At 73.0% G+C, this 54,262-nt stretch carries 61 protein-coding genes and 1 pseudogene (1 of these 62 cut by a window edge); 34 read left to right on the plus strand and 28 right to left on the minus strand.

Features of this window, described 5'->3' with window-relative positions; translation table 11 throughout:
- Positions 1-195, minus strand: a 195-nt coding sequence (locus ABZ444_RS02615; protein WP_357991635.1) for a DUF4277 domain-containing protein, incomplete at its 3' end; no start/stop codon positions are given.
- A 229-nt stretch (positions 196-424) separates the two neighbouring features.
- Between ABZ444_RS02615 and ABZ444_RS02620 the strand changes: the two genes are divergently transcribed.
- The 3 genes from ABZ444_RS02620 (at position 425) to ABZ444_RS02630 (ending at position 1,664) form a co-directional block, all read left to right on the plus strand.
- A complete protein-coding gene (locus ABZ444_RS02620; RefSeq protein WP_357991638.1) occupies positions 425-1,219 on the plus strand; it encodes a GNAT family N-acetyltransferase in 795 nt (264 codons plus the stop codon).
- Positions 1,220-1,330: 111 nt separating this feature from the next.
- Positions 1,331-1,477 carry a hypothetical protein gene (locus tag ABZ444_RS02625; protein ID WP_357965514.1) on the plus strand — a complete coding sequence of 49 codons (147 nt, stop codon included), beginning with the start codon at positions 1,331-1,333 and terminating at the stop codon, positions 1,475-1,477.
- A gap of 43 nt (positions 1,478-1,520) precedes the next feature.
- On the plus strand, positions 1,521-1,664 hold the full coding sequence (locus ABZ444_RS02630; RefSeq protein ID WP_357991641.1) for a hypothetical protein: 144 nt from the start codon (positions 1,521-1,523) through the stop codon (positions 1,662-1,664).
- 33 nt (positions 1,665-1,697) lie between these two features.
- Here the strand turns inward: ABZ444_RS02630 and ABZ444_RS02635 are convergent, their stop codons facing one another.
- Both ABZ444_RS02635 and ABZ444_RS02640 read right to left on the minus strand, forming a co-directional pair.
- Positions 1,698-2,003, minus strand: coding sequence for a hypothetical protein (locus ABZ444_RS02635; RefSeq protein WP_357991644.1), 306 nt, complete (start codon positions 2,001-2,003; stop codon positions 1,698-1,700).
- Positions 2,004-2,116: 113 nt separating this feature from the next.
- Positions 2,117-2,869: a LysR family substrate-binding domain-containing protein gene (locus tag ABZ444_RS02640; protein ID WP_357991647.1), complete on the minus strand. Its 753-nt coding sequence runs from the start codon at positions 2,867-2,869 to the stop codon at positions 2,117-2,119.
- Between the two features lie 53 nt (positions 2,870-2,922).
- Between ABZ444_RS02640 and ABZ444_RS02645 the strand changes: the two genes are divergently transcribed.
- Entirely contained in the window at positions 2,923-3,294 is a 372-nt protein-coding gene (locus tag ABZ444_RS02645; protein WP_357991650.1) for a DUF5997 family protein, read from the plus strand.
- A gap of 79 nt (positions 3,295-3,373) precedes the next feature.
- On the opposite strand, the gene ABZ444_RS02650 is transcribed toward ABZ444_RS02645, so the two are convergent.
- From ABZ444_RS02650 to ABZ444_RS02680, 7 genes are all read right to left on the minus strand, one after another.
- Positions 3,374-4,738 (minus strand): TrpB-like pyridoxal phosphate-dependent enzyme, encoded by a 1,365-nt coding sequence (locus ABZ444_RS02650; RefSeq protein ID WP_357991653.1) that lies wholly within the window; start codon positions 4,736-4,738, stop codon positions 3,374-3,376.
- 34 nt (positions 4,739-4,772) lie between these two features.
- Complete coding sequence (locus ABZ444_RS02655) at positions 4,773-5,429, minus strand: transglutaminase-like domain-containing protein (protein ID WP_357991656.1); 657 nt, start codon at positions 5,427-5,429, stop codon at positions 4,773-4,775.
- Positions 5,426-6,592, minus strand: a complete 1,167-nt coding sequence (locus ABZ444_RS02660; protein WP_357965499.1) for an acyl-CoA dehydrogenase family protein — start codon at positions 6,590-6,592, stop codon at positions 5,426-5,428. Before ABZ444_RS02660 ends, ABZ444_RS02655 begins: the two co-directional genes overlap by 4 nt.
- Before the next feature lie 15 nt (positions 6,593-6,607).
- The gene (locus ABZ444_RS02665; protein ID WP_352323183.1) at positions 6,608-6,982 is read right to left on the minus strand and encodes an ectoine synthase; all 375 of its coding nucleotides are present in this window, start codon (positions 6,980-6,982) and stop codon (positions 6,608-6,610) included.
- Positions 6,979-7,248 carry an acyl carrier protein gene (locus tag ABZ444_RS02670; RefSeq protein ID WP_357965495.1) on the minus strand — a complete coding sequence of 90 codons (270 nt, stop codon included), beginning with the start codon at positions 7,246-7,248 and terminating at the stop codon, positions 6,979-6,981. The genes ABZ444_RS02665 and ABZ444_RS02670 overlap by 4 nt, the downstream gene beginning before the upstream one ends.
- Before the next feature lie 75 nt (positions 7,249-7,323).
- Positions 7,324-8,805 (minus strand): AMP-binding protein, encoded by a 1,482-nt coding sequence (locus ABZ444_RS02675; protein WP_357991659.1) that lies wholly within the window; start codon positions 8,803-8,805, stop codon positions 7,324-7,326.
- A 139-nt stretch (positions 8,806-8,944) separates the two neighbouring features.
- Positions 8,945-10,027, minus strand: coding sequence for a DMT family transporter (locus ABZ444_RS02680; RefSeq protein ID WP_357991662.1), 1,083 nt, complete (start codon positions 10,025-10,027; stop codon positions 8,945-8,947).
- A gap of 279 nt (positions 10,028-10,306) precedes the next feature.
- Here ABZ444_RS02680 and ABZ444_RS02685 point away from each other — a divergent pair, with 279 nt between their 5' ends.
- The gene (locus ABZ444_RS02685) at positions 10,307-10,717 is read left to right on the plus strand and encodes a hypothetical protein (protein WP_357991665.1); all 411 of its coding nucleotides are present in this window, start codon (positions 10,307-10,309) and stop codon (positions 10,715-10,717) included.
- Positions 10,718-10,954: 237 nt separating this feature from the next.
- Positions 10,955-12,106, plus strand: coding sequence for a serine hydrolase domain-containing protein (locus tag ABZ444_RS02690; RefSeq protein WP_357991668.1), 1,152 nt, complete (start codon positions 10,955-10,957; stop codon positions 12,104-12,106).
- A gap of 57 nt (positions 12,107-12,163) precedes the next feature.
- Here ABZ444_RS02690 and ABZ444_RS02695 read toward each other — a convergent pair whose 3' ends face one another.
- The 3 genes from ABZ444_RS02695 to ABZ444_RS02705 all read right to left on the minus strand — a co-directional run bounded on the left by ABZ444_RS02695 (position 12,164) and on the right by ABZ444_RS02705 (position 14,489).
- A complete protein-coding gene (locus ABZ444_RS02695; RefSeq protein ID WP_357991671.1) occupies positions 12,164-12,718 on the minus strand; it encodes a DUF6624 domain-containing protein in 555 nt (184 codons plus the stop codon).
- Positions 12,719-12,835: 117 nt separating this feature from the next.
- Positions 12,836-13,594 (minus strand): TipAS antibiotic-recognition domain-containing protein, encoded by a 759-nt coding sequence (locus ABZ444_RS02700; protein WP_357991673.1) that lies wholly within the window; start codon positions 13,592-13,594, stop codon positions 12,836-12,838.
- A gap of 10 nt (positions 13,595-13,604) precedes the next feature.
- Complete coding sequence (locus tag ABZ444_RS02705) at positions 13,605-14,489, minus strand: DUF2268 domain-containing putative Zn-dependent protease (protein WP_357991676.1); 885 nt, start codon at positions 14,487-14,489, stop codon at positions 13,605-13,607.
- A 113-nt stretch (positions 14,490-14,602) separates the two neighbouring features.
- On the opposite strand from ABZ444_RS02705, the gene ABZ444_RS02710 reads away from it, so the two are divergent.
- Complete coding sequence (locus tag ABZ444_RS02710) at positions 14,603-15,010, plus strand: YciI family protein (RefSeq protein ID WP_357991679.1); 408 nt, start codon at positions 14,603-14,605, stop codon at positions 15,008-15,010.
- A gap of 38 nt (positions 15,011-15,048) precedes the next feature.
- Positions 15,049-16,185, plus strand: a complete 1,137-nt coding sequence (locus tag ABZ444_RS02715) for a DUF6596 domain-containing protein (RefSeq protein ID WP_357991682.1) — start codon at positions 15,049-15,051, stop codon at positions 16,183-16,185.
- A gap of 94 nt (positions 16,186-16,279) precedes the next feature.
- On the opposite strand, the gene ABZ444_RS02720 is transcribed toward ABZ444_RS02715, so the two are convergent.
- Genes ABZ444_RS02720 through ABZ444_RS02730 form a run of 3 tightly spaced genes read right to left on the minus strand, consistent with a single transcriptional unit; the run spans position 16,280 to position 18,111 of the window.
- Positions 16,280-17,008: a sulfite exporter TauE/SafE family protein gene (locus ABZ444_RS02720; protein ID WP_357991685.1), complete on the minus strand. Its 729-nt coding sequence runs from the start codon at positions 17,006-17,008 to the stop codon at positions 16,280-16,282.
- A gap of 33 nt (positions 17,009-17,041) precedes the next feature.
- A complete protein-coding gene (locus ABZ444_RS02725; protein ID WP_357991688.1) occupies positions 17,042-17,734 on the minus strand; it encodes a cation transporter in 693 nt (230 codons plus the stop codon).
- On the minus strand, positions 17,731-18,111 hold the full coding sequence (locus tag ABZ444_RS02730; RefSeq protein ID WP_357991691.1) for a metalloregulator ArsR/SmtB family transcription factor: 381 nt from the start codon (positions 18,109-18,111) through the stop codon (positions 17,731-17,733). Before ABZ444_RS02730 ends, ABZ444_RS02725 begins: the two co-directional genes overlap by 4 nt.
- Before the next feature lie 420 nt (positions 18,112-18,531).
- On the opposite strand from ABZ444_RS02730, the gene ABZ444_RS02735 reads away from it, so the two are divergent.
- Positions 18,532-19,455, plus strand: coding sequence for an ankyrin repeat domain-containing protein (locus ABZ444_RS02735; protein ID WP_357991693.1), 924 nt, complete (start codon positions 18,532-18,534; stop codon positions 19,453-19,455).
- Positions 19,456-19,486: 31 nt separating this feature from the next.
- Here ABZ444_RS02735 and ABZ444_RS02740 read toward each other — a convergent pair whose 3' ends face one another.
- The gene (locus tag ABZ444_RS02740) at positions 19,487-20,569 is read right to left on the minus strand and encodes an ROK family protein (protein WP_357991696.1); all 1,083 of its coding nucleotides are present in this window, start codon (positions 20,567-20,569) and stop codon (positions 19,487-19,489) included.
- 215 nt (positions 20,570-20,784) lie between these two features.
- Complete coding sequence (locus ABZ444_RS02745) at positions 20,785-21,564, minus strand: N-acetylmannosamine-6-phosphate 2-epimerase (protein WP_357991699.1); 780 nt, start codon at positions 21,562-21,564, stop codon at positions 20,785-20,787.
- 114 nt (positions 21,565-21,678) lie between these two features.
- Between ABZ444_RS02745 and ABZ444_RS02750 the strand changes: the two genes are divergently transcribed.
- Positions 21,679-22,374 carry a GntR family transcriptional regulator gene (locus ABZ444_RS02750; RefSeq protein ID WP_357991701.1) on the plus strand — a complete coding sequence of 232 codons (696 nt, stop codon included), beginning with the start codon at positions 21,679-21,681 and terminating at the stop codon, positions 22,372-22,374.
- Positions 22,375-22,540: 166 nt separating this feature from the next.
- A complete protein-coding gene (locus ABZ444_RS02755; RefSeq protein WP_357991704.1) occupies positions 22,541-22,693 on the plus strand; it encodes a PLDc N-terminal domain-containing protein in 153 nt (50 codons plus the stop codon).
- Positions 22,694-22,857: 164 nt separating this feature from the next.
- Here the strand turns inward: ABZ444_RS02755 and ABZ444_RS02760 are convergent, their stop codons facing one another.
- The 3 genes from ABZ444_RS02760 to ABZ444_RS02770 form a co-directional block, all read right to left on the minus strand.
- Positions 22,858-23,163, minus strand: coding sequence for a hypothetical protein (locus ABZ444_RS02760; RefSeq protein ID WP_357965446.1), 306 nt, complete (start codon positions 23,161-23,163; stop codon positions 22,858-22,860).
- 89 nt (positions 23,164-23,252) lie between these two features.
- Positions 23,253-24,230 carry an aldo/keto reductase gene (locus ABZ444_RS02765; RefSeq protein ID WP_357991707.1) on the minus strand — a complete coding sequence of 326 codons (978 nt, stop codon included), beginning with the start codon at positions 24,228-24,230 and terminating at the stop codon, positions 23,253-23,255.
- Positions 24,231-24,315: 85 nt separating this feature from the next.
- Positions 24,316-26,238: a hypothetical protein gene (locus ABZ444_RS02770; RefSeq protein WP_357991710.1), complete on the minus strand. Its 1,923-nt coding sequence runs from the start codon at positions 26,236-26,238 to the stop codon at positions 24,316-24,318.
- A 123-nt stretch (positions 26,239-26,361) separates the two neighbouring features.
- On the opposite strand from ABZ444_RS02770, the gene ABZ444_RS02775 reads away from it, so the two are divergent.
- Positions 26,362-26,829, plus strand: coding sequence for a GNAT family N-acetyltransferase (locus tag ABZ444_RS02775; protein ID WP_357991713.1), 468 nt, complete (start codon positions 26,362-26,364; stop codon positions 26,827-26,829).
- A gap of 64 nt (positions 26,830-26,893) precedes the next feature.
- Here ABZ444_RS02775 and ABZ444_RS02780 read toward each other — a convergent pair whose 3' ends face one another.
- The gene (locus ABZ444_RS02780; protein WP_357965437.1) at positions 26,894-27,184 is read right to left on the minus strand and encodes a hypothetical protein; all 291 of its coding nucleotides are present in this window, start codon (positions 27,182-27,184) and stop codon (positions 26,894-26,896) included.
- A gap of 213 nt (positions 27,185-27,397) precedes the next feature.
- On the opposite strand from ABZ444_RS02780, the gene ABZ444_RS02785 reads away from it, so the two are divergent.
- The 8 genes from ABZ444_RS02785 to ABZ444_RS02820 are packed head-to-tail and all read left to right on the plus strand — an operon-like array spanning position 27,398 to position 37,710.
- Complete coding sequence (locus tag ABZ444_RS02785; protein ID WP_357991716.1) at positions 27,398-28,708, plus strand: MFS transporter; 1,311 nt, start codon at positions 27,398-27,400, stop codon at positions 28,706-28,708.
- Position 28,709: 1 nt separating this feature from the next.
- On the plus strand, positions 28,710-30,722 hold the full coding sequence (locus ABZ444_RS02790) for a molybdopterin-dependent oxidoreductase (protein WP_357991719.1): 2,013 nt from the start codon (positions 28,710-28,712) through the stop codon (positions 30,720-30,722).
- Positions 30,719-32,113: an FAD-dependent oxidoreductase gene (locus ABZ444_RS02795; protein ID WP_357991722.1), complete on the plus strand. Its 1,395-nt coding sequence runs from the start codon at positions 30,719-30,721 to the stop codon at positions 32,111-32,113. Before ABZ444_RS02790 ends, ABZ444_RS02795 begins: the two co-directional genes overlap by 4 nt.
- Positions 32,110-34,539 carry a nitrite reductase large subunit NirB gene (gene nirB, locus ABZ444_RS02800; protein ID WP_357991725.1) on the plus strand — a complete coding sequence of 810 codons (2,430 nt, stop codon included), beginning with the start codon at positions 32,110-32,112 and terminating at the stop codon, positions 34,537-34,539. The genes ABZ444_RS02795 and nirB overlap by 4 nt, the downstream gene beginning before the upstream one ends.
- Positions 34,536-34,856 carry a nitrite reductase small subunit NirD gene (nirD, locus tag ABZ444_RS02805; RefSeq protein ID WP_357991727.1) on the plus strand — a complete coding sequence of 107 codons (321 nt, stop codon included), beginning with the start codon at positions 34,536-34,538 and terminating at the stop codon, positions 34,854-34,856. The genes nirB and nirD overlap by 4 nt, the downstream gene beginning before the upstream one ends.
- Before the next feature lie 54 nt (positions 34,857-34,910).
- Positions 34,911-35,642: a class I SAM-dependent methyltransferase gene (locus ABZ444_RS02810; RefSeq protein WP_357991730.1), complete on the plus strand. Its 732-nt coding sequence runs from the start codon at positions 34,911-34,913 to the stop codon at positions 35,640-35,642.
- Positions 35,642-36,625 carry an iron-containing redox enzyme family protein gene (locus ABZ444_RS02815; RefSeq protein WP_357991733.1) on the plus strand — a complete coding sequence of 328 codons (984 nt, stop codon included), beginning with the start codon at positions 35,642-35,644 and terminating at the stop codon, positions 36,623-36,625. The genes ABZ444_RS02810 and ABZ444_RS02815 overlap by 1 nt, the downstream gene beginning before the upstream one ends.
- Positions 36,622-37,710, plus strand: coding sequence for a glycosyltransferase family 2 protein (locus ABZ444_RS02820; protein ID WP_357991735.1), 1,089 nt, complete (start codon positions 36,622-36,624; stop codon positions 37,708-37,710). The genes ABZ444_RS02815 and ABZ444_RS02820 overlap by 4 nt, the downstream gene beginning before the upstream one ends.
- Here the strand turns inward: ABZ444_RS02820 and ABZ444_RS02825 are convergent.
- Positions 37,674-37,796: pseudogene (locus tag ABZ444_RS02825) on the minus strand (hypothetical protein); the annotation flags it as partial. The gene ABZ444_RS02820 and the pseudogene ABZ444_RS02825 sit on opposite strands and share 37 nt — an antisense overlap.
- A 366-nt stretch (positions 37,797-38,162) precedes the next feature.
- On the opposite strand from ABZ444_RS02825, the gene ABZ444_RS02830 reads away from it, so the two are divergent.
- The 3 genes from ABZ444_RS02830 to ABZ444_RS02840 all read left to right on the plus strand — a co-directional run bounded on the left by ABZ444_RS02830 (position 38,163) and on the right by ABZ444_RS02840 (position 39,775).
- The gene (locus tag ABZ444_RS02830) at positions 38,163-38,738 is read left to right on the plus strand and encodes a nuclear transport factor 2 family protein (protein ID WP_357991738.1); all 576 of its coding nucleotides are present in this window, start codon (positions 38,163-38,165) and stop codon (positions 38,736-38,738) included.
- A gap of 71 nt (positions 38,739-38,809) precedes the next feature.
- The gene (locus ABZ444_RS02835; RefSeq protein ID WP_352322745.1) at positions 38,810-39,091 is read left to right on the plus strand and encodes a metal-sensitive transcriptional regulator; all 282 of its coding nucleotides are present in this window, start codon (positions 38,810-38,812) and stop codon (positions 39,089-39,091) included.
- A 42-nt stretch (positions 39,092-39,133) separates the two neighbouring features.
- Positions 39,134-39,775: a class I SAM-dependent methyltransferase gene (locus ABZ444_RS02840; protein WP_357991741.1), complete on the plus strand. Its 642-nt coding sequence runs from the start codon at positions 39,134-39,136 to the stop codon at positions 39,773-39,775.
- A 74-nt stretch (positions 39,776-39,849) separates the two neighbouring features.
- On the opposite strand, the gene ABZ444_RS02845 is transcribed toward ABZ444_RS02840, so the two are convergent.
- Positions 39,850-40,092, minus strand: coding sequence for a hypothetical protein (locus ABZ444_RS02845; protein ID WP_357991744.1), 243 nt, complete (start codon positions 40,090-40,092; stop codon positions 39,850-39,852).
- A gap of 167 nt (positions 40,093-40,259) precedes the next feature.
- Between ABZ444_RS02845 and ABZ444_RS02850 the strand changes: the two genes are divergently transcribed.
- Positions 40,260-41,057 (plus strand): hypothetical protein, encoded by a 798-nt coding sequence (locus ABZ444_RS02850; RefSeq protein ID WP_357991747.1) that lies wholly within the window; start codon positions 40,260-40,262, stop codon positions 41,055-41,057.
- An 18-nt stretch (positions 41,058-41,075) separates the two neighbouring features.
- Here the strand turns inward: ABZ444_RS02850 and ABZ444_RS02855 are convergent, their stop codons facing one another.
- Together ABZ444_RS02855 and ABZ444_RS02860 are read right to left on the minus strand one after the other, a co-directional pair.
- The gene (locus ABZ444_RS02855) at positions 41,076-41,969 is read right to left on the minus strand and encodes an NAD(P)-binding domain-containing protein (RefSeq protein ID WP_357991749.1); all 894 of its coding nucleotides are present in this window, start codon (positions 41,967-41,969) and stop codon (positions 41,076-41,078) included.
- 71 nt (positions 41,970-42,040) lie between these two features.
- Entirely contained in the window at positions 42,041-42,373 is a 333-nt protein-coding gene (locus ABZ444_RS02860) for a nuclear transport factor 2 family protein (protein WP_357991752.1), read from the minus strand.
- Positions 42,374-42,454: 81 nt separating this feature from the next.
- Here ABZ444_RS02860 and ABZ444_RS02865 point away from each other — a divergent pair, with 81 nt between their 5' ends.
- The 9 genes from ABZ444_RS02865 (at position 42,455) to ABZ444_RS02905 (ending at position 51,081) form a co-directional block, all read left to right on the plus strand.
- On the plus strand, positions 42,455-43,165 hold the full coding sequence (locus ABZ444_RS02865; protein ID WP_357991755.1) for a TetR/AcrR family transcriptional regulator: 711 nt from the start codon (positions 42,455-42,457) through the stop codon (positions 43,163-43,165).
- A 147-nt stretch (positions 43,166-43,312) separates the two neighbouring features.
- Complete coding sequence (locus tag ABZ444_RS02870) at positions 43,313-43,651, plus strand: NADH-quinone oxidoreductase subunit A (protein WP_352358972.1); 339 nt, start codon at positions 43,313-43,315, stop codon at positions 43,649-43,651.
- The gene (locus tag ABZ444_RS02875) at positions 43,642-44,700 is read left to right on the plus strand and encodes a hypothetical protein (protein ID WP_357991758.1); all 1,059 of its coding nucleotides are present in this window, start codon (positions 43,642-43,644) and stop codon (positions 44,698-44,700) included. The genes ABZ444_RS02870 and ABZ444_RS02875 overlap by 10 nt, the downstream gene beginning before the upstream one ends.
- Before the next feature lie 28 nt (positions 44,701-44,728).
- Positions 44,729-45,610, plus strand: coding sequence for an NADH-quinone oxidoreductase subunit H (locus ABZ444_RS02880; protein ID WP_357991761.1), 882 nt, complete (start codon positions 44,729-44,731; stop codon positions 45,608-45,610).
- Positions 45,607-46,104, plus strand: coding sequence for an NADH-quinone oxidoreductase subunit J (locus ABZ444_RS02885; protein ID WP_357991764.1), 498 nt, complete (start codon positions 45,607-45,609; stop codon positions 46,102-46,104). The genes ABZ444_RS02880 and ABZ444_RS02885 overlap by 4 nt, the downstream gene beginning before the upstream one ends.
- Positions 46,101-46,406, plus strand: coding sequence for an NADH-quinone oxidoreductase subunit NuoK (nuoK, locus tag ABZ444_RS02890; RefSeq protein WP_357991767.1), 306 nt, complete (start codon positions 46,101-46,103; stop codon positions 46,404-46,406). Before ABZ444_RS02885 ends, nuoK begins: the two co-directional genes overlap by 4 nt.
- On the plus strand, positions 46,403-48,268 hold the full coding sequence (locus ABZ444_RS02895; RefSeq protein WP_357991770.1) for a proton-conducting transporter membrane subunit: 1,866 nt from the start codon (positions 46,403-46,405) through the stop codon (positions 48,266-48,268). The genes nuoK and ABZ444_RS02895 overlap by 4 nt, the downstream gene beginning before the upstream one ends.
- A gap of 3 nt (positions 48,269-48,271) precedes the next feature.
- The gene (locus ABZ444_RS02900) at positions 48,272-49,735 is read left to right on the plus strand and encodes an NADH-quinone oxidoreductase subunit M (protein WP_357991773.1); all 1,464 of its coding nucleotides are present in this window, start codon (positions 48,272-48,274) and stop codon (positions 49,733-49,735) included.
- On the plus strand, positions 49,732-51,081 hold the full coding sequence (locus tag ABZ444_RS02905; RefSeq protein ID WP_357991775.1) for an NADH-quinone oxidoreductase subunit N: 1,350 nt from the start codon (positions 49,732-49,734) through the stop codon (positions 51,079-51,081). Before ABZ444_RS02900 ends, ABZ444_RS02905 begins: the two co-directional genes overlap by 4 nt.
- Positions 51,082-51,094: 13 nt before the next feature.
- Here the strand turns inward: ABZ444_RS02905 and ABZ444_RS02910 are convergent, their stop codons facing one another.
- Together ABZ444_RS02910 and ABZ444_RS02915 are read right to left on the minus strand one after the other, a co-directional pair.
- Positions 51,095-51,754: a FadR/GntR family transcriptional regulator gene (locus ABZ444_RS02910; RefSeq protein ID WP_357991779.1), complete on the minus strand. Its 660-nt coding sequence runs from the start codon at positions 51,752-51,754 to the stop codon at positions 51,095-51,097.
- Positions 51,755-51,785: 31 nt separating this feature from the next.
- A complete protein-coding gene (locus tag ABZ444_RS02915) occupies positions 51,786-52,775 on the minus strand; it encodes an ADP-ribosylglycohydrolase family protein (protein WP_357991782.1) in 990 nt (329 codons plus the stop codon).
- 76 nt (positions 52,776-52,851) lie between these two features.
- Here ABZ444_RS02915 and ABZ444_RS02920 point away from each other — a divergent pair, with 76 nt between their 5' ends.
- Positions 52,852-54,262: the 5' portion of a Xaa-Pro dipeptidyl-peptidase gene (locus tag ABZ444_RS02920; protein ID WP_357991784.1), read on the plus strand. Its footprint extends 512 nt past the window's final position; only the first 1,411 of its 1,923 coding nucleotides appear in the window; its start codon is at positions 52,852-52,854; its stop codon lies beyond the right edge, outside the window.

A 54,262-nucleotide genomic window follows, 5' to 3' on the forward strand; every position in this document is an offset into this window, starting at 1 on the left:
CAGCCGGTTGGCCACCAGCACCTCGATCACCTGGCCATGGGTCAACTCCGCGACATCTCGCACCGGGCAGGCCGCATCCACCAACTCCCGGATCCGCAACCGCGAGCAGAACCCGGCGATGACCGGTAATGCTCCGAGCATCTTCTCGACACTGGCTTTGCCCCACTGCGCACGCTGTCTCACCAGCCAGGTCATACCGCGATGACGATCACCCCAGCAACCCAGCGATCTTCAAACCATCCAACGTGCGGAAAACGGGGCTAGCCGCTCTTCGATGGCTTGCCCGCTTCCCGATCGGGGCGCCACCGGTCACCACTACTGAGGGAAGCACAGTCGGGTACCGCAGGGAACGTACGGCCGGGAGGCCCGCGTCGTACCATCCGCTTGAGCCGCTGGTGGCGTCTTCTTGGGAAAGGGGCCGGTCGTGTCATCGCTCGAAGAGGCCGTGGAGTCCAGGGACCATCTCGTCGCCGTCTGGAGCGAGCTGGTACGGGACAGAGGCGGCCGGATCGGTACGGACGACGGCGTCGTGCACATGTGGGCCGACAGCCCCTTCGGCTTCTGGAACACCGTGACCCTGGCCGGTACGGGCATCCCGGCGGACGCGCTCGGCGAGCGGCTGGCACGCGCGGCGTCCTTCATGAGGGGCAGGTCCGAAAGCGGATATCTATGGATCTTCGAGGATCTGTTGAGCCTCCAGGCGCGGGAGAGCCTGTTCCGGCGCGCGGCCGAGGCCGGGCTGGAGCCGGCGTTCTCGGGCCGGGGCATGGCGGGCGATCTGTCCGTGCCCGAGCCGGATCATCCGGACCTGGAGTTCCGGCGGGTGGAGAACGAGGAGCAGCTCGCCGCGTACGGCGACATCAACGCACGCGCCTACGGCATGACGCCCGAGGCGGGCAGGCTCGCCCTGGCCGGCTCCGAACTGTGGCGCGGCGACGTGCACGCCTACCTCGGATACCGCGACGGACGGCCGGTGACCTGCGCCGCCACCGTCGCCGGGCCACGTTCGATCTTCCTGGCGCTGGTCGCCACCCTGCCGGCGGAGATGCGCAAGGGGTACGGCGAGGCCGTCACCCGCAAGGCGATCCACGAGGGCGGCAGGCGGAGCGGGCACCGGCGGCTGGTCCTCCACGCCACGCCGGCCGGGCAGCCTGTCTACGAACGCATCGGCTGCCGAGCCAACACGGCGATCCACTTCCTCCAGCTCGCCCCGGCCTGACAAGCCCCTCGGTCCGGGCCCGGTCAGGCGGACGTACGGGCGGTCATGCCTACATCGGATGATCACGGGTAGCGCTGTGCAACCACCCCAGCTACAGAAGTGGAAGCCGGCATGATCACTCTCATCCTGCTCATCCTCGCCCTGGCCTGCTTCGTCCTGTCCGCCTTCAACATCGGCGGCGCGCGCGTCAACCTGCTCGCACTCGGTCTGGCGCTCTGGGTGCTCAGCGAGCTCATCCCGAAGCTCGGCCAGCTCTGACCCCCAGCGGCTGAGACCACCCCCTACGGGCAGGAACACTCACATGGACGCCCTCACCATCGTCGCTCTGGTGGCACTTCTCGCCGGAATCCTGGTCGCCCTCACCCAGCGGGTGTGGCCCATCGCGTTGTTGTGCGGCGGGTTGTTCATGTCCGTGCTGGCGGACGCCGGTCTCATCGTCACGTAGGCGACGGAGACCGGCTGCCCTGCCTTCCCCGGTTCAGCAGTAGGTGATGCCGGTGACGGTGAACGGGATGTTGTGGTACGGCGTGTACTCCGACCGCTGGCCGGGGGAGACGCAGGGGCCGACCTCCGGCCACGAGCCCACCGTGGGGTCCGGATGGGTGACGCGGATGACCACGGCGTAGTTGCCGGAACCGCCGCTGCAGTACGCCCAGGCGGTCTTGCCGTCCCGGCCGGTGGTGCAGCCGGTCGGGGTGGCGTGGGCAGGGGAGGCGGCGCCGAAGAGGGCGACAGTGGTGAGGACGGTCGCGAGGGGGAGGGCCAAGTGCTTTCTCGCGCGCATGTGCTGACCTCCAGTGGGTCGTCAGGCAGTGCACTGTTAGGAAAGCTTCTTAAGAGAAAGTAGCCGCCCTGTCCCCGCCGTCAAGCCCCCGCCCGGTCGCCGGGACGCCGCCGTCAGCGGGGACGGTGACCCTTCTTCTTGCGGCTCGTCGGCGCGGCGCGGCGACCGGCGCGGTTCTGGGCGGGTTTGGGGGGCTGGCGTCGTGCCTGCTTCTCCTGGGGGGCGGCGGGGGCGGCGGGGGCGGCGGGGGCGGCGGGGGCACGGCCCCGGGAGCTGTTGACCGTGCGGCCGCGCACGATGCCGATGAAGTCCTCCACCAGGTCGGTGGTCGCGTCCGTGGGCCAGGCCAGGGCGACCTGGGACTGGGGCGCGTCCGTCACCGGGCGGTAGGTGAGGTCTTTGCGGTGGTGGAGGCGGGCCAGCGACTGGGGGACCAGGAGCAGGCCGGTGCCGGCGGCCACCATCTCGACCGCCTCGGCCGTGGTGGCGGGACGGGTGAAGGCCGGTTGCCCGGGCCGCGACGCCCACTCGATGGTGTCGTCGAGGGGGTGGAAGATGTCCTCCTCGGCCAGGTCGGCGAGGGTCACCTCGTCGGCGGCGGCCACAGCGTGGTCCTTCGGCACCATGACCACCGTGGTCTCGACGTAGAGGGGGATCGCGCTCAGGCCCTCGCGGTCGATCGGCAGCCTGACGAACGCGGCGTCGGCCCCGCCGCCCCGCAGGAGGGCCAGCGCCTCGGGGGTGGGGGCCGTGACCAGCGTGAGCGGCACGTCGGGCAGCCTCTCGGCCCAGACACCGGCCCACTTGGCGGGGGTCACGCCGGGCGCGTACGCCAGCCGGAAGTCTTCGCCGCTCTCGTCAGTCACGTCCTCAGGGTATCGATGTCGGGGACGCTGTCCCGACTGGCTAGGCTTGGGGCATGACCTCGTCCAAACCGAAGAGCATCCAGACGATGAAGCCCGAGACGGCGGCCAAGAAGCTGGGTGTCCTTCTCTCGGCCACGCCCGCGGAGTTCCAGGCGGGCGTCGTCTCCAGGGACGAGCTGAACGAGCTGCAGGCCAAGCCGCCCGCGTGGCTCGCCGACCTGCGGCGTAACGGGCCGCATCCCAAGCAGGTCGTCGCCGCCAAGCTCGGGGTGTCCATCTCGGGGCTGCTCAGGGCCGGGATCACCGAGCCGCTCACGACCGCCGAGATCGACGCGCTGAAGGCGGAGAACCCCGACTGGCTGGAGCGGGAGCGCACCGTCCAGGCAGACACCCGCAAGGAAGCCCTCCGGCTCAAGCAGCGCTAGCCGGCGCGTCGCCGTCGTCCCGGCGTCCCCGGCATGACGGCGCGGCCCGCCGGTGGGCGGGCCGCGCGTCACCGCCCGGTCAGGCGCGTGCCAGGTCAGGGATGCTGGACAGGCCGTGTTCGAGGTCCTCGTCCGTCGGCTCGTCGTCGGGCAGCAGCCCGGCCTGGAACTTCTCGTACGCGGCCATGTCGAAGTGCCCGTGCCCGGACAGCGCGATGAGGATCGCCTTCGACTGGCCCTGCTCGCGGCAGCGCAGCGCCTCGTCGATGGCGGCCCGCACCGCGTGCGCCGACTCGGGGGCGGGCACGATGCCCTCCTCGCGGGCGAACAGCACGCCTGCCTCGAAGCAGGCGGACTGCCGCACCGCGACCGCCTCCATCAGCCCGTTCTCCACGGCCCGGCTGATCAGCGGCGAGATGTCGTGGGCGCGCAGCCCCCCGGCGTGCACGGGCGGCGGCACGAACTTGTGGCCCAGCGTGTGCATCCGCGACAACGGGGTGAGCCGGGCCGCGTCGGAGTGGTCGTAGGCGATGCGGCCACGGGTCAGGGTGGGACAGGCGACCGGCTCGGCGGCGACGAGCCGGATCTCGCGCCCGCGGCGCAGCTTGTCGCGCAGGAACGGGATGCACATCCCGGCCAGGGTGCTGCCGCCGCCGCAGGGGCCGACCACGATGTCCGGGTAGTCCTCGGCGAGCTCCATCTGGAGCATCGCCTCCTGGCCGATGACGGTCTGGTGGGCGCACACGTGGTTGAGCGAGCTGCCGCGGGTGTAGCCCAGGTCGGGGTTGGCGTAGGCGACCTCCAGGGCCTCGGACTTGGCGATGCCGAGGCTGCCGGGGTGGTCGGGGTCCTCGGCCAGCACGGCCCGTCCGGCCGCGGTCAGCGGGCTGGGGCTGGAGTTGCAGACCGCGCCGTACGCCTCCATGAGGGCCCGGCGGTACGGCTTCTGCCGGTAGCTGACGCCCACCATGAACACCTGCGCGCTCAGCCCGAACATGGCCGCGGCCGAGGCGATCGAGCTGCCCCACTGGCCCGCGCCCGTCTCGGTGACCAGCCCCGTCTTGCCGATCTGCTTGTTGTAGTACGCCTGCGGCACCGCCGAGTTGGGCTTGAGGCTGCCGACCGGCGAGACGCCCTCGTACTTGTAGTAGATGCGGGCGGGGGTGTCGAGGGCGCGTTCGAGGCGGCGCGCCCGGTAGAGCGGGGTGGGCCGCCACTGGCGGTAGATGTCGCGTACCGGGCCGGGGATCTCGAACTCCGGCTCGGTGCTGAGCTCCTGGTCCACCAGGGGCTCGGCGATCGTCCTGCACAGCTCGGCCCGGGTGATCGCCGCGCCGGTGGCCGGGTCGAGGATGGGGGCCGGCTCGCCGAAGTCCGCGGCGATGTTCAGCCACGTGTACGGGATGTCGTCCTCGTTCAGGGTGTACTTGACGCGCTCGTTCAACGGATACCTCTCATAAGGACTTCGTCGATGGATGTCAGACGCCCGCTTCCGCGGTCAGCGAGCCCTTCACGGTCTGGTCCCGGCCGCCCAGCAGCCCGGGGTGGGACGTCCTGAAGCCCTCCAGGACCAGCTCGTAGGGGAAGTCGTCGAACTCGCCGTGCCAGTGCAGGAACTCCATGTGCCGCCGGCCTGACTCGTCGTGCGGGTGGTAGACGCTGTCGGCGGTGCCGTCGAACTCCAGGGGCTTCAGGCGGTACAGCCGGCACAACATCTTGTTGAACACGGGGGTGGCCTTCACCCAGCGGCCTTCGAGCTGGACGGAGACCAGGCCGTGGAAGCGGAACACGTCGCCGCCGACGAGCTCCTTGAGCCGTCCGGACGCCAGGTGGTTGCGCACGTCGGCGAACACCAGCCGGGACGGGATGCCGAGGGCACGGGCGGCGGCGGCGTACACCACCGACTTGTGCAGGCAGAAGCCGCTGCCCCGGGCGATGATCGTGCTGGCCCGCAGGCCGTCGCGGGACATGTCGATGTCGTAGACGTCGTACAGGATGGTGTCCCGCACCTTGTAGTAGAGGCGTACGGCCTGCTCGGTGGGGGTGGTGGCGCCCTCGACGGCCCGTTCGGCGAACTCGCGAACCACGGGGTGGCCGGCGTCCAGGAACTTCGTGGCGGCCAGGTCAGCGGTCATGTGTGTGACTCCTTGAGGCCGAGCATCCGGGCGATGCGGATCCGTTGCATCTCCGAGGTGCCGGAGTAGATGGTGCCGCCGACCGCGTCCCGGAGGTCCTTCTCCAGCCCGGTCCCGGTCAGGTAGCCGCTGCCGCCGAAGATCTGGATCGCGGCCAGCGCCGACCTGACGTTCGCCTCGCTGGTGACCACCTTGGCGATCGCGATGTCGGTGGCGACGTCCCGGCCGGCGGCGAAGCCGCGCGCGGCGTCGTACAACCAGCGCCGGGCGGTCTCCACGCCGATCTTCATGTCCACGATCTGGCCGGCGACCATCTGGAACGAGCCGATCGGCCGGCCGAACTGGCGGCGCCGGGAGGCGTGCTCGACGCAGCGGTCCAGCCGGTGCCGCATCGCGCCGGCCTGGACGATGAAGGAGCACAGGATCTCCCACCGCATCACGTGCTCCAGCACGGTGAAGCCCATGCCGGGCCGGCCCACCACGTTGCCGGCCGGCACCCGGCAGTCGCGCAGGGTCAGCTCGCCGAGCGGGGACGTGCGTAACCCCATCTTGGGCACGTCCGGGCCGGTCAGCAGGCCCGGGGTGTCCCGTTCGACCAGGAAGGCGGTCAGGCCGAACGGGCCCAGGTCGCGGTCGGTCACCGCGTAGACCACGATCAGGTCGGCGACCGGGCCGTTGGTCACGAACACCTTGTCCCCGTCGAGGATCCAGTCGTCGCCGTCCGGTTTGGCGGTCATGCCCATGCCCAGCACGTCGGACCCGCCCCCGGGGTCGGTGATCGCGTGCGCGGTGATCGTCGTGCCGGCGCAGATGCCGGGAAGGTGGCGGGCCTTCAGCTCGGGGCTGCCGAAGCGTTGCAGCGGGATCCCGGCGCTCACGATCTGCGTGCAGAGCGAGAAGCACAGCCCGCCGTCCCGGCAGCCCTCGCCGAGCCCCTCCAGGACGTACATGGTGCTGAGCAGGTCCAGGCCGCGGCCGCCCCATTCGGGGGAGAACGGCAGGCGCAGCAGCCCGGAGGCGCGCACCTGCTCCCACTGGTGCGCCGGCAGGCCGGCGGTCCGGTCGGCGTCCCGGTCGGCGTCCAGGTGGCCTTCGCCCAGCACCTCGTACCAGTCCGCGAACTCGGCCCTGAGCTCGCGGTGTGTGTCGCTCCACTCGTCCATGGGTGACCAGATCCGTCAGTAGTGGGAGAACTCAGCCTCAGCGAGCTGGTGCCGCTCGTCGCCCTGCAGCGCGGGGGAGAAGACGCAGATCAGCCGCAGGTCCTCGCCGGGGTCGGCGATCAGGTGGTGCGGGTCGTTCTGGTCGAGGGCGTACATGGTGCCCGGCTCCAGGACGTGCTGGCGGCCGTCGGCGTCGATCACGGCGCCCCGCCCGCTGATGCAGTAGCACGCCTCCAGGTGCTTGCGGTACTGGAGGGGGGAGCTGGTGCCGGCCCAGACGATCGTGTCGGTGAGCGAGTAGCCCATGCCGTCGCGCTCGACCAGGAAGCGGTGGCTCAGGCCGTTCCCCCACTCGACCGGCGTCACGTCAGAGATCTTGCGGATGATCATTGCAGTGTCCGTTCTGCTGGTGCTGATAATGCTTTTCCGACGAATTCACGAATGGCCGCCACGGTCCGGAAGTTCTCCGGGGCGATGTCGAGCTCGTCGACCGGGACGTCGAACCGGTCCTTGATCCAGCCGATGAGCTTCAACAGGCCCAGACTGCTGATGACCCCGTTACGGAAAAGGTCGTAGTCGGCCTCGAGTTCGTCGGGCGGAGTATCGGGGAGATACTCGGTCACCACGAATTCTTTAATCTGGAGTGTGATGTCCACGAAAGGCAGCATCACACGCGCGCGCACGCGGTCGCATCTCCGAGAATGCGCGTGCCCGCAATTGGCCTTTGCGTGTCAGCCGATGCGCTTTCGGTCCACCTTTCCGGTCGAGGTACGCGGGAACGGCTGCTCGACCAGCCTGATGGCGGACGGGATCGCGGCCCGCGGCAGCCGCATCGCGCAGTGCGTACGCAGGCGCAGCCCCGACAATCGCCCCGGCCCGGTCCCGCGGACGAACGCGGTGAGCCGGGTCTCGGCGCCGTCCACGGCCGGGACGACGGCGGCCTCCAGGACGTCGTCGTGCTCCAGCAGCACCCGCTCGATCTGCTCCAGGTTCACCCGGATGCCGCGCACCTTGAGCTGGAAGTCGTCCCGGCCGACGAGGAACAGCCGGCCGGCGGCGTCCCGGCGGACCAGGTCGCCGGTGCGGAAGAAGCGGCGGCCGTCCGGACCGGTCACGAACCTGCCGGTCGCCGCGGCCGGGTCCGGCGTCACGTACCCCTCGGTCTGGAAGGGCGTCCAGACCAGGAGCTCGGTGCCGCCGTCGTCCGGCGGGACGGGGGCCAGATCAGGGCCGAAGGCCACGACGACGCCGGGCAGCGGGCGGCCGATCGGCAGGGGGGCGGGCCCGGCCGCCTCGGCGGCGTCGAACTCGTGCCAGAAGCTGTCGTTGGTCTCGGTGCAGCCGTAGACGTTGTGCAGCCGGGCGCGCGGGAACCGGCGCGGCAGCCCGGCGCGCAGCGGGACCGGCGCGTGGTCGCCGGTGACGATGACGTGCCGCACGCCGGGGAAGACGCCCTCCTCCAGCAGCTGGTACAGCATGGGCACGCCCTGGACGACGGTGACCCCGCAGGCGGCGAAGAAGTCGCAGACGTAGCGCGGGTTGGCGGCCAGCGCGGGGTCGACCAGGGCGACGCATCCGCCGTGCCGCAGCGTGGCCCACACGTCCAGCAGGCACAGGTCGAAGTTGAGCGGCGCGTAGTTGAACACCACCTCGCCGGGGCCGAGGCCGAACGCGTCGCCGGCCCAGCCGGTGAACCGCGCCACCGCGCCCGCCGACAGCGGGACGATCTTCGGGGTGCCGGTCGAGCCGGACGTGGTCAGCATGAACGCGGTGTCCTGGCCGGCGACCGCCACCGGGTCGGGGAGCGCAGGCCCGCCGCTGTGCCCGCCGCTGTGCCCGCCGCCGTGCCCGCCGATCACGGCGGTGACCACGTCGGGGTGTTCGGCGGCGTCCTCGGGGGTGGCGGCCAGCACCTCGACGCAGCCCGCCCGTGCGCACAGCTCGCCGAGCGCGACCGCGCCGAGGTCGATCGGCGGCAGCAGCAGCGGACGCCCGGCCGCCAGGCAGCCGAGCACGAGCGCGACCGCCTGCGGCGATTTACGGGCGAGCACCGCGACCGGGCCCGGCGGAAAGGCGTCGAGTTCTTTCTGGGCCCGTCCGGCCATGGCGGCCAGTTCGGCGTAGCTGACTTTCTCCGTCCTGGTGCGCAGCGCCGGTGCGGACGGTTCTCTCTCGGCGTGCGCGATGAAATCGCGGAGCAGTTCTGTGGTCATCGGAAGGTCACCCATCGATTTCTTGGTTGCCGGATACCAATGATTTTCTTCGATGTGCGACCGCGGAATCGGGAATGCGGGCTTCAGCTAATTGCCCGCGTCCGGCAGCTTCCTGCAACGCCTCGACCACGAGAACGGGTCAGGACCGTACTTCCAGTTCTTCGGCCCGCTCCGGCGGGCCGGCCGCCGGAGCGTGCGGCTCCCTCTCTGCGCGGGTGGCCAGCACGCAGCCGCCCAGGATCAGCGCGAACGAGACGACGATCAGGGCGGTCAGCGGCTCGTCCAGGATCAGCACCCCGGCGACGATCGCCACCGCCGGGTTCATGTACGTCGACACCAGCGCCCGCGACGGCCCGGCCTCCTTGATGAGCTCCACGAACACCACGAACGCCAGCCCGGTGCAGACCACGCCGAGGCCGCCCAGCGCCGCCAGCACCTGCCAGCTCGGCATGGCGGACGGCCAGGTCCAGATCGCGGCGGGCGTGTAGACCAGCGCGGCCAGCGTCAGGCAGGCGGCGGTCAGCGGGATGGTGGGCAGGTCCCGCAGGTGCCGGTCGGCGACGAGCGGGGCGATCGAGTAGCAGAGCGCGGTCAGCAGCACCTCGCCCATCGCCCAGGCGTCCCCGCCGCCCAGGTGCGGCCCGGCCAGCACGGCGACGCCGGCCAGGCCGATCACCAGCCCGGTCCAGCGAGCCCTGCCGAGCCGTTCGCTGCCGCCGCTCAGGCGGGCCAGCGCCACGCCGAGAATGGGGGCCGCGGCGATCAGCAGGCCGCTGGTCGAGCTGGTCAGCCGCCGTTCGGCGTCCGACAGCAGCCACCAGGGCGCCAGGATCTCCAGGAAGGCGAACGCGATGACCGGCCGCCAGTACCGCCGGACCATCGCCAGCTGCCCGCCGCGGATCGCCAGCGGCAGCAGCAGCGCGGCGCCGATCGCGGTGCGCGCGAAGACCAGCACGGGTACCGGCACGCCGCCGACCGCGACCTTGATGAGGAGGTAGGGGATGCCCCAGATCACGGACATCAGGGCGAACAGCACCCAGCCACGGCGGCTCACATGCGTCTCCTTGGGGTCGAGATGGTCGGCCTGCTCATGAACGGCCTGCTCAGGCGAGGGGCGAGGGGCGGGGGGAGCGGCCGGCGGTGCGGCGGGAGGAGAGGGCGGGGCGGGAGCGGCGCCGGGGATGCGGGCCGGCGGCCTGCGGAAGACCGACGGCGAATCCATGAAAATCCTCCAGCCTATTCGCTGCCGCGCGACAATTCCCGCACGAAAGCATTTCTTCCCGAGAATCGCACGACGCCCGTGTCGCGGCTTCTTTCAACGTGCTCTTTCAGTGGACAATCGGCTCGACACCAAGGGATGCTTGACGAGCGACCGGAGTGCCGCCGATCGGTGTCCTCGCAGGTCAGTCGCGAAATCACCGGCCCTCGCCGGACGGCATCGGGCCGTTGGTCCCGCCGCGCCAAGCCGTGCACTGTCACCCTGAAACGGAGGGAAACCACCATGACCGATAAATCCCCCAATCCCGCGCTCCGGCAGCTCGACGTCCTCATCGGCACCTGGCGGGTCAGCAACGTCGAGGACGGCAAGGCGACCGACGCCGGCACCGTGCGCTTCGAATGGCTGGAGGGCGGCAACTTCCTCGTCCAGCACGTCGACCTGGTCGACACCAAGGCCGTGGAGTACATCGGCTACGACGAGGAGAGCAAGACCCTCAAGTCGCACCTCTTCGGCCAGTCCGCCGAGATCCTCAAGTACACCTGGGAGGTCAGCGGCGACACGCTGACCATCTGGTACGGCGACCAGGGCTCGCCCGCCCGCTTCGTCGGCAAGTTCAGCGAGAACGGCGACACCAACGCCGGTGCCTGGGAGTGGCCCGGCGGCGGCTACCAGTCGACGATGACCCGGGTCTAGCCCCGCTCGGCGCTCCGGCCCGGCGGCGAGGCCGCCGGGCTGCGGCCGGACGCGATCTGGCAGACCCTTGTCAAGGATGACCGAAAAATCCGTAAGATACGGGGCCTAATGGTACGGATGTGACTTGGGGGCCCTGACGTGACGCTGCTGTCCCGGCGAAACCTTCTCAAAACAGGCGCGATCGCTGTTCCGGCCGCGATCCTCGCGCCCGGAACAGCGGCCCGAGCGGCCAGACCCATGCCCGGGGTCGAGATGTCGGGCGTCGCGCCCGCCTCGCTCGCCGGTTTCGACAACCTGTTGAAGAAGTTCGTGCTGGACCGGCGGATCACCGCCGCGCAACTCGCCATCATGAAGAGCGGCAAGATCGTGCTCGCCCGGGGCTACCGCTACAACGACTTCTCCAGGGCGCTGCCCGCGGTCTCGCCGACGTCGTTGTTCCGGATCGCCAGCCTGAGCAAGAACATCACCTCCGCCGCGATCATGCGGCTGGTGCAGGACGGCAAGCTCAGCCTGTCGGCCAAGGTCACCCAGCTCCTCGGGCTCACCCCCCTCGACGAGCGCATGGGCGAGGTCACCGTGCTGCGCCTCATGCAGCACCTCGGCGGCTGGGACCGCGGCGTCTCCAAGGACCAGCTCTGGCTGGACCACACCATCTCCGCCGCGCTCGACGTGCCGCTGCCGATCAGCCACGCCGACATCGTCAAGTACGCCACCGCCCGGCGGCTCGACTTCGACCCCGGCAGCAAGATGGTCTACAGCAACTACGGCTACCTGCTGCTGGGCCGCGTGATCGAGAAGGTCTCCGGCATGTCGTACGAGTCGTACGTCAAGAGCAAGTTGCTCCAGCCGCTCGGCATCACCCGCATGCGGCTCGGCCGCAGCCTGCGCAGCGAGGCCGCGCCCGGCGAGATCGCCTACGAGTCGCAGTACACGAACAAGTCGGTGGTGGACGCCTCCGGCACCGTCGTCCCCTACCAGTACGGCGGCTTCAACATGCCCAACCAGGACGCCAACGGCGGCTGGCTCGCCTCCGCCGTCGACCTGGTCCGCTGGACCCTCGCCTTCGACAGGCCCGGCACGGTGCTGAGCTCGGCCTCGATCGCCAAGCTGGTCGCCAAGCCGGAGATCGGCGTCAACCAGTACGGGTCCTGGTACGGCGGCGGCTGGTGGGTGCGCCAGGTCACCGGCCACCTCAACACCTGGCACGACGGCTCGATGCCCGGCACGTACTCCTACCTGGCCCGGCTGCAGAACGGCTTCAGCTACGCGGTCGTGTTCAACCGCAGGGAGGAGACCGGGTCGCTCGACTTCGACACGCTCGACGACGACATGAACAAGGTCACCGTCTCCTCCTGGCCCACGACGGACCTGACGTCCCGCTACTTCTGAGCACGCCGCGAGGGCCGGGAAATCACCACGGCTGAGCACGTCGCGAGCTTCAGGTGCTCATTTCAGTGACTGGAGCTCCTTCAGGTAGTCCTTCAGCGGCTTGAGACCCACCTCCGCGCGCCGTTCGTCGACCCGCGCCTCGTCCTTCGGGGTGCGGGGTCGCCATTCGCCCTCGGGGGTGGTCTCCCACTGCGTCCCGTACACCTGGGGCTTCTTCTCCGCCACCCGCACCCGGTCCACCAGGTAGGCCAGCTCGGACGGGTCGGCGTCGCCGTCGTCCACCGCCCGCCGCATCATCTCCAAGCCCCGGCGCTGGAACGCCAGATCGCGGTCGGCGTGCTGGACGAGCGTCCACGCCGCCTGCGCGCCGTCCTTGCCGACCAGCGCGAACCCCGGCCAGCCGTACGCGTCGAGGATCTGCCGCATGCGTTCGGTGTTGGCCTTCTCGATCCGGTCCCAGTCCTCCTGACTGGCCTCCGGGGTGCGTAACTCCTGGTCCGCCTTGAGCATCTTCAACAGTTCGGCCCGCAGCGCGGGGTTCCTGGGGGCGTCGTCACCGCACGCCGTGACCATGAGGAACGCCGCGAACAGCCACAGGGACAGGACCCGCATGCCCTCGATCATCCCTCCGCCCGTCCAGGGACGCGAGGGATGACCGCTCACATCCGGGTACGCGGGCACGCGTGCAGCGCGTCCTACATCCGGGTACGCGTACGCCTGCGACGCGTCCTACATCCGGGTACGCGCGTACGCCTGCAACGCGTCGCGGACGAACCTCGCCCCGGCGGCGTCCTCGTACATGGCGGCGAACCTGGGGTCGTCGACGTACATGTCGCCGAGGCAGCTCACCATCTCGATCGAGCGCTCCCGGTCACCCTCGGCCGTGGGCGTGCCCGGGATCTGGCTCAGCCACCGCACGTGCCGGGCGGCCAGCGACTGGGCGCGGTCGGAGGTGGGGGAGACCCCGGCCCGCACCGCGGCGACCCACGCGGCGACCAGGTCCTCGGCGGCCCGCCTCCAGGCCCGCTGCTGGTCGAGCGTCTTGCCGTGCCACCAGTCGTTGCTCACCTGGAACGCGCGCTCGCCCCAGCGTGCGATCACGTCGTCCTTGTAGTGGTCGTTGAACCCGGCCAGCATGACGTCCATCCGCGGTTCCGCCCCCGCCAGCAGGGCGTCCAGCGCGTGACGCACGGACCTGATCTGCCGGTCGATGCGGTCGCGCTCCTCCTCCAGCGCGGCGATGTGGGCGCGCAGCCCGTCGCCCGCGTCCACCTCCTCGGCCAGGACCTCGGCGATGGCCGGCAGGCCCATGCCGAGCCGGCGCAGGAGCAGGATCCGCTGCAACCGGAGGACCGCGGTGGAGTCGTAGTGGCGGTAGCCGTTCGCGCCCACCCGGGACGGGGCCAGGAGCCCGACGCTGTCGTAGTGCCGCAGGGTGCGGCTGCTGACGCCGGCCCTGGCCGCGAGCTCCTGGATCGTCCACTCCATCGTTCCAGTGTCACCCGCGGCGGAGCGTGGTCGCGATGACCTCCGCGCTGTCGGCGTGCAGGGCCTGCGCCGCCGTCCGGCCGGTCGCCGCCAGGTAGGCGTCGACCAGCCGGTTGCCCGCGGCGTACCCGGCGCCCATCGGGAGGCCGACCGGGGTGACGCCGAGGTGCTCGGCGCCGGCGTCGCCGTGCACCCAGGCGGTGAAGTTCTCCATGCCCGTCACGTCGAGACCGGTGAGCACCTTGTCGAAGACCGCGTCGTCGTGCAGGTGCGGCACGCCGATGCGGGTGGGGCCGAGCTCGTCGCCGTAGAGCTGGCGGGCGAAGGCGTCGGCCAGGCCCTCGGAGACGACGTGCTCGCCGACCGTGACGGTCGCCGGGTCCCACACGACCCCGCCGGGACTGAACCTCAGGTTGTGGTGGAGCTCGTGCACGGCGGTGGCCTCCAGCCGCTCCACGTTCTCGGGGAAGGGCCAGAACGTGATGGCGATGTTCCCCGAGATGCCGCCGAACCCGGTCACCCCCTGGCAGGGCCCCATGAAATGCTCGTCAGCCGGATCGCCGAGCACGAACAGCACGGTGATGTCCGGAACCTCCATCCCCGGCGTCGCCTCCAGCAGCACGGCGAGCGCGTCGTCGAGCGCGCGCTGCATCCGCTCCCACGCTCCGGCCGCCTCCAGGGTGTCCAGCGCGTCGAGGCAACGCTCCTCGTCACGGTCGATGGGAAACCCGGACGTCTGGAGATGCACGGACACCAGATCGACCTCGCCGGGGTAGTAGCGGTACATGCCGGCGTTGGGCTCCAGCATCGAACGCAGCAGGCCGGCGCGGTCCGCCAGCGGGGCCGACAGGATCCGCCGCATGGCGGAGCGGGTGTCAAGAACGGTGATCGACATGGCCCCGATGCTAGAAGTTGACGCAACGTCAACGTCAAACCGAATCGGGGCTGGGTTTGGTCCCGGGGGCGGAACCCCGCCAGACTGGGCCGGACAGCTCGAAGGAGAACCTGATGGCCAAATACCTGCTGCTCAAGCACTACCGGGGCGCGCCGGCGGCGGTCAACGACGTGCCGATGGGCCAGTGGACGCCGGAGGAGGTCGCGGCCCACGTCCAGTACATGCGGGACTTCGCCGCCCGGCTCCAGGAGAGCGGCGAGTTCGTCGACAGTCAGGGGCTCTCGCCCGAGGGCACGTTCGTCCGCTACGACGGCGAGGGGCGGCCGCCGGTCACAGACGGCCCGTTCGCCGAGACCAAGGACCTGATCGCCGGCTGGATGGTGATCGACGTCGAGAGCTACGAACGGGCGCTGCACCTGGCCGGCGAGCTGTCCGCGGCGCCGGGCGCGGGCGGCGAGCCGATCCACGAGTGGCTGGAGGTGCGGCCGTTCCTGACCGGGACGCACCTGGTGGCCGAGTGAACGAGTCGTTTCCTGACCAGGCCGCACCTGGTGGCCCGGTGAACGAGTCGTTGCTGCGGGAGCTGGTGCCCGCGGTGATCGGTGTCGTCGTCCGCCGCGGCGCGGACTTCGCGGCGGCCGAGGACGCCGTCCAGGACGCCCTGTCCGAGGCCGTGCGCGTGTGGCCGGACGACCCGCCCCGCGACCCCAAGGGCTGGCTGGTCACCGTGGCCTGGCGCAAGTTCCTCGACGCCGCCCGCGCCGACGCCTCCCGGCGGCACCGCGAGACCCGCGTCGAGAGCGAGCCCCCGCCGGGCCCGGGGGAGGCGGTGGACGACACGCTCCAGCTGTACTTCCTGTGCGCGCACCCGTCCCTGACGCCGGCCTCGGCCGTCGCGCTCACGCTGCGCGCGGTCGGCGGCCTGACCACGCGCCAGATCGCGCAGGCGTACCTGGTGCCGGAGGCGACCATGGCGCAGCGGATCAGCCGGGCCAAGCGCACCGTCTCCGGCGTGCGGTTCAACCAGCCCGGCGACGTCGCCACCGTGCTGCGCGTGCTCTACCTGGTCTTCAACGAGGGCTACTCCGGCGACGTCGACCTCGCCGCCGAGGCGATCCGGCTCACCCGCCTGCTCGCGGCGAGGATCAGGCACGAGGAGGTCGCGGGCCTGCTCGCGCTCATGCTGCTGCACCACGCCCGGCGGCCGGCACGCACCGCTCCCGACGGGAGCCTTGTGCCCCTCGCCGAGCAGGACCGGGGCCTGTGGGACACCCGCCTGATCGCCGAGGGCGTCGACGTGCTCCAGGCGGCCCTCGCCCGCGACCGGCTGGGCGAGTTCCAGGCCCAGGCCGCCATCGCCGCGCTGCACGCCGACGCCCCGACGGCCGGGGAGACCGACTGGCCGCAGATCGTCGAGTGGTACGACGAGCTGGTGCGCCTCACCGGCAACCCGGTGGCCCGCCTCAACCGGGCCGTCGCCGTCGGCGAGGCCGACGGCCCGCACGCCGGTCTGGCCGCCCTGGCCGGGCTCGACCCGGCCCTGCCCCGCCACGCCGCCGTCGCGGCCTACCTGCACGAACGTGCCGGCGACCCGGTCACCGCGGCGCGGCTCTACACCGAGGCCGCCCGGTCGGCGCCCAGCCTCCCCGAACGCGACCACCTCGCGCGCCAGGCCGCCCGGCTCCGCGAGGCGTGACGTTCCGGCGCGGGCGGGCCCCGGCGGTCAGTGTCCGGCCGTCGTGGCCCGGGGCCTGACGTCGTCCGTCGTCCGGCTTCGGACGGCCGGATCCTCAGCCTCCGGTGACGACGAGCACCAGCCCGGACGCGACCAGCCCCACCTCGACCACCACCACGAACGCGCCGGCGGGCAGCCGGTCGACGATCTTCTTGCCCGCCCAGGCCCCGGCCGCGCTCGCCGGCGCCAGGGCCAGCCCGGTGGCGACGCCGGACGTGGTCAGCACGGCGGCCGCGCCGAAGACGACCAGCTTGGTCAGGTGCATCACCACCGCCGCCGCGGCCTCGGTGCCGATGTAGGCGCCGCGCAGCAGGCCGCGGGCCAGGAAGAACGGGGCGACCATCGGCCCCGTGGAGCCGACCAGCGCCGAACCGAACCCGGACACGGCTCCGACGGCCGCGAACGCCGCGTCGTCCAGCCGGACGCCCTGCGGCCGCCGACGCCGCCAGACCACCATGACCAGCAGGAACACCCCGATGACCCGGGTCAGCGCGGCCAGCGGGGCGGCGGCGAACACCAGCGCGCCGGCCGCGGCGGCGGGCACCGCCCCGGCCGCGAAGACGCCCACCGGACGCCGGTCGACCTCGTCCCGGTTGAACCACACCCGGCTGCCGTTGCCGGCGAGCTGCGCGACGGTCAGCACCGCGACCGCGTCGCGGGTGCCCAGGACCGCGACGAACACCGGCAGCAGCAACACCCCGCCACCGAACCCGGCCACCGCCGACAGCGTCGCGGTGGCGAACGTCGCCGCCACCATGACGACCCCGACCATGACGGTGTTCACGCTCCTCACCTCTCCCCAGGGATGCGCGGCCTGTCATTCTCCGGGCGCGGAGCAGCAGGAGCAGCAGGAGGTGCTTCCGTCCGCCTGCTCCCCAGGGCCGGCCGGGACGGCGCAGCAGGCGTCACCGCGCCAGGCTTCGCGGCCTTCCTTGACCGCGACGGCGGCGATCACCAGCGCGGCGACCGGATCGGCCCAGGACCAGCCGAACAGGCTGTTGAGCGCCAGTCCCACCAGCAGCACGCCGGACAGGTAGGTGCACAGCAGGGTCTGCTTGGAGTCGGCCACCGCGGAGGCGGAGCCGAGCTCGCGTCCGGCGCGGCGCTGCGCGTGGGACAGGAACGGCATGATCACCAGCGACGACGCGGCCAGGATCAGACCGGGGGGCGAATGCTCGGCCTCGCCCACCCCCAGCAGCGTACGGACGGCGTCGAACGTGACGTAGGCGGCCAGCGCGAAGAAGGAGATCGCGATGACGCGCAGCGCGGCCCGCTCGCGGCGCTCGTGGTCGGCCGCGGAGAACTGCCAGGCCACCGCGGCGGCCGAGGCGACCTCCACCACCGAGTCCAGGCCGAACCCGACCAGCGCGGCGGAGGAGGCCAGGGTGCCGGCGGTGATGGCCACCACCGCCTCGATCACGTTGTAGGTGATGGTGGCCGCGACCAGCAGGCGGATGCGCCGCCGCAGGGCCGTCCGGCGCGCCGGGGCGGTGAGGTGCGCGGCGGTCACGACATCGGCTCCTCTGTGGCCCCGACGGGGGCGGGACACAGCGTCACGGCGTGGCCGGTGGCGGCCAGCAGCTGCTCGGCGGCGGCGAGCAGGTCCATCAGCTCGGGCCGGGTCAGGGAGTAGAACGACTGGCGGCCCTCGGCGCGGTAGTCGATCAGGCTGCAGTCGCGCAGGCAGGCCAGATGCTTGGACACCGTGGACTGGGCCAGGCCGAGCTGGGTGGTCAGGTCGACCACGCGGGCCTCGCCGCGGGCCAGGCGCTGGACGATGCGCAGCCGGGTCTCGTCGGCCAGGGAGTGGAACAGCGCGGCCGCGGGGGAGATGCCGGCGGCGATGTCGGCACTGACACAACGGCCACCTTCAGAATCAATCGCCATGTGGCGATGTTAGCCCGAATTCGTTATCTGTGGCGAGGCCGGGGGTGTTCGCCTGGGGGCCGGTCTCCCGTCTTCCATGGCGTGACTCCAGGGACGGATGGTCCGGACGTGAGGAGACGCACCGACGGAGACAGGGGTGTACCGCCGGAAGGGCACGGTTATGTCACTCCTGGTCGAGGTGCGGCGACGCTGCGCTTAGGGTTTTGACTGATCGCCGGCCGCCTCGGGTGGCCGACGTCCATGGTCAGAGGCTTGTGCGGCTCTCCTGGGCCTGCCCCGCGCGGACGGTCGCGCAGGCGGGGCCGGGCGGGCCGTCGGGGAGTGTCCGGCACCGGAGCCGCGATATGCTCGTACTGGTGTTCGATAAGCTGCCTCTGGGGGAGTGTCGTGGTTGTCACCAAGGAAGCCGGATGGGTCGGCTTGAGCTGGGATGACTGGTCCGATCTGAGCGAGATCCGCGCCCGCCTCGACTCCGGCGCCGATCCGCATGCCGACCTGTGGCATGAGGGGCCGCCCCTCCACCTCGCGGCCGAGTACGGTTCGCCCGAGGTGGTCGCCGAGCTGGCCCGCCGGGTCGGCGATGTGGATGCCGCGTACGACGGGCACAGCGCCCTCTGGCGGGCCGTGTTCGCCCATCAAAGGGACAACGCGCTCGCCCTGGTCGCCGCGGGGGCCGATCCGTGGCGGCCGATGACGGGCGGCTGGTCGCCCGGTCGGCTCAGCCTGGCCGGCCCCAATCCGGGCCTGTTCTTCCCCTTCCCGCGCGACAAGCCCACGCTGGCGGAGGCGGAGATCGCCGCCGTCGTGGAGGCCGAGCGGCTGATCGAGGCCCTGGGCGACTTCGCGTACGACGGGCTGGAGCTGGTGTGCGTCGCGGGCGTCACCGCGGCGGAGGCCGCGCGGCGGCTGGGGGCGACGGTGGCCGAGGGAGCCGGGATCGACGGGGTCCTCGACGAGCCGTACCCGCGTGAGGGGAACGGTCTGGTGGGGGCCACCGACGTGCCGGGCGGCTGCGTGGTCAGCCGGCGCCGGGGTTGCGAGGTGACGAGCGCCGACGTGATCAACCGCCTCTCGGCCGGGACCGTCTGCTACGCGATGTACGCCGATCCGAAGGGCGGCAACCAGGGCTGCAGCTCGCGGAACGGGGTCGTCGAGGAGTGGGACGCGTATCCGGGCGGCGGCTGGGTGTCGCCGGACAGCTCGGCGGACGAGGTGCTGAACGCCTTTCTCTACCAGGGAGAGGCTGTGGCGTACTGCTGCGCGTACACGGGGCTGCGGCTCACCGACGCCCGGCCCGTCCTGGGGCCGCCCGACATCTGGCTGCACCTCCCGCCCCGCGGCTGACGCCGGTCGGCCGGTACGTGCTGCTCCGGAGTCAGGGCCTGACGGCCGAGGCCGCGCCCAGCACGGCTCCGTGTGAGCCCAGGGTCGAGAGCCGGACGGGGGCGGCGGCGAGGCCGCGGGGCGCGTGCCGGCGGATCGTCTCGATCAGGGGGACGGTCAGGAGGTCGCCGAGGCCGGTGACGCCGCCGCCCAGGACGATCACGTCCGGGTCCAGGAGGGTGGCGGCGGAGGCGATCGATCGGCCGAGGATGACGGCGGCCTCGCGGATCACCTCATGGGCCAGGGGGTCGGCGTCCTCCGACCCAGCCTGCTGCCCGGTGGCCCCGAGGGGGTTCCGCGGGGCGGTGGTTCCGGCCGGGTCCCGTAGGGCGGGGGACCCGGTGTTGTGTCGGGCCATGGGGTCGGATCCGAGGTCGGGGGACCTGGTGTCGTGTCGGGTCGCGGGGAGGGATCCGAGGTCGGGGGCGGTGCCGCCGCGGGCGTGGTAGGCCGACAGGATCGCCGGGCCCGACGCGTACGCCTCCAGGTGGCCCGTCGCGCCGCAGGGGCACGGGCGGTCGGCGTCGGCGTTCGGAGGCAGGACGGCCGGGGTGTGGCCGAGGGAGCCCGCCATGCCGTTGCGGCCACGCAGGAGTTCGCCGTCGCGTACGAGGGCGCCGCCGACGCCGGTGCCGATCGTGAGGACCAGGGCCAGGCGGCTGCCCCGGGCCGCGCCGTGGCGGGCCTCGCCGAGCGCCCAGGCGTGGACGTCGTTGAGCACGGTGACGGGCAGGCCGAGCCGTTCGGTGAAGGCGGTGGCCAGGTCGGTGCCTCGCCAGCCGGGCAGGGCGTCGGTGGCGTGCGTGACCACGCCGTTGTCGCCGATCGTCCCGGCGCTGCCGACGCCGCAGGCGATGACGTCCATCCCGGCGGCGCGTGCCTGGGCGAGGCGGTCTTCGGCCAGGTCCAGCGCGGCGGCCAGCACCGCCGCGGCGCCGCCTCCGGCAGGTGTGGGGACGCGGGCGGGGAGGCGGATCTCCGTACCGGGGGTGGCCGGGATCAGGGCGGCGGCGGTCTTGGTACCGCCGATGTCGATGCCGAGCACGGCGGGGATGGCGTTCGCGTGGCGTCGCACGGTGGCGTGGCGCCGCACGGTGGGGGCGATCTTCGCGCGGGGGTGTTCGGCGGGGGTGCTGTCTGCGGGGAGTGGCGCGGTGCTGTTCGGGTGCGGACGTACGTCTGGGGGGAGTTGGGCGGGGCTGTTCGGGGGGAGGTGTGCCGCTGGGGTGTTGTCCGGGCGGCTTTTTGGGGTGGGCATGGGTTCGCCGGGGTGGTGGGGGCGGGCGTGAGTCATCGGCTGCTTCCCCTGGGGGTGGCCGCGGTGAGGTGGCGGGTGAGGGCGAGGGGGTCGGTGATGGCGGCGCCGATCACGACCGACCAGGCGCCTCGGGCGAACGCCTCCGCCACGTGGGCGTCGGTGCGGAGCCGGCCCTCGGCGACCGTACGGACCCCGAGGGCGGCGAGCTCGCCGACCAGGTCGAGATCGGGCTCAAAGGAAAGCCCCGGCCGAGGGGCGGACCCGGTCCCAGCGCGGGAGGCGGAGTCAGTCGCGTCGGGCCTCAGGAGGGCGGCGGGATCGACGGCGGCTGCGGGGGTGGTGTAGGGGGTGTAGCCGGAGAGGGTGGTGGAGATCAGGGCTGCGCCTCGGTTCCAGGCGAGCAGCCCTTCCTCCGCTGTCGAGACGTCGGCCATGACGGGCACGCCCAGCTCCCTCCACACCCGTTCGACCAGGGACGGCAGGTCGCCCGCAGTTGGTTCGGCCTCCGCCGTCACCTCCAGGGCCACCATGTCGGCGCCGGCTCGTACCAGGGCTTCGCACAGGGCGAAGGTGGGGGTGATCAGGGGGCGGGCGTGGGGGCGGGGGACCTTGGCCAGGCCGATCAGGGGGAGGTCCGTGGCGGCCTTGACCGCGCGGACGTCCTCGGGGCCGTTCACGCGCAGGCCGGTCGCGCCACCGAGTTCGGCGCAGCGGGCGAGGAGCGCGATGGTGTCCGGGTCGCGGAGGGGGTGGCCCTCGGGGGCCTGGCAGCTCACGACCAGGCCGCCTTCGATCGCGGTCACCACATCCATTTGGTACAGCCCATTCTTCCGGCACAGGGGGCAAACTGCCCTACTTGCTCGATTGGTATAGCCCAATTACGATTCGAGCGTCAAGAGGACCACCCTGACCGAGGACGACCACCCGTGACGAAGATCGGCCGGCTCACAGACCATCTGCTCGCGCTCATCGAGACCGAGCTGAAGCCGGGCGAACGGCTGCCCGCCGAACGCGATCTCGCCGAGGAGTTCATGGTCAGCAGGCTGACCGTGCGGCGGGCGGTCGACCGGTTGGAGACCGACCGGCGGGTCTACCGGGTCCAGGGGGCGGGGACGTTCGTCGCGCACCGGAGCATCGCCAAGACGATCGAGCTGACGTCGTTCAGCGAGGACATGCGGGGGCGGGGGCTGGAGCCGGGGTCGCGGCTGCTGGAGGCGGCCGAGGTGCCCGCCGGGGCTCGGGTGGGGCAGGCGCTCGGCATCAGCCCGGCGGACCCGGTCGTGCGGCTGTGCCGGGTGCGTACGGCCAGCGGTTCGCCGATGTGCCTGGAGCGTGCCCACGTGCCGGCCGCGTTCGTGCCCGGACTGCTCGACCGGCCGCTCGGCGGGTCGCTGTACGAGGTGCTGGCGGGGGCGTACCGGATCAGGCTGGAGCGGGCCGAGCAGTCGATCAGGGCCACGGTGCTGGAGCCGGAGGAGGCGGAGCTGCTGGAGGCGGCGCCGCTGGCGCCGGCGTTGCTGGTCGAACGGGTGGCCTACGACCAGCGGGGAAGGGCGGTCGAGGCGGCCAAGTCGATCTACCGTGGCGACCGCTACTCCTACGAGATCGCGATCCGGCGGTGAGGGCCGGCCGGGCGAGAGGGGGCTTGTCGGGAGGCGGCGGGTGGGGTAGACGACGGAATGACAGGCTTTGTCCTCAGAGGGGTCGATCGGAGTGTTCGGCCATGCGATGGAGTGACATGTCGGGCCGGCGGCGGGCGGTGCTGCTCGGCTCGGTTCGGCGGAGCTGGTGCTCACCGGGGCCGCCGCCGTGGATCTGTGGCGCCGGCCGCAGCGGGAGATCCACGGCTGGAAGGGCGTCTGGTGGCTGGGCATCTTCGTGCAGCCGTTCGGGCCCATCGCCTACCTGGCGTACGGCAGGCGAAGGGGCCGCGGTCGCTGACGCAAGCCACCCCTGACGCGGGCGCCGAAGCCCCCCGTGTCAGCGGGCGCCGAAGCTTCCGTGTCAGCGGGCGGTGAAGGCCCCCTGTCAGCGGGCGGTGAAGCCGCCGTATCCGTTGGGGTTCATGCTCGCGTGCGGGCAGAAACCGCCGTATCCGTTGGTGTTCATCCGCGGGTGTCCACCCAGACGCTCACCGTGGTGTGCGGCGTGATCCCGGTGTAGGAGGTCTGCCCGGCCGGCACCCACGGGCCCTCGATCGGGATCAGGCCGACCTCGGGCAGGAAGTGGCGCTGGATCACGTGGATGCGGTGCTCGCCGGTGCCGCTCGGGCAGTAGCTGGTGGCCCAGCGTTCGGCCTGGTTGAGCTGGTACGTGCAGCCGGTGGGCGCGGCGGAGGCGGCCGGGGCGCCCAGCAGGACCAGACCCGTGGCGAGGGCGGCGCAGCCGGCGGTCCATCTTCTCGCGTTCATGCGGGGCTCCTCGGAGGTGTGCGCGCGGCGAGAATTGCTTAGGAAAGTTTCCTAAACATTAGAGCGCGGGAAGCCGTACCGTCAACGGTTCACCACCGGTCGTGCACCTGCGGCCGGATCAGCTCGTCGTAGACGGCCCGCACGGCCTCCAGCGTCTCCTCGGGGAGCGGAGCCAGGTCGGCCGCCGCCGCGTTGGACCGTGCCTGGCCGGGGTTGCGCGCGCCGGGGATGACGACCGAGACGCCGGGCTGGTCGAGGATCCAGCGCAGCGCGAACTGAGCCATGGACGCCCCCTCGGGCACCAGCCCGGCCAGCCGCCGCACCGCCTCCAGGCCGGTGCCGAACTCCACGCCGGAGAAGGTCTCGCCGACGTCGAACGACTCGCCGTGCCGGTTGTAGGTGCGGTGGTCGTCGGGGGCGAACACGGTGTGCTCGTCGTAGCGGCCCGACAGCAGGCCGCTGGCCAGCGGGACGCGGGCGATGACGCCCACCCCGGCCGCGCGGGCGGCGGGCAGGACCCGCTCCAGCGGCTTGAGCCGGAACGCGTTGAGGATGATCTGCACGGTCGCCACGCCCGGCCTGGCGATGGCGGTCAGCGCCTCCTCGCAGGTCTCCACGCTGACGCCGTACGCCGCGATCTTCCGCTCGGCGACCAGCGTGTCCAGGGCGTCGAAGACCGCGTCGGAGGAGTACACGGGGGTGGGCGGGCAGTGGAGCTGGACCAGGTCGAGGGTGTCCACGCCGAGGTTGCGCCGGGAGCGCTCGTTCCAGGCGCGGAAGTTGTCCATCACGTAGTTGGCCGGCACCTGCGCCATCCGGCGGCCCATCTTGGTGGCCACGGTGAGCCCGGGATGTGCCTTGGCGAAGCGGCCGACGATCTGCTCGCTGCGGCCGTCGCCGTAGACGTCGGCGGTGTCGACGAACGTGACGCCCGCCGCCACGGCCGCCTCCAGGGTGGCGAACGCCTCGTCCTCGCTCACCTCGCCCCAGTCGGCGCCGAGCTGCCAGGCGCCGAGGCCCACGACGCCGACCTGACGTCCTGTACGTCCGAGTGTGCGGTGTTCCATGCTGTTTGTCCGTTCGTCTGGTTCCTGCGACCAGTGTCCCGGACGAAAGGTACGGGCACGCCGCGGGGGCGCGCCCGTACGGCGGTCAGCGGGGCCGGTAGCTGCACCGCACACCCGTGTGCACGGTGGCCCGCAGTTCCTCCCCCAGCGCCTGGTCGGCCGACGAGACGCGGGAGATCGCCCGCCTGATCGCCTTGCCCACGGCGATCCGCGCACGTTCCTCCGTGCCGGTGAACGGCCGCGCCCGCCCGCCGATCCCGGTCGCCGCCGACAGCTCGGCCACCAGCCATTCGCGCTCCAGCCGCAGCGCGGCGGCCCGTTCGAGGTCGTTCATCGCCTCCAGCTCGTCGATGTCGGCCTGCAACTGGGTCAGCCGCTGCCGGTAGGTCTCCCTGGCCAGGTCGTCCAGCACCGGCTGCGCCGAGGCCGGCTCGCTCTCCTGCGCCGGCGCGCCCGCGGCCAGGTCGGCGGCCAGGATCTCGCGCCCCGGGTTGGCGATCAGGGTCGCCAGGTGCCCCATGCCGACGCTGTGCTCGACCACCACCAGCCGCCCGCCGTGCTCGACCTGCCAGTCCCGTCCGTGCCTGCGCAGCCGGAACGCCCCGTGCGCCGCGCCCGCCCTGCCGACCACGGCGGGCAGCACCATGCCGAGCTCCCTGGCCTCCTGCGCGGCGGCGTTCTGGGCGGCCCGCGCCGCCTTGTCGTGCGGCCCGTCGCGCAGCGCGAGCGCCTGGCCGAGCCGCCAGCGCGACAGCGTCGCGGCGGGCCAGTGGCCGAGCGCGAGACTGGCTTGGACCGCCTCCGCCAGGTGCCCGGCGGCGCGGTCCACGTCGCCGGTCGTGAGCGCGGCCATGCCGAGGCAGTGCTGCACCGAGCCGAGGCAGAGCACGCCCAGGCTGGCCACCACCGGCAGAGCGGCGAACGGCAGCAGCAGCGCGTACGCCTCGGCGGCGGTGCCGGCGTCCTGGAGCAGATGGGCGGTCTCGACGACGCAGTACATCGAGAACAACCACGTGCTCGACCTCGGCAGGTCGGCCAGGTCCCGGCCGCGCAGCCGGGCCAGGTGGCCGGCCGCCGCCCTGCGGTCGCCCGAGGTGGCCGCGGCCAGGGCGAGGCCCGCCAGGTAGGAGTTGTCGACCGGGCTGAGCGTGGGCGAGCTGACCAGGTCGGCCAGCACCGGCAGCAGCTCGGCCGTGCGGCCCTGGTACCAGCGGATGACGGCGATCTGGCCGCCGTACCAGCCGGTGGCGTCCATGTCGCCGGCCTTGACGCCGCGCTCGAAGCAGTCGCCGGCCATCTTCTCCGCCTGCTCGAACCGGCCCGCCCTGACGGCCAGCATCACCCTGATCACGTCGGTCACGAACCCGACCGCCAGGTGGTCGTGCTCGGCCAGCAGGCCCCGCAGCTCCTCCAGGCAGCGTCCGGCGTGCGGGTCGGCCGCCAGGTAGAGATCGACCGTCCGCCACAGCAGGCCCATCAGCAGGTCGCCCCGGCGCCCGGTGACCGCGGCCTGGCCGATCAGCTCCCTGGCCAGCTCCAGCCGGGCCGGCCCGTGCTCCGGGCCGAGCAGGCAGTGGTGGGCCACGCTCAGCGCCTCGGCCAGCGCCGCCGGATCGCCCGCGCTCCTGGCCTGCGCGACGAGCCGGAGGATCTCCTCGTGCCCGCCCGCGCCGTAGTCCTCCTCCCCGGTCATCCTGATCCGCAGCCGCAGCGCCAGCGACGAGTACGGATCGATCAGCGACAACGCGTGCCGCTGACGCGCGCGCACCGTCTCCGACTCCGCGCACGTGCGGTGCTCCTGCACCCACACCCCGCCCAGGCCGAGCGCCGCCCTGGCCAGGGCGGGCACGTCGCCGCACGCCTCGGCCTGCCGGTAGGCCGAGTCGAACCAGCGTCTGGCGGTCTGCAGATCCCCGTTCACGTACAGAGCGCGCTCACCGAGCACGAGCGCGAGCCTGATGTCCGGATACGGGGGCAGGCGAACCCCCAGCTCCTCTAAAACGCCCACGGTTTCCGTCCCCATTCGGTCATCCGGGCTGAGCTTCCAGACGGTCCCCCGAATACCGTTCTGCCGTAACGACGTACGGGGGCGGTGGACGGTTCAACCAAATGCGCTGGTTACCCTGTGCGCATGATTCGCCCCGCCACCCCAGCAGACGTCCCCGCCATCGTGCGCATGATCCTTGAGCTGGCCACGTACGAGAACGCCGCGCACGAGGTGCGCGTGACCGAGGAGATGCTGCGGAACTCGCTCTTCGGCGAGCGGCCCGCCGTGTTCGCGCACCTGGCCGAGCAGGACGGCGAGCCCGTCGGATTCACGATCTGGTTCCTGACCTACTCCACCTGGCGCGGCGTGCACGGCATCTACATGGAGGACCTGTACGTGCGCCCCGAGCACCGGGGCGGCGGCCACGGCCGCGCGCTGATGGCGGAACTGGCGCGGATCTGCGCCGAACGCGGCTACCAGCGCCTGGAGTGGTCGGTGCTCGACTGGAACGAGCCGTCCATCGCCTTCTACGACAAGCTCGGCGCCGTACGGCAGGACGAGTGGCTGAAGTACCGGCTGACCGACGAGCCGCTGGAGCGGCTGTCCCGCTGAGGCCCCCGGTGAAGAGGTGCGCCGCGCAGGCCGGCCCCCCGGCGCGACCTGCGCGGCCTCCTGGTCAAACTCCGACGTGCGAGCGGGACCGCTGGCCCTGCGTGCTGTCGAACATCTCGGTGCCGCGCTCTTCGAGGTCCTTGTGGGTCTCCTCGATCCGCAGCGCGACGCCCATCGCGAAGAACGTGGGCGCCCACTCGCCGACGAAGATCCCCCACCGGTCGGCCCGGTCGAGGCCCGCGCCTTCGTTGTTCTTGGAGATCATCCAGGAACAGAAGGACAGGCCGATGGACGCCAGCCCCGCGGCGTACATGTGGCCTGACTTGATGCCCATCTGGTGCAGCTTTTTGATCATTATTCCCCCCTTGCCATGAGTGCTGTTACCCCGGGGAAGACCGCGTAACCAGCCAGAACTCCGATCATTACCGGCGTGTTTCGCCGGTGACGCTTGTGCGCGCCTTGTTACCGCGGTGAATCACACGTAACCGGCGCACCCCCGCCGGCTGCCGGAACGCGTAACGCGGCCTTCCTACCGTGGTGCTCCCGACGCCGAGCGGAGGAGAGATCGATGGCGCGCTGGATCACCGAGTGGCACCCCGACGACCCGGCCTTCTGGCAGCGGACCGGCAGGCACGTCGCCCGGCGCAACCTGGTCTTCTCCATCGTGGCCGAGCATCTCGGGTTCACCGTCTGGACCCTGTGGAGCGTCGTGGCCACCAGGATGGGGGCCTACGACTTCTCCACCGACCAGCTCTTCTGGCTCGTCGCGCTGCCGAACCTGGTCGGGGCGGCGCTGCGGGTGCCCTACACGTTCGGGCCGGGCAGGTTCGGCGGGCGCGACTTCACCGTGGCCAGCGCGGCGCTGCTGCTGGTCCCGGCCGTGCTGCTCGGGGTGGCGGTGAACGATCCCGGCACGCCGTACTGGCTGTTCCTGGTGATCGCGGCGCTGGCCGGGGTGGGCGGCGGGAACTTCGCCTCCAGCATGGCCAACATCACCTACTTCTACCCGCGCGGCAAGCAGGGGCTGGCGCTCGGGCTGAACGCGGCGGGCGGCAACGTCGGGGTCAGCTCGGTGCAGCTGGTCGTGCCGCTGGTGATCGGCTCGCTCGGGACGGCCGCCGCCGGCTGGTTCTGGATCCCGTTCATCGTGGTGGCCGCGGCCTGCGCGTGGTTCTTCATGGACAACCTGGCCGGCGCCAGGGCCGAGCCGCGCGAGCAGCTCGCGGTGGCCGGGCGGGCGCAGACATGGATCATGTCGGTCCTGTACGTCGGCACGTTCGGCTCGTTCATCGGCTACTCGACGGCGTTCCCGCTGCTGAGCAAGAGCCTGTTCCCCGAGGCGCCGTACGCGGCGGTCGCGTTCGCCGGGCCGCTGCTCGGCTCGCTGGTCAGGCCGGTGGGCGGCTGGCTGGCCGACCGGCTGGGCGGCGCGCGGGTGACGCAGTGGAACTTCGCGGCCATGGGCGCCGGGGTGCTGCTGGCCTGGTCGGCCGCCGCCGCGGGCGGCTTCTGGCTGTTCTTCCTGGCCTTCCAGCTGCTGTTCCTCACCGCGGGCATCGGCAACGGCTCGACGTACCGGATGATCCCGGCGATCTTCCACGCCAAGGCGGTCGCCGAGCGCGGCGCGGGCGCGGAGGCCCTGCTGCACGGCAGGCGCCAGGCCGCGGCGGCGATCGGCGTCATCTCGGCGGTCGGCGCGCTCGGCGGCTTCCTCGTCAACCGGGCCTTCGGCATGGCGTTCGCCGCGGCCGGCACCCCGGCGCCGGCGTTCCTGGCCTTCGCCGTCTTCTACGCCGCCTGCCTGGCGCTGACCTGGTGGTGCTACACGCGTACCGTCGGCGTCACGGTCGTCGCCAGCCTCGCCCACGCCCGGGTCTGACATGACGAAGACACACTGCCCCTACTGCGCCCTCCAGTGCGGCATGGAGATCGGGCCCGCACTGGAGATCAGCCCCAGGACCGACGTCCCGGCCAACGCCCCCGGCGCGCTGTGCCAGAAGGGATGGACGGCGGCCGAGCTGCTCACCAACGGCGAGCGCCTGACCACGCCGCTCCTGCACGGCGAGCCGGTGGAGTGGGAGGCCGCCCTCGACCACGTCGCCGCCCGGCTGTCCGACATCCGCGCCGAGCACGGCCCCGACGCCGTGGCCGTGTTCGGCGGGGGCGGGCTGACCAACGAGAAGGCCTACCAGCTCGGCAAGTTCGCCAGGGTCGCGCTCGGCACCAGCCAGATCGACTACAACGGCCGCTTCTGCATGTCCTCGGCCGCCGCCGCCTCCCTCCGGGCCTTCGGCATGGACCGGGGCCTGCCGTTCCCGGTCACCGACCTGGGCGAGGCCGACGTCGTGCTGCTGGCCGGCGCGAACGTGGCCGAGACCATGCCGCCGTTCGTCCGGCACCTGTCGGGGCCGCGGCTGATCGTCGTCGATCCGCGCCGCACCCCGACGGCCCGGCTCGCCTGGCTGCACCTGCAGCCCACGCCCGGCACCGACCTGGCGCTCGCGCTCGGGCTGCTGCACCTGGCGATCGCCGACGACCTCGTGGACGCGGACTACGTGGCGGCCAGGACCACCGGCTTCGACGACGTGCGCACCTCGCTGGCCGCCTGGTGGCCCGAACGCGTCGAGCGCGTCACCGGGGTGCCGGTGCACCGGATGCGGCAGGCCGTACGCGCGCTGGCCGCCGCCGGGAACGCCTACGTGCTGACCGGGCGCGGCGCCGAGCAGCACGCCAAGGGCACCGACACCGTCACCGCGTTCATCAACCTGGCCCTGGCGCTCGGCCTGCCCGGCCGGCACGGCTCCGGCTACGGCTGCCTGACCGGCCAGGGCAACGGCCAGGGCGGCAGGGAGCACGGCCAGAAGGCCGACCAGCTCCCCGGCTACCGCAGGATCGACGACCCGGCGGCCCGCGCGCACGTCGCGCGGGTGTGGGGCGTGCGGGCCGAGGACCTGCCGGGGCCGGGGCGGTCGGCGTACGAGCTGCTGGACGCGCTCGGCACCCCGCGGGGGCCGCGGGCGCTGCTGCTGTTCGGGTCCAACCCGGTGGTGTCGGCGCCCGCGTCCGGGCACGTCAGTGGCCGGATCGCCGGGCTCGACCTGCTGGTCGTGGCCGACGTGGTGCGCTCGGAGACCGCGGCCATGGCCGACGTGGTGCTCCCGGTCACCCAGTGGGCCGAGGAGAACGGCACGATGACCAACCTGGAGGGGCGCGTCCTGCTCCGCCGCCGGGCCGTCGCGCCGCCGGCGGGCGTCCGGAGCGACCTGGACGTCATCGCCGGGCTGGCCGCCCGGCTCGGCCACCGCTTCGACACCGAGCCGGCCGCCGTCTTCGACGAGCTGCGCCGGGCCGCCGCGGGCGGCGTCGCGGACTACTCGGGCATCACCTACGAGCGCATCGCCGCCGGGACGGGCCTGTTCTGGCCCTGCCCGTCCGAGGACCACCCCGGCACGCCCCGGCCGTTCCTGGACCGCTTCGCCCACCCGGACGGCCGCGCCAGGTTCGTCCCGGTCGAGCACCGGCCCGCGGCCGAGGAACCCGACGGGGACTACCCGGTGTACCTGAGCACCGGCCGCGTCCTGTCCCACTACCAGAGCGGCGCCCAGACCCGCCGGATCGCGGCGCTGGTGCGGGCCGCCCCCGAGCCGTTCGTGGAGCTGCATCCCGACCTGGCCGAGCAGCTCGGCGTCGCCGCGGGCGACCTGGTGCGGGTCACCAGCCGCAGGGGCCGGAGCAGGGCGGTGGCCAGGATCAGCGACGCCATCAGGCGCGACACCGTGTTCATGCCCTTCCACTGGGAGGGCGCCAACCGGCTCACCAACCCGGCGCTCGACCCGGTCTCCGGGATGCCGGAGTTCAAGGTCTGCGCGGTCAGGGTGGAGAGGGACTCATGAGGCTCGTCGTCGTGGGGAACGGGATGGCCGGGTCACGCCTGGTCAGCGAGGTGCGGGCGCGTGACCCGCGGATGCGGGTGACCGTGTTCGGGGCCGAGGCGGGCCCGCCGTACAACAGGGTGCTGCTGTCGGACGTGCTGGCCGGGAGCGCGCGTCCCGAGCAGGTGCGCCTGCTGGACCCCTCCTGGTACGCCGCGCACGGCGTCGAGGCGGTGCCCGGCGCCGAGGTCGCCCGCATCGACCGGGACACCAGGCACGTGGTGACCGCGGACGGGCGGCGCGAGCCGTACGACCTGCTGGTCCTGGCCACCGGCAGCCAGGCGGTCGTGCCGCCGCTGCCCGGCGTCGGGCGGGCCGTGCCGTTCCGCACACTGGAGGACTGCGAGCGGATCGTGCGGGCGGCCGGGCGGGCGCGCCGCGCGGCCGTCGTCGGCGGCGGGCTGCTCGGGATCGAGGCCGCCCGCGGCCTGGCCGGGCGCGGCCTGCCGGTCACGCTGCTGCACCTGGCCGGGCACCTGATGGAACGCCAGCTCGACGCCGAGGCGGGCGAGGTGCTCGGCCAGACCCTGGCCGGGCTCGGCGTGGCGGCCCGCACCGGCGTCAGCGCGGCCGCGGTCGAGCCGGCCGGCGTCCGGCTGGCCGGCGGCGAGCTGGTCGAGGCCGACCTGGTCGTCCTGGCCTGCGGCGTGCGCCCGGTCACCGGGCTCGCCGCCAAGGCGGGGCTGGAGGTGCGGCGCGGCGTCGTCGTGGACGACGAGCTGCGCACCGGCGACCCGTCGATCTTCGCCGTCGGCGAGTGCGCCGAGCACGACGGCACGGTGTACGGCCTGGTCGCCCCCGCCTGGGAGCAGGCCGCCGTGGCGGCCGAGGTGATCACCGGCGGCAAGGCCCGCTACCGCGGCTCCCGCCTGGTCACCAGGCTCAAGGCCAGGAGCGTCGAGCTGGCCGCCATGGGCGAGACGCAGCTCGGCGAGGAGCACGCCGAGGTGGTGCGCTTCAGCCACCGCGCCCGCGGCACCTACCGCAAGCTCGTCATCCGCGACGGGCGGCTGGTGGGCGCGATCCTGCTGGGCGAGAGCGACGCCGTCGGCACCCTCACCCAGCTCTTCGACCGCGGCGGCCCGGTGCCGGGCGACCGCGCGGGGCTGCTGTTCCCCGGCCTGTCCCCGGCACCGGTCGCGGGCAGCCCGGTGCTGATGCCGGACGCGGCCGAGGTCTGCCGGTGCAACAACGTGACCAAGGGACAGATTCGGGCGTGCTGGGAGGCCGGCGCCCGCGACGTGGCCGGGGTGGCCGCCGCCACCAGGGCCACCACCGGCTGCGGCACCTGCCGCGACGCCGTGGAGGGCATCGTCGGCTGGTTGTGCGATCAGGAAGGAGTGCCGGTATGAGGAGGATCGTCGTCGTCGGGTACGGCCCGGCCGCGCACCGCTTCGTGGAGACCCTGGCGAGCCGGGGCTTCGACGGGCGGATCACCGTCATCGGGGAGGAGCCACGCCCGGCCTACGACCGGGTGGCGCTGACCTCGTACCTGTCAGGGGCCACCGTGGCCGACCTCACCTACCCGGTGCCCGCCGGGACCGTGACCAGGCTGGGCAGCCGGGCCGTCGCCGTCGACCGGCAGGCGCGGACGGTGACCGTCGAGGGCGGGGCCGCCGAGCCGTACGACGTGCTCGTGCTGGCCACCGGGTCGGCGCCGTTCGTGCCGCCGGTGCCCGGACGCGAGCACGCCCACGTCTACCGCACCATCGACGACCTGGACGCGATCCGGGCGGCTGCCGAGCACGCGGCCGAAGGCGTGGTGGTCGGCGGCGGCCTGCTCGGCCTGGAGGCGGCCGACGCGCTGCGGGCGCTCGGCCTGAAGGCGCACATCGTCGAGATGAGCCCCTGGCTGATGCCGCGCCAGGTGGACGAGGGCGGCGGCGCGGTGCTCAAGGGCCACATCGAGGCCCTCGGGCTCGGCGTGCACGCCGGGTCGGGCGTCCAGGAGGTCGTCACCGGGCCGGACGGCCGGGTCGCCGGGGTGCGCACGCCGGCCGGCACGCTGATCGAGGGCCAGGTCGTGGTGTTCTCGGCGGGTGTCAGGCCGCGCGACGAGCTGGCCAGGGCGTGCGGGCTGGAGGTGGGGGAGCGGGGCGGCGTCGTGGTCGACGACGGGATGCGCACCTCCGACCCGTCGGTCTACGCGATCGGCGAGTGCGCGCTGGCCGGCGGCACGGTCCACGGCCTGGTCGGGCCGTGCAACACGATGGCCGAGGTGGCCGCCGACCGGATCATGGGCGGGACGTCCTCGTTCGCGGGCGGGGACCCGTCCACGAAGCTGAAGCTGCTCGGCGTCGAAGTCGCCCAGTTCGGCGCGATGGACGGCGCACTCGACGTCACCTACATGGACCCGGTCGCCGGGATCTACAAGAAGCTGTTCATCAGCGACGACGCCCGCACGCTGCTCGGCGGCATCTGCGTGGGGGACGCCGGGCCGTACGCGGCGCTGCGGCCGTTCGTCGGCAAGCCGTTGCCCGCACCGCCCTCCGACCTGCTGTTCAGCGGCTCCGGGGCGCCGCTCGACCTGCCCGGCGACGCGCAGGTCTGCTCCTGCAACAACGTGTGCGCGGGGGACGTCCGGCACGCCGTCGCCGAGCTGGGCGTGACCGACGTGCCCGGCCTCAAGGCGTGCACGCGGGCCGGCACCACGTGCGGGAGCTGCGTGCCGATGCTCAGGCAGCTCCTGGAGGAGTCGGGGGTCGAGATCGGCAGGTCGCTGTGCGAGCACTTCGCGTACTCGCGGGCCGAGCTGTTCGACATCGTCCGGGTGCGGAAGATCACGACGTTCTCCCGGCTCATCGCCGAGCACGGGCAGGGGCGCGGCTGCGACGTCTGCAAACCCGCGGTCGCCTCGATCCTGGCCTCGCTGCACAACGGGCACGTGCTCGACGGCGAGCGGGCCGCGTTGCAGGACACCAACGACGCCTTCCTCGCCAACATCCAGAAGAACGGCACGTACTCGGTCGTCCCGCGCATCCCGGGCGGCGAGATCACGCCGGACAAGCTCATCGTGATCGGCGAGGTCGCCCGCGACTTCGGGCTCTACACCAAGATCACCGGCGGGCAGCGCATCGACCTGTTCGGCGCCCGGGTCGAGCAGCTCCCGGAGATCTGGCGACGGCTGGTGGACGCCGGATTCGAGTCGGGCCACGCCTACGGCAAGGCGCTGCGCACGGTGAAGTCGTGCGTGGGCTCCACCTGGTGCCGCTACGGCGTCCAGGACTCCGTCGGCCTGGCCATCGCCCTGGAGCTGCGCTACCGCGGTCTGCGCTCCCCGCACAAGCTCAAGTCGGCCGTGTCCGGCTGCGCCCGCGAGTGCGCCGAGGCCAGGTCGAAGGATTTCGGCGTCATCGCCACCGAGCAGGGCTGGAACCTGTACGTCGGCGGCAACGGCGGCTTCCGGCCCCGCCACGCCGACCTGCTGGCCACCGACCTGAGCACCGGCGACCTGATCAGGACCGTCGACCGGTTCCTGATGTTCTACGTCCGCACCGCCGACCGGCTGCAGCGCACCGCCGCCTGGCTGGAGTCGCTGGACGGCGGCCTCGACCATCTCCGAAAGGTGATCATGGAAGACTCGCTCGGCATCTGCGCCGACCTCGACGCCCAGATGGAACAGCACGTCGCCACCTACGCCGACGAGTGGGCGGCGACCCTGGACGACCCGGAGAAGCTGGGCAGGTTCGTCAGCTTCGTCAACGCCCCCGGCGTGCCCGACCCGTCGATCGTGTTCGCCTCCGAGCGCGGCCAGATCAGGCCGGTGATGGCCCGATGAGCTGGACCCCGGTCTGCGAGTACGCGGCCCTGCCGCCGGAGCGCGGCGTCTGCGCGCTGGTCGGCGGCCGGCAGGTGGCGCTGTTCCGCACCTACGAGGGGCACGTGCACGCCCTGGACAACCTCGACCCGTTCAGCGGCGCGTACGTGCTCTCGCGCGGCATCGTCGGCACCAGGCGGGGCGAGCCCACCGTGGCCTCGCCGCTGCACAAGCAGGTCTTCTCGCTGGTGTCGGGGTCCTGCCTGGACGAGGAGGCCGTCCAGGTGCCCGTCTACGCCGTACGGGTGGCGGCCGGGCGGGTGGAGGTCAGCGTTTAGCCGATCAGGCCAGGGGCATTGACCTGCTGAAACACGGGGGACAGGAGGTGCGCCGTGGCCTACGACGCCTCCGCCTACGGGCGCGGGATCGCCGACATCTACGACGCCACGGTGACGGAGCTGCCGACCGGCGCGGCCGTCGAACGGCTGGCGACGCTGGCCGAGGGCGGCCCCGTGCTGGAGTTCGGCATCGGCACCGGACGGCTGGCGCTCCCGCTCGCCGCCCGCGGCCTGTCCGTCGCCGGGATCGACGCCTCGCCGGAGATGACCCGCGAGCTGCGCGCCAAACCCGGCGGCGCGGCCGTCCCCGTGACGGTGGGCGACTTCTCCACCATGCGGGTCGAGGGCTCGTACGCGCTGGTGGTGCTCGCGATCAACACGATCTTCGCCCTGCCCACCCAGGAGGCGCAGGTCAACTGCTTCGCCAACGCCGCGCGGCACCTGCGCGGAGGCGGGCGGTTCGTGGTCGAGGCGTGGGTGCCCGACCCGGCCGCCTTCCGCGACGGCTCGGCGCTGCGGCTGCTGTCGCTGGCCGAGGACGTCGTCCTCATCGAGGCGGCCCGGCTCGCCCCGGCCACCCAGCACATGCGCACCACCCGCGTACGGCTGACCGGCGAGGGCGTGCGGCTGCTGCCCGCCAACCACCGCTACGCCTGGCCCGGCGAGCTCGACCTGATGGCCAGGCTGGCCGGGATGGCTCTGGAACACCGCTGGGCCGACTGGATCGGCACCCCGTTCACCGACGAGAGCCGCGCGCACGTCTCCGTCTACCGCAAGGCCGCCTGATGCGCCTGCCGCCCGCGCGTGGCCCGCTCACCGACCTGCTCTTCGACCGGCTCGCCCGGCCGCCCGCGACGCTGCCCGACGCCCCCGGCCCCGACGGCGAGGAGGATCTCCAGCTCGCCCTGTTCGCCTGCTACGAGCTGCACTACCAGGGTTTCGACGAGGTGGACGACCGCTGGGAGTGGGAGCCGTCGCTGCTGCGCCTGCGCGGCCTGCTGGAGGACCGCTTCGAGCGGGAGCTGGCCGGGGCCGTGCCGCGTCCCGGGCCGGTGCCGCCCGGCGAGGTGCGGCGCGCGCTCGCCGCGCTGACCGCCGAGGACGACGACGAGCCGTCGGTCTCGCTCCACCTCCAGCGCGAGGCCGGGATCGAGACCTTCCGCGAGTTCGTCGTCCACCGCTCGATCTACCACCTGAAGGAGGCCGACCCGCACACCTGGGCGATCCCGCGCCTGCGCGGCCGGCCCAAGGCGGCCCTGGTGGAGATCCAGGCCGACGAGTACGGCGGCGGCCGGCCGGAGCGCATGCACTGCGAGCTGTTCGGCCACACCATGCGCGGCCTCGGCCTCGACGACTCCTACGGCGCGTACCTGCCGCGGGTCCCCGCGGTCACCCTGGCCGTCAGCAACGCCATGTCGCTGTTCGGGCTGCACCGGCGGCTGCGCGGCGCGCTGGTCGGCCACCTGGCCGCGATCGAGATGACCTCCTCGCTGCCCAACCGCCGCTACGCCGCGGGCCTGCGCAGGCTCGGCGGCGACGCGGCGGCGGCCCGGTTCTACGAGGAGCACGTGCAGGCCGACGCCGTGCACGAGCAGATCGCCGCGGCCGACCTGTGCGGCGGATTCGCGGCCGCCTTCCCCGCCCTGACCGGCGACGTCCTGTACGGCGCGGCCTGCGCCCTGGCCCTCGAACGCCGCTGGGCCGAGCACGTCATGGGCTGCTGGGAACGCGGTGCCTCCTCCCTGCTCGACCAGGCGGTGCCCGCATGATCGACCTCGACTACGTGGTCCCGCTGCGCTGGCAGGACGACTCCGGCCTCGACGAGCTGACCGCATACCTGCGCGCCCTCGCGCCGCACGTACGCGTGACCGTGGTCGACGGCAGCCGACCCGAGCTGTACGCCCGCCACGCCCGCCGCTGGCGCTGCCTGGTCCGGCACGTCAGCCCGGCGGCCGGCCTGTCCTTCGCCAACGGCAAGGTCAACGGCGTGACGACCGGGCTGCGGCTGGCCGAGGGCGACCGGGTCGTGATCGCCGACGACGACGTGCGCTACGACCTGCCCGCGCTGGCCGAGATGCACGCCCTGCTCGCCCGCGCCGAGCTGGTCAGGCCGCAGAACTACTTCGACCCCGCCCCCTGGCACGCCCGCTGGGACACCGCCCGTACCCTGCTCAACCGCGCGCTCGGCGCCGACTACCCGGGCACGTTCGGCGTCCGGCGGTCGTTCTTCCTGGCCATGGGCGGCTACGACGGCGACGTGCTGTTCGAGAACCTGGAGCTCGTCCGCACCGTGCGCGCCCACGGCGGACGCGAGCTGCGCCCGCCCGGCCTGTACGTCCGGAGGTTGCCGTGCGACGCGCGGCGGTTCTGGTCGCAGCGGGTGCGGCAGGCCTACGACGACCTCGCCCAGCCGGTGCGGCTGGCGTCCTTCCTGGCGGTGCTGCCCGCGCTCGCGCTGGTGCGCCGGCCGCTGCCGCTGCTGGCCGCCGCCGGGACGGCCGTCGCCCTGGCCGAGGCCGGGCGGCGGCGGGCCGGCGGGCGGCGGGTCTTCCCCGCCGCCGCCTCGCTGTTCGCGCCGGTGTGGGTGCTGGAGCGGGCGGTGTGCTCCTGGCTGGCGGTGGGCGCGGCCTGCGCGGGCGGCGTGCCGTACGCGGGGGGACGGCTCGCGCGGGCCGCCCACTCGGCGCGGTGGCTGCGCGCGCGGGCTCAGGAGTCGGCGGGCGGGTCGGGCTCGCTCGACGCCTGGAAGCCGACGGACTTGTGCGAACCATCGCAGAACGGCTTGGTCGACGATCGGCCGCACCGGCACAGCGCGACCGTGGCCCTTCCGGGGTCGATCGGCTCGCCGTCCTGAGTCAGCAGCTCGAAGGGGCCTCTGATCAGCAGTGGGCCGTCCGCACAGGGCGTGACGGTGGTCGTCGGTTCGTCCATCGTCGTCATCTGCCCCGCCGGCCAGCCCCCTCACCTGCGCGGACGTCGCTAGAGGGCCTCCATGGGCGGGTAGACGTGCGGGGTGGGGTGAGCCGCGGGAAGGACGCACCGCCGCCCGGACCGGACGCTGACACAGCGTTCGGCGTCCTCACGCTGGGGCAGTGGTTCCGGGTTCGCCTGTGTTGGCCGCACTGGAGGGACGCTATAGGCGGGCCTTCCCCACCCGGTCTCGGGTCGGCAACGATCACAGCTCTGACCGGTCTCACCAATGACAGTGAAGCGTTACCGTGAGTAATACCGACATGAGGTAAAGGGGTCGTGCGGAGTGCCTAAACCGGGCATTCGGGAACGACCGGCGAGGGCATCAACCCGGCCATGAGCAAGATTTCTGAGCGCAGGGCACTCCTGCTGGCCGCGATCGTTCCCGTCGTCCTGGTCGCGGGCTGCTCCGCGGGGAGCAACACGCAGGCGATGAAGGGGGAGGCCAGCCCGGCCACGCCGACCGAGACCATGATGACGCCCACCGAGACCGGCATGGAGTCGCCGACCACGACCGAGACCATGACCGAGACCGCCACGCCGACCGGCACCATGACGGCGGCCACCCAGCCGCGCGCCGCCGTCCAGAACTACTTCGACGCCCTGAAGGCCGGCAACGTGGACGCGGTCGTGAAGACGTTCACCAGCGACGCCGTGGTGGCCATGGACGGGGAGGCCACGGCCACGGGCTCGCAGGCCATCCGCAGCCTCTTCGAGAAGCTGCTCAAGGACGGCGCCGACCTGAAGTCGGCCACGCACACCATCGACGAGACGCGGAACGCGGGCAGCCAGGACGCCTTCGCGCGCTCGACCAGCAAGCAGGGCGACACCACCTACCGCGAGCTCTTCATGCTCTCGCACCAGGGCGGCCAGTGGCTGATCTCGCGCTTCATGAACAACCAGGGCGGCTGACCGGGCCTGCTCCGGAATACGGTAGGGGGGTACCGTGTTGCGGTCGGTGTAGCGAGCGAGAGGACCGGGAGATGGCCGGGTACACCGACGGCAAGCAGGACCACCTCCGGCGGCTGCGCCGGATCGAGGGCCAGGCGCGGGGCATCCAGCGCATGGTCGAGGACGACAAGTACTGCATCGACATCCTGACGCAGGTGTCGGCGACGACGAGCGCGTTGCAGTCGTTCGCGTTGTCGCTGCTGGAGGAGCACATGGCGCACTGTGTGGTCGAGGCGGCGCGCAAGGGCGGGGCCGAGGCGGAGGCCAAGGTCAAGGAGGCGGCCGACGCCATCGCCCGCCTCGTCCGGTCGTGACCGATCCACGCGGAGCTCGCGCGGGCGGGTTAGCGTGGGGGCGTGCAGGACCTGACGCGGTTCCAGAACCCCCGCTTCGCCCAGGCGTACGAGCGGATGAGCGCCGAGTCGGAGCGGCGGGGTGCGGCCGAGCACCGGCGGCGGCTGCTGGCCGGGCTGGCCGGGCGGGTGCTGGAGGTCGGCGCGGGCAACGGGCTGAACTTCGCGCACTACCCGGCGGCGGTGCGCGAGGTGGTCGCCGTCGAGCCGGAGGACCGGCTGCGGAGGCTGGCCGGCCGGGCCGCGGCCGGCGCGCCGGTGCCCGTCAGCGTGGTCGCCGGGCACGCCGCGGACCTGCGGTTCGCGGACGCCTCCTTCGACACCGTGGTGCTCTCGCTGGTGTTGTGCTCGGTGCCGGACCAGCGGGCGACGCTCGGCGAGGTGTTCCGGGTGCTCAGGCCCGGCGGCGAGGTGCGGTTCTACGAGCACGTGCGCTCCTCGCGGGCCGCCGGCGCGCTGGTGCAGGACCTCGTGACGCCGCTGTGGCGGCGGATGGCCGGCGGGTGCCGCCTCAACCGCGACACCGAGCGCGCCATGGCCGACAGCGGGCTGGTGGTCGAGGAGCGCGAACGGTTCGCGTTCCGGCCGTTGCCGTTGTCGCCGAGGTTGCCGCACATTCTCGGACGCGCCAGGAAACCGGCTTGACCGGTTGCCCGGATGGTTCGCCACGGCTGCTGTGCCGACAAATCTGGAAAAATAGGTTTTTGTTCTGATGTGCGTTATTGCGCTGTGGTGTCACCGGGGATACGCGGAGTGATACGGCGCTGATCCACCAACGCCAGATAAACCGCGAACGCCCCCTGTGCCCACATCCCGGCCTGCTGCGCGGTCAGCCGGATCTCCTCGCCCTCGTGCGTGACGACCAGATAACCACCCGGCGCGCGGCGCCAGGCGACCAATACGTTCTCGTAAACCAGAACGTCGAGCATCGCGGTCAGATATTCGCCTCCGGTGGCGGACACGGCGTAAGCCTCCTCGCTCCTCGCCGAATTCTCGCCCTGATTTCCTCGTGCTGACTCCATTGTGCGCGCCGCACCGGGAATTGTCGCACCCGGCCGGCCGGCTGCTCCTGCGATTCGCGGGCGGAACCTGGCGGGGCCGGGCGGTGTAGGGAGGTCGGAGGTGCGTGATGCAGAGAAACGTGGCAGTACCGGCCGGCAGGCCGGTCGCCCTGACGGCTGTCGTGCTGGTCGTCCTGGTGATGTCCGGGTGGTGGGCGGGGGCGGCGTCCGCCTCGTCGCGCGGGGGATGGGCGGTGACCTACCTCGATCCGCCGCCGGCGGCGTTCGCGGGCGGGAAGACGTACACGGTGGGGTTCTGGGTGCTGCAGCACGGCACGCATCCCTACGCGGGCGAGCTCGATCCCGTCGGCCTGCGCCTCACCCGGGCCGACGGCAGGACCGTCACCTTCTCCGGCACCCCGCTGCCGGAGGCCGGGCACTACGCCACGTCGGTGGTCGTGCCGGACGGGGTGTGGCGGGTGGAGGGCCTCCAGGGCTGGTTCGAGCCGTACGCCGTGGGGACGCTCACGGTTCCCGGGCGGCTGCTGGCCGACCCGGTGCCGCCGGACAAGGTGGCGACGTTCGGCGGGGACGGGAAGGATCCCTGGGGCGCCGTCCGGCCGCCGGGGTTCCCGCCGGGCAAGAGCACGCCGGTGCAGGCCGGTGTGCAGGCCGGGGCACAGGCCGGAGGCGGGGCCGGGGCGGGTGCGGCTGCGCGGGTTCCGTCCGGAGAGGCGGCGGGTGGCGGGGTTCCGGCGTACCTGCTGGTGCCGGCGGCGGTGGCCGGCGCGCTGGTGGTGCTCGTGGCGTCCCGCCTGCCTCGCCTTCGCGGCACGCCGGGACGACCGGGTGCCGCGCGCCGGAAGGCCGCCGGCGACCCTCCCGACGCGGACGGCTCCGCGGAGACCCTCGTCATCGGTGGTTAGTGCCGCCGGAGGACGACGTCAGGCCGAGGGCCGGCGGAACTGTTCGATCATCGCCGCGTAACCGTCACCGGCGCGGCCACCGGCCGCCGCGCGCCGGGCCAGTTCCAGGAAGAGGTCGGGCAGCTCGGTGTTGACGCCGAGCGCCCGGCTCTCCTGTGCCAGGTGCTCCATCCCGCCCAGGTGGACGGCGAGGGTGGCGTCGGCGGCCGGGTAGCGGCCCTCGTCGATCTGCCGGGCGTAGGCGGTGACGTAGCCGGTCGTCACGCCGATGGCGGTGGTGGCCAGGGACGCGAAGGTCGTCGCCTTGACGTTCGCGGCGCCCAGCAGGGCGGCGCCCTGGAGGAAGCCGTTCAGCACGCCCCACATGATGCTCAGGACGGACATGTCGTACAGGGCGGACAGGGCGTGGTCCTCGCCGAGGTGGACGGTCCCGTCTCCGGAGAGCGCCCGCAAGGTGGGCAGGTGCTCCTCGAAGGCGGCCTCCGGGCCGGAGTACAGCACCGTGGCGTCGGCGGTGCCGATCGCCTGCGGGAGGGCGAGGATCGCCCCGTCGAGGTAGGCGCTCCCGATCGTGGCCGCCCACCTCGCGGTGTCGCGGGCCTGGGTGGAAGTCGCCGTGGTCAGGTTGACGAGGGTGCGGCCGGCCAGCGAGGGGGCGACCGGGTCCAGCAACCCGTGTACGGCGTCGTGGTCCGAGACGCAGACGACGACGAGCGGGCTCGCCTCGACCGCGCTCGTGACGGAGCCGGCCAGGACGGCTCCGTTGGCGACGAGGTCGCCGGCCTTGGCCGCCGAGCGGTTCCAGACGGTGGTCGGGTGACCGTTCGCCAGGAAGGCCGTGGCCAGCGCCTGGCCCATCAGCCCGAGGCCGACGACGGTGACCGGCGCCGGGGAGGCGGACGAGAGGGACATGTGTGCTCCTGTGTGGTTCGCGCGGCTTGCGCCGCGATGGGGTGACGGGTCTGCGGTCCGGCGGGGGCGGTTCAGGTGAAGAACCCGACGATGCTGCGGATGCGGCCCCCGTCGAACTCCACGACGTCGTAGCCGGTGGCGGCCGTGCCGAGCCGCCAGCGGAACAACGCGCGGTCGTGGTGGACGCCGACCACGGTGTCGAGGGTGAACCGGAGGTCGCCGAGCCCGCTCCGGACGCGGCCGATCACCTCGGACAGTTCCGCGTGCCCGCGCAGGCCCGCGTTCTCGGGATCGACGTAGAGCGAGTCCTCGGTGAGGACGGACCTCATCAGGGCCGACCGGGCGGCGGCGTCCGGCTCGTTCCAGACGTCGAGGTAGGCGCGGATCACATCGATGGTGCTCACCTGCTGACTCCCTTCAAAAGTGTACGGCGTTCGATATCTACACGCCGTTCAGTAAACAGCATGCCGTGTAAGCTGTCGACCGTGAGTGACCCCAGGACGAGCCGCCGGGACCGGCTACGCGCCCAGACCAGCGCCGAGATCAAGACGATCGCCCTGCAGCTCATGGCCGACGGTGGCCCCGACGCCATCTCGCTGCGCGCGATCGCCCGCGAGATGGGCATGACGGCCGGTGCGATCTACAGCTACTTCCCCACCCGCGACGACCTGGTCACGACGCTCATCGGCGACGTCTACACCTCGGCCGTCGACGCGGCCGAGGCCGCCCGCGACGCGGTGCCGGAGAACGATCCGGGCGGGCGGATCCTGGCCTGGGCCCGGGCCATGCGCGAGTGGGCGCTGGCCAACCCCGAGGGCTTCCGGCTGATCTACGGCGACCCCGTGCCGGGTTACCGTCCGCCCGGCGAAGGTCCGGGCAAGGAGGCGGAGGCGCGCGCCTGCGCCGGCATCGTCGGCCTGGTCGCCGCGGCCTGGCCGGCGGCCCGGGAGTGCGCGTCCAGGGGCGGCCCCTACACCTGGGCCGACTTCGACCCCGCCATGGCGGCCCACGTCCAGGAGGACTTCCCCGACCTGCCGCCGGCGGGCATCGCGGTGACGCTGCGGGTGTGGGGCCGCATGCACGGCCTCATCGCCCTGGAGATCTACGGCCACCTGCGCACCCTCGTCCACGACCCGGCCGCCGTCTACGACGACGAGATGCGCGACCTCGTCACCTCTCTCGGCCTCGGGCGCTGACCCCCGGGCCGCCCGCGGGGCCCGTCGCGTTCGTGCTGGTAAGGGGCTGGTTCCCAGGCGGATGTCGGTCGCGGGGAAGGCGGATTCCGGTTGCTACCGTGAGGGGCAGGTGATTTCGATCTTCGGGCTCTGCGGCAGGTGAGAGCGGTGGGCGCTGTGCTGGGGCTCGTGGCGCTGCTCGCCGCCGGGGTCGCCGCGGTGTACCTGGCCTCCCTGGCCCTGTCGCCCGGCGGAGTCGTGCGGGTGGGGCCGTTCCTGTCCGGGGCGCGGCCACGGGAGCACGCGGTGTCCCGCTTCCACGTGCGGTGGTACGCCGTGACGCTGGTCTTCCTCGCCTTCGACATGGAGATGGTCTTCATGTACCCGTGGGCCCTCGTGGTGGCCGAGGTGGGGCTGCCGGCGGTGGTGGAGATGTTCGCGTTCCTGGGGCTGCTGCTGGTCGGCGTCCTGTACGCGTGGCGGGAAGGGGCGTTCCGGTGGGCCTGAGGGGGTGGCTCCTGCGGCAGGCGGCGCTGCGGCCCCGGGTGCTCCTCGTCGCCGCCCCGTACGGGACGGGCGCGCGGCTGCTGGTGGAGGCGGAGGTGGACCGTCGTGGCTGGCCGGTGGCGGCGTCGGCGGCGGAGGCGAGCCTGATGGTGGTGTGCGGGCGTCCCGGGGCGGAGCTGGCGGCGGCCGCAGGGGCGGTCTGGCGGGCGGTTCCGGTGCCGAGGGCGCTGGTGGAACTGCCGCCGGACGTCCCGGCCGAAGACGTCGTGGTCGCGTTGGACGACGCCGTCCGCGTGCTGGGGGACGAACCCGGCCAGTGGCGGCAGGCCGGCGTCCTGGCCGCGGGGACGTCCGGGACCGGCCCGGACGGCACTCCCATGGCCGAGCGGGGGGCAGACCGGGACGGGCTGAAGCTGGATCGGCTGCACGTGCCGCTGGGGCCCGTGCTCGCGGACTGGCCCGCGGGGCTGGTGGTGGAGACCGTCCTGCAAGGGGACGTCATCCAGGAGGCGCAGGTCAGAGCCCTGCCGGCGGGCGGCACGGGGGACACGTTCTGGGCCCCGGGGCCGGGCGCGAGCCGGGAGGAGGCGTGGCGGCGTACGGCGGCGGCCCGGCTGGACGGTCTCGGCAGGCTGCTCGGCGTGGCCGGATGGCCCGCCGCCGCGGCAGACGCCCGGCGCCTGCGGGACCGCCTGCTCGCGGGCGCCGTCGACGAGCGGGGAAGGCGGCACTGCGTCCGGTTCACCCGGCGGGTGCGCCGGTCATGGGTGTTGCGGTGGATGTTGCGCGGCGCCGGTGAGCTCGGCCCCGACGCCCCGCGGCCGCTGCGGGGGGACACCCTGGATCGTGTGCGCCGGTGGCTCGACGACGTGGAGGCCCTGACCGAAGAGCGTTCCGGGCCCGGGGAGGGCGGGGACGTCCCGGTGGATGCGGTGCTGGCGTTGTTGCCCGGCCTGCTGGCCGGGGCCGAGCTCGCCGTGGCGCGGCTGATCGTGGCCGGTCTCGATCCGGACCTCGACCGGCTGCCGTCGGCAGTCAGGGGCGGGTGAGCCGGTGGTTGCGGGGACGGCCGCGGGGATGGCACTGGGGATGGCGGTGCTGACGTGGGGGGCGGCGGCCTTCGGCGCGGCGCTCGGCGCGGGCCGCGGCTCCTGGCGAGCGGCGGCGGTGGCGCCGTTCAGGGAGGGGGCGCGGCTGGTGGTGCAGCAGCGGCGGCGGACGGACCGGGCCGACGTCCTGCTCACCCGGGCCGGGGTCGTGGTGTTGCCGGCGGCCGCGCTGCTGGCCGCCGTCGTCCTGCCGGTCGGGGGCGCGCCGGTGCTGGACCTGGGGGCGGGGGTGGTGTGGTTCAACGCCATGGAGGTGTGCGTCTGGGGGGCTCTGTGGCTGGTCGGGTGGGGGGTCAACGCCGTGTGGCCGCTGGTCGGCGGCTACCGGTTCCTGGCCCAGGGCATGGCGTACGAGCTGCCGCACATGTTCGTGCTGATCACCGTGGGCGTGGGGGCGGGATCGTTGCGGTTCGCGGACCTCGTGGCGGCGCAGCGGGGGTCGTGGTTCGTGGTGTGGATGCCGGTCGCGTTCGTGGTCTATCTCGTCTCGGCGGTGGCGATGGCGTTCTGGGGGCCGATGGGGCAGCCGGTCGGGCGGGACGTTTGTGGCGGCGTGCCGGGCGAGCTGGGCGGCCCCGACCGGCTGGTCTTCCTGGCCGGACGCCATGCGCTGCTGGTCGTGGCGGCGGCCGGGGCGGTGCCGCTGTTCCTCGGGGGCGCGGCGGGGCCCGTGCTGCCCGGCTGGGTGTGGGGGCCGGTCAAGGCGGCGGCGGTGCTGGCCGTGCTGGTGCTGGCCGGGTATCGGGTGCCGGTCGTGCGGATGGACCGGTTCGTGTGGTTCGCGTGGGTGGTGCTGATCCCGGTCACGCTCGTGCAACTGCTGGTCGTCGCGATGGTGGTGCTGCCGTGAACGTGGCGTTCTGGGCGCTGGCGGTCGTCGCGGTGGCGGGTGGGGGGGCGGTGTTCGTGGTGGACTCGATGGCGCGGGCGACGTTCGCGCTGCTGGTCTCGCTGCTGGCCGTGGGCGGGACGCTGCTGCTGATCGACCTGGAGTACCTGGGGGTGCTGGTCGTCCTCATGATGGTCATGGAGATGCTGGTCATGGCCGTCTTCATGATCATGTACATGATGAACCCGGCCGGGCTCATGCCGATGAGGATGGTGCACAACCAGCGGGGCGCGGCGGCCATCGCCGGAACGGTGTTCGTCCTGCTGGCCGCCGGGGCGCTGCTCGTCCACCCGCCGAGCCGGCGCGGACGGCCGCCGGCCGACCCCACGCACGCGCTCGGCCTGTCACTGATGGGGCCGAAGATGCTGGTCATGATGGTCGTCGGGGTGGCGATCCTGGCGACGATGATCTCGGCCGTGCTGCTGGCCACCCACCGGGGACGGTACGACCGGTGACGCTCCAAGGCTTCCTGCTGCTGGCCGCCGCCCTGTTCGCCGTCGGCCTGTACGGCGTGCTGTCCCAGCAGTCGATCGTCATGCTCATGATGGGCCTCGAACTCATGATCAACGGCGTGATCGCGGCCGGCGGCGCCTTCTGGTACCACGTCGCCCCGGCCGCCGCGGACGGCCAGGTCCTCGTCCTGGTCGCGGTCACCGTGATGGCGCTGGAGATGGCGATGGGCTTCGCCGTCACCACGGCCGTCTTCCGCGCCCGCGACGTGGACATGACCGACGCCGCCGGAGATCTCAGGGGATGAGCCCGTCCCTGTGGCTGCTGCCCGCGCTGCCCGCCGCCGCCGGCGCGCTGCTGATCCCGGTGCGCCGCGCCGCCCCCGCCCTGTCCGTCGCCACGGCCGCGGTCACCCTCGGGCTGGCCGGGCACGCGGCGGTGACCAGACCCTCGGCGACCGCCCGGCTGATCCTCGGCGAAGGGCTGGCCGTGGACGGGCTCTCGGCGGTCATGGTGGTCACCGTGGCGGCGGTCGGGCTGGCCGTGCTGGTGTTCGCGGCGGCGGAGCGGCGGTCGGGGCGCTTCCACGGGCTGATGCTGATCTTCCTGGGCGCGATGCTGGCCACGGTGACCGCCACGGACCTCGTCCTGCTGCTGATGGGCTGGGAGGTCATGGGCGCGATGTCGTACGCGCTGATCGGCTACCGGTGGCGCGACCGGGAGCGCGTACGGTCCGGAGCCGTCGCCTTCGTCACCACCCGGGCCGGCGACCTGGGCCTGTACGTCGCCTGCGGCGCGGCCCTGGCCGCGGGCGGCGGCCTGGCGCTCGCCGGGCTGCCGGGCCTGCCGCCGCCGTGGCGGGACGTGGTGGCGGGCGGGGTCGTGCTGGCCGCGCTGGGCAAGTCGGCGCAGGGGCCGTTCGCGTTCTGGCTGTCGCGGGCGATGGCGGGCCCCAGCCCGGTGTCGGCGTTCCTGCACGCGGCGACCATGGTGGTCGCGGGGGCGTACCTGCTGCTGCGGCTGCACGCCCTGCTCGCGGCCACCGGCTGGGCGGCGGCGGTGGCGACCTGGACGGGCGCGGTGACCGCACTGCTGCTCGGCCTGGTCGCGCTGGCGCAACGGGACCTCAAACAGCTCCTGGCCGCCTCGACCTGCGCGCAGGTCGGGTTCATGGTGCTGGCGGCGGGGGCGTCGGCGGTCTCCGGCGGGACGGCACACCTGGTCGCGCACGCCGCGGTCAAGAGCCTGCTGTTCCTCGCGGCGGGGGCCTGGCTGGCGGCGCTCGGCACCAAGGACCTGGCCGGGCTGCACGGCGCGGCCCGGCGGTTCCCGCTGGTGGGTGTGGTGTTCGGGGTGGGGGCGGCGGCCCTGGCCGGGGTGCCGCCGCTGTCGTTGTGGGTGACGAAGGACGCCGTCCTGAGCGGGGTCGCGCAACCGGGACCGCGCGTGGTGGCCTTCGCCGCGGGGTTGGTGGCCGCTCTGTACGCGGGGAAGGCGCTGGCCGAGGTCTGGCGGCCCCCCGACGCGGCGACCGGCTCGGGGAGCGAGCGGCGGGCCGCGGGCCGGGTGGCGGGGCCGGAGCTGCTGCCGCTGCCGGTGCTCGCCCTGGTGGCGGCCGGGTTCGGGATGGTCGGGCTGCCCGCGGCGCACGGCTGGTGGTCCCGGCTGGTGGGCGATCCGGGCGCGCCCGGCCTCACGGCGGGCGAGCTGGCCCTGTCCGGCGTCCCGGCGCTCGCCCTGGTGACCGCCGCGATCGCGGTCCGGCCCGGGACGGTCGCGCTTCCGTACGCGGGCGGGGCCGCCCGGCCCGGGACGGTCGTGCTTCCGTGCGCGGGCGGGGCGTTCCGGGGCTGGCTCGGGCTGGAGCGGGCGGCGCGGGCCGTGGTGTGGCGGCCGCTGCTGGGGGCGGCGCGGTGGGCGGCCTGGTTCGACGAGCGGATCGTGCAGGGCGCGGTCGAGGCCGTCGCGCGGGCGGGGCTGCGGGCCGCGCGGCTGGCCGGAAGCCCGATCGAGGCGGGGCTCGACGGGCTCGTCCGACGGGCCGGCGGCGCCGTACGGCGACTCGGCGGGCTGGCCAGACGCCCCCAGACCGGACAGGTCCACACCTACTTCGCCCAGGCCGCCGTCGCCCTCGTCGTGCTGGCCGTCGTGTTCGCGATCGTGAGGTGAGACGTGCTCGACGTCGTGGTGTTCCTGCCGCTGGCCGCCGCCGCCCTGTTCGTCCTGCCGGGCGTCACGGCGCGCGCGGCCGGCCTGATCCGGGTGGTCGCGTCCGCCGCCGACCTCGCCCTGGTCGTCGCCCTGTGGACCGGGTACGGCGGCGGCCTGGCGTACGAGACCAGGCTGCGCTGGATCCCGACGGCGGGGGCCGGCTACCACGTCGGCGTGGACGGCCTGTCGCTCCCGCTGATCGCCATGACCGCGGTGCTGTTCCTGCTCTGCGCCGTCCACTCGCTGGGCGAGCCCACCAGGCCCAAGGCGCACGCGGCGCTGTTCCTGTTCCTGCAGACCGTCTCCACCGGGCTGTTCGCGGCGCTCGACCTGCTGCTGTTCTTCGTCTTCTTCGACCTGTCCATCGTCGGCATGTACTTCGTCATCGTCGGCTGGGGGCACGGCGACCGGGCCAGGTCCGCGCTGACGTTCTTCCTCTACACCTTCCTGGGCTCGCTGGCGCTGCTGCTCGGCTTCATCGGCCTCTACCTGGCCGCCGACCCGCACACGTTCGACCTCGCCGACCTCACCCGGCGCCCGCCGGACGCGGGCGCGGCCGTGCTGCTCGCGATCGGGATCGGCCTGGGGGTCAAGACGCCGGTCGTGCCCGTGCACACCTGGCTGCCGCCCGCGCACACCGACGCCCCGGCCGCCGGGTCGGCCATCCTCGCCGGGGTGCTGCTCAAGATGGGCACGTACGGGCTGGCCCGCATCGCCGTGCCGCTGCTGCCCGGCCCGTGGCGCTCCTACGCCTGGCTGGTCATCGTGATCGGCCTGATCAGCGTGCTGTACGGCGCCCTGGTGGCGCTCGCCCAGGAGAACCTCAAACGGCTCGTCGCCTACACCTCGGTCAACCACATGGGCTACGTCGTGCTCGCCCTGGGCGCCGCCGGGCTGGCCGGCGGGCCGGCGCGGGCCAAGGAGCTGGCGGTCAGCGGCGCGGTCACCCAGATGGTCAGCCACGGCCTGGTCACCGGCGCGCTGTTCCTGGTCACCGGCGTGCTGTGGGACCGCGCGGGCGGCTACGCCCTCGGCCGGTACGGCGGCATCGCCGGACGGGCGCCCGTGCTGGCCTGGCTCACGGCGGTGGCGGCGTTCGCCTCGCTCGGGCTGCCCGGACTGTCCGGGTTCATCGCCGAGTTCCAGATCTTCACCGGCGTGATCGGTTCGGGGGCCGTGCTCGCGGGCGCGCTCTCCGTGACCGGCATCCTGATCACCGCGGCGCTGTTCCTGCGGGCGCTGCAACGCGCGTTCCTCGGCGAGCCGGGCGAGCTGACGCCGCGGGTCACCGACGTGCGGCCGCGCGAGCTGGGCGCGATCGCCCCGCTGCTCGTCCTGTCCCTGCTCATCGGCCTGGCGCCGGGCCCGCTGCTCGACCTGATCGAGCCCGCCGCCCGCGCCGTCGTCGCCCTGGCGGGCCGATGAGCGCACCCCACGGCGGCGCGGCGGTGACCGCGATGCTGCCGGAGGTCCTGATGTTGCTGGGCGCGGTGACGGCGCTGCTCGCGGGGCTGTTCGTGGCCCGCGGACGGCAGCGCGTCGCCGCCTGGGTGTGCATGGCGGCGCTCGCCGGGGCCGCCGCGGCGAGCGCCGCTGCCCTGCCGCGCCCCGCCGTCCTGGCCTTCGACGCCTACGCCGTCGATCTGCCGACCGGAGCCGCCCGGCTGACCGTCTGCCTGGCCACCCTGCTCGCCGTGTGGCTGGCGACCGGGCGGGTCAGGGGGGACGGCAGGGAGACCGAGCTGTACACCCTGATGGTGCTGGCGGCGCTGGGGGCCGTCCTCATGGCGGGGGCGGACGACCTGCTCGTGCTGGTGGCGGCGTACCTGCTGGCGAGCGTTCCGGCGTACGCGCTGGCGGGCTTCGCCAAGGACGCGTCCGGCACGGAGGCGGCGCTCAAGTACTACCTGATGGGCGCCTTCCTCGGCGTGCTCATGCTGGCCGGGGCCACCGTCGTGTACGGCTGGTCCGGCGCCACCGCCTACCCCGCCGCGCGGGCCCCGGCCGTGGGCGCGGTGCTGCTGCTGGCCGGGCCGCTGTTCAAGGCCGGGGCAGCGCCCGCGCACTTCTGGGTGCCCGACGTCACCGAGGGCACGTCGGCGCCGGTGGCCGCGTTCGTGACCACGGTGCCCAAGATCGGGGCGCTGGTGGCGCTGTACCGGCTGGCGACGACGGTGCTGGACGAGCCCGCGCTGCTCGCGGTGCTGGCCGCCGGCACGATGACGCTGGGCAACCTGGCCGCCTTCCAGCAGGAGAACGTACGGCGGTTGCTGGCGTACTCGACGGTCAGCCAGGCCGGTTACCTGCTGGTCCCGGTCGCGGTGGCCGGACGCACCGCCCTGGCCGCGCCCGCCCTGCTGTTCTACCTGGCCGCCTACGCGGTCACGAACCTGGGCGCGTTCGCCGTCGTGGTCGCCACCGGGGCCGAGCGGCTGGCCGACCACGCGGGGCTCGGCCGGCGGTCGCCCTGGACGGCGTTCGCGCTGGTGGTGTGCCTGCTCGGCCTGGTCGGGACGCCGCCGACCGCCGTCTTCGCCGGGAAGCTGCTGATGTTCGCGGCCGCCTGGGACGGCGGGTACGCCTGGCTCGCGGTGGTCGCCGCCGCCAACACCGTCGCGAGCCTGTTCTACTACCTGCGCTGGATCCGCCCGGTCTTCGCCGCGCAGGGCCCGGCGCACCCCACCGGATCGAGCCCGGTCGCGCAGGTGTGCGCCGCCGCCTCGATCCTGCTCGGCCCGGCCGCCGGGCTCGCCGTGCTGATCGCTCGCTGACCGGGGGCGCGGGTCACAGCTCGCGTTCCTGGGCGTCGAGGATGGCGACCGAGACCTCGACCGCCCTGGCCGCGTCGCCCGCCTCGATCGCCGCCAGCAGCTCGTCGTGCGACGGGTCGGGCGCCAGCGCGGCCTGCTCCTTGTCCCTGACGCTGTCGCGCAGCGCGTCGCGCATGCTGCGGTAGAGGTCGGCCAGCAGCGGGTTGTGCGCGGCGTCGGCCACCAGCAGGTGGAAGTCGGCGTCGGCGTCGGCGAACCCGTCGAGGTCGCCCGCGCTCGCGGCCGACCCGCGGCGGGCCAGCGCCTCGCGCATCGCGGCCACGTCGTCGCCGGTGCGCTTGACCGCCGCCAGCCGGGCGGCGACCAGGTCGAGCCCGCGGCGCACGTCGATGATGTCCATCGCGGCGGCCCGGTCGAGCCGCCGGCGCAGCGCCACCTGCGACTCGTCGGTGGCGGTCACGTACGTGCCGTCGCCCTGCCTGGTCTGCAGCAGCCCGGCGTGGGCCAGCACCCGCACCGCCTCGCGCACCGACAACCGGCTCATGCCGAGGCTCTCGGCGAGCCGGCTCTCGGACGGGATCTTCGTCCCGACCGGCCACACCCCACTGGTGATCTCCCTGCGGAGCTCCTCGATGGCGGAGTCAACGAGCGAGGTCCGCGCGACGTTTCGCATGCGATCTCTTCCGTCCCGGTGAGCCTCCAGCCTAGAGGAGCGCGGCGGCCAGGCGCTCGATCGTCTCGCGGCCCTCCAGCGGTCTCACCCAGGCGGGCGGCAGCGCGTCCGCGCCGCGCAGCGCGCCCACCAGGTTGCCGCAGACCGAGCCGGTCGAGTCACTGTCGCCCGAGTGGTTGACCGACAGCAGCAGCGCCCGCTCGGGCGAGGGCTCGGCCAGGGCGCAGTAGACGCCGATGGCCAGCGCCTCCTCGGCCACCCACGCGCCGCCCAGCGTCTCGACCCGCTCGGGGGAGTGCGGGCCGGACGCGGCCAGGTCGAGCGCCGCGCGCAGGGCGCCGGACGTCTCCTCGTGCCCCGGATGGCCGGCGAGCAGATCGAGGGCGTGGCGGACGGCGGCCTCCAGCGGCTCGCCGGCCATCACGCGGGCGACGATCGCGGCGAACGCGCCCGCGGCCAGGTAGCCGGTCGGATGGCCGTGGGTGATCTGCGCGCAGACCGCCGCCAGCTCGAACGCGGCGCCCGCGTCGTACGGCGCGACGAGGCCGAACGGCGCCGACCGCATGACGGTGCCGCAGCCCTTGGAGCCGGGGTTCACCGGGCCGGGCGCGCCGGACGGCGACGGGCCGGGGAAGGGTTGCCGCAGCCCGGACAGGCAGGCGTTGCCCGGGGCTCGCCGGGAGTACAGCCAGCCCTCCTCGCGCAGCGCGCCGGTCCGGTGCGGACGGTCGGCGGGCGGCGGGGCCTGGTGCTCCTGGGTGTCGAGCCAGCGCAGGTACGCCTGCCGCACCTCGCCGACCGTGCGGTCGCGGGTCAGCGCCTCGACGGTGAAGAGGGTCATCTGGGTGTCGTCGGTGACGAGCCCGCTCCTGCCCCGCCAGGTGGTGACGTAGCCCGTGACGCCGTCCTGGCCGTGCTGCCGGCGGATCTCCCGCAACGACTCGAACTCGATGGGCGCCCCGAGGGCGTCGCCGATCGCGCCGCCGAGCAGGCAGCCCCGGATCCGATCCTGTACCTCCATGGGTGGGATCTTGTCAGCTTTCTGGGCGGGTGAGAGATTGCGGGGGAAATTACGACACTTGTCACGGAGGTCACGCGTGCCACAATTACGCCCGGCCCTCTTCGCGGTCGCCCTCACCTTGGCGATCGCGACCCCGGCACAAGCCGCTGCCGGACCCACGATCGCCGTCCAGAACGGCCGTACGCAGCCGGTCTTCTCCTACGCCGACGCCGTCCGCGAGCACGTGTACGTCGAGTCCACCGTGGACAGCGACCTCGACGGCGCGCTCGACAGGGTCAGGGTGGACATCATCCGTCCCAAGGAGTCCGGTCCCGGCCTCAAGGTGCCCGTGATCATCGACGAGAGTCCGTACTACGACAACTCCGGGCGCGGGAACGAGGGGGAGCGCAAGGCGTACGACGCCTCCGGCAATGTCACGAAATTCCCCCTGTTCTACGACAACTACTTCGTCCCGCGCGGCTACGCCGTGCTCAACGTGGACATGCTCGGCACCACCAGGTCCGACGGCTGCCCCGACATGGGCGGCAAGGCCGACGTGCTGGGCGGCAAGGCGGTCATCGACTGGCTGAACGGCCGCGCCAAGGCGGTCAGGGCCGACGGCACCCCCGCCGTGGCCGACTGGACCACCGGCAACGCCGCCATGATCGGCAAGTCCTACGACGGCACGCTGGCCAACGCCGTGGCCGCCACCGGCGTCGAGGGCCTGAAGACGATCGTCCCCATCTCGGCCATCAGCTCCTGGTACAAGTACCAGCGCTCGAACGGCGTGGTCTACAACTACGACTACGCCTCCTGGCTGACGAACTACGTCGACACCGACCCCGAGGCCAAGTGCCAGGCCGTCCGCGACCGCATGGACGCCGAGGACGGCGACGACACCGGGAACTACAACGCCTTCTGGAACGAGCGCGACTACCTCAAGGGCCTGCTCGGCGACGCCTCGAAGGTCAAGGCCAGCGTCTTCGTCGTGCACACGGTCAACGACCTCAACGTCCGGCCGGACAACTTCTCCGCCTGGTGGCAGGCCCTGGCCCGGCGGAACGTGCCGCGCAAGATCTGGGTCGGCCAGTACCAGCACGTGGACCCGTTCGACTTCGAGGGCCGCAGGGACCTGTGGGTGGACACCCTGCACCGCTGGTTCGACTACTGGCTGCACGGCGTCCGCAACGGGATCACGAACGAGCCCCGCGCCGACGTGCAGCTCGGCCCGGCGCAGTGGACCACCCAGCGCGACTGGCCGGCCCCGTACGCGCTCAAGGCCGTGCTGCGGCCCGCCGCCGACGGCTCGCTCGGCCTGCTCAAGGCCCGCGGCGACAGCACCGCCACCTTCACCGACCTCGCGCTGAGCGAGACCGAGATGGTGGCCGACGTCGGCACGGCCAAGCCGGGCCGCGCCGCCTTCACCACCGGCGCGCTCCCGCTCGACCTGCGCCTGTCCGGCACCCCCACCGCCGACCTGCGGGTCAAGCTCGACAAACCCACCGCCA

The sequence above is a fragment of the Nonomuraea sp. NPDC005730 genome, from assembly GCF_040630865.1.
Classification (GTDB): domain Bacteria; phylum Actinomycetota; class Actinomycetes; order Streptosporangiales; family Streptosporangiaceae; genus Nonomuraea.

Coding starts and splice junctions, on each gene's coding strand:
- ABZ444_RS02680 (WP_357991662.1), bottom strand. CDS start 10,027: ATGGATTCGCCGTCGGTCTTCCGCAGGCCGCCGGCCCGCATCCCCGGC.
- ABZ444_RS02765 (WP_357991707.1), bottom strand. CDS start 24,230: ATGGAACACCGCACACTCGGACGTACAGGACGTCAGGTCGGCGTCGTG.
- ABZ444_RS02675 (WP_357991659.1), bottom strand. CDS start 8,805: ATGACCACAGAACTGCTCCGCGATTTCATCGCGCACGCCGAGAGAGAA.
- ABZ444_RS02855 (WP_357991749.1), bottom strand. CDS start 41,969: ATGTCCCTCTCGTCCGCCTCCCCGGCGCCGGTCACCGTCGTCGGCCTC.
- ABZ444_RS02905 (WP_357991775.1), top strand. CDS start 49,732: ATGAGCGCACCCCACGGCGGCGCGGCGGTGACCGCGATGCTGCCGGAG.
- ABZ444_RS02910 (WP_357991779.1), bottom strand. CDS start 51,754: ATGCGAAACGTCGCGCGGACCTCGCTCGTTGACTCCGCCATCGAGGAG.
- ABZ444_RS02915 (WP_357991782.1), bottom strand. CDS start 52,775: ATGGAGGTACAGGATCGGATCCGGGGCTGCCTGCTCGGCGGCGCGATC.
- ABZ444_RS02685 (WP_357991665.1), top strand. CDS start 10,307: ATGACCGATAAATCCCCCAATCCCGCGCTCCGGCAGCTCGACGTCCTC.
- ABZ444_RS02660 (WP_357965499.1), bottom strand. CDS start 6,592: ATGGACGAGTGGAGCGACACACACCGCGAGCTCAGGGCCGAGTTCGCG.
- ABZ444_RS02830 (WP_357991738.1), top strand. CDS start 38,163: ATGAGCAAGATTTCTGAGCGCAGGGCACTCCTGCTGGCCGCGATCGTT.
- ABZ444_RS02775 (WP_357991713.1), top strand. CDS start 26,362: ATGATTCGCCCCGCCACCCCAGCAGACGTCCCCGCCATCGTGCGCATG.
- ABZ444_RS02760 (WP_357965446.1), bottom strand. CDS start 23,163: ATGAACGCGAGAAGATGGACCGCCGGCTGCGCCGCCCTCGCCACGGGT.
- ABZ444_RS02835 (WP_352322745.1), top strand. CDS start 38,810: ATGGCCGGGTACACCGACGGCAAGCAGGACCACCTCCGGCGGCTGCGC.
- ABZ444_RS02700 (WP_357991673.1), bottom strand. CDS start 13,594: ATGGAGTGGACGATCCAGGAGCTCGCGGCCAGGGCCGGCGTCAGCAGC.
- ABZ444_RS02780 (WP_357965437.1), bottom strand. CDS start 27,184: ATGATCAAAAAGCTGCACCAGATGGGCATCAAGTCAGGCCACATGTAC.
- ABZ444_RS02730 (WP_357991691.1), bottom strand. CDS start 18,111: ATGGCGATTGATTCTGAAGGTGGCCGTTGTGTCAGTGCCGACATCGCC.
- ABZ444_RS02745 (WP_357991699.1), bottom strand. CDS start 21,564: ATGGATGTGGTGACCGCGATCGAAGGCGGCCTGGTCGTGAGCTGCCAG.
- ABZ444_RS02710 (WP_357991679.1), top strand. CDS start 14,603: ATGGCCAAATACCTGCTGCTCAAGCACTACCGGGGCGCGCCGGCGGCG.
- ABZ444_RS02695 (WP_357991671.1), bottom strand. CDS start 12,718: ATGCGGGTCCTGTCCCTGTGGCTGTTCGCGGCGTTCCTCATGGTCACG.
- ABZ444_RS02795 (WP_357991722.1), top strand. CDS start 30,719: ATGAGGCTCGTCGTCGTGGGGAACGGGATGGCCGGGTCACGCCTGGTC.
- ABZ444_RS02820 (WP_357991735.1), top strand. CDS start 36,622: ATGATCGACCTCGACTACGTGGTCCCGCTGCGCTGGCAGGACGACTCC.
- ABZ444_RS02635 (WP_357991644.1), bottom strand. CDS start 2,003: ATGCGCGCGAGAAAGCACTTGGCCCTCCCCCTCGCGACCGTCCTCACC.
- ABZ444_RS02815 (WP_357991733.1), top strand. CDS start 35,642: ATGCGCCTGCCGCCCGCGCGTGGCCCGCTCACCGACCTGCTCTTCGAC.
- ABZ444_RS02665 (WP_352323183.1), bottom strand. CDS start 6,982: ATGATCATCCGCAAGATCTCTGACGTGACGCCGGTCGAGTGGGGGAAC.
- ABZ444_RS02895 (WP_357991770.1), top strand. CDS start 46,403: ATGAGCCCGTCCCTGTGGCTGCTGCCCGCGCTGCCCGCCGCCGCCGGC.
- ABZ444_RS02655 (WP_357991656.1), bottom strand. CDS start 5,429: ATGACCGCTGACCTGGCCGCCACGAAGTTCCTGGACGCCGGCCACCCC.
- nirB (WP_357991725.1), top strand. CDS start 32,110: ATGAGGAGGATCGTCGTCGTCGGGTACGGCCCGGCCGCGCACCGCTTC.
- ABZ444_RS02785 (WP_357991716.1), top strand. CDS start 27,398: ATGGCGCGCTGGATCACCGAGTGGCACCCCGACGACCCGGCCTTCTGG.
- ABZ444_RS02645 (WP_357991650.1), top strand. CDS start 2,923: ATGACCTCGTCCAAACCGAAGAGCATCCAGACGATGAAGCCCGAGACG.
- ABZ444_RS02690 (WP_357991668.1), top strand. CDS start 10,955: ATGCCCGGGGTCGAGATGTCGGGCGTCGCGCCCGCCTCGCTCGCCGGT.
- ABZ444_RS02790 (WP_357991719.1), top strand. CDS start 28,710: ATGACGAAGACACACTGCCCCTACTGCGCCCTCCAGTGCGGCATGGAG.
- ABZ444_RS02705 (WP_357991676.1), bottom strand. CDS start 14,489: ATGTCGATCACCGTTCTTGACACCCGCTCCGCCATGCGGCGGATCCTG.
- ABZ444_RS02625 (WP_357965514.1), top strand. CDS start 1,331: ATGATCACTCTCATCCTGCTCATCCTCGCCCTGGCCTGCTTCGTCCTG.
- ABZ444_RS02630 (WP_357991641.1), top strand. CDS start 1,521: ATGGACGCCCTCACCATCGTCGCTCTGGTGGCACTTCTCGCCGGAATC.
- nirD (WP_357991727.1), top strand. CDS start 34,536: ATGAGCTGGACCCCGGTCTGCGAGTACGCGGCCCTGCCGCCGGAGCGC.
- ABZ444_RS02880 (WP_357991761.1), top strand. CDS start 44,729: ATGGCACTGGGGATGGCGGTGCTGACGTGGGGGGCGGCGGCCTTCGGC.
- ABZ444_RS02850 (WP_357991747.1), top strand. CDS start 40,260: ATGCAGAGAAACGTGGCAGTACCGGCCGGCAGGCCGGTCGCCCTGACG.